This window comes from Bacillus sp. FSL L8-0358, assembly GCF_038593095.1.
Classification (GTDB): domain Bacteria; phylum Bacillota; class Bacilli; order Bacillales; family Bacillaceae; genus Bacillus; species Bacillus subtilis.
Map to the genome: position 1 here is coordinate 3,563,138 of NZ_CP151962.1, position 57,671 is coordinate 3,620,808.

General features: G+C 42.1%; 57 protein-coding genes and 2 pseudogenes (2 of these 59 running past the window's edge). 27 read left to right on the forward strand and 32 right to left on the reverse strand.

Translation table 11 applies throughout. From position 1 onward, the window contains the following. The 3 genes from NYE49_RS18295 to tagD all read right to left on the reverse strand — a co-directional run. Positions 1-195: the 5' end (the start) of a glycosyltransferase family 2 protein gene (locus NYE49_RS18295; RefSeq protein ID WP_047183287.1), read on the reverse strand. It extends 1,146 nt beyond the left edge of the window; only the first 195 of its 1,341 coding nucleotides appear in the window; the start codon lies at positions 193-195; its stop codon lies beyond the left edge, outside the window. A gap of 23 nt (positions 196-218) precedes the next feature. Beyond that, entirely contained in the window at positions 219-1,403 is a 1,185-nt protein-coding gene (locus tag NYE49_RS18300; RefSeq protein ID WP_038829882.1) for a CDP-glycerol glycerophosphotransferase family protein, read from the reverse strand. Positions 1,404-1,496: 93 nt separating this feature from the next. Then, entirely contained in the window at positions 1,497-1,886 is a 390-nt protein-coding gene (tagD, locus tag NYE49_RS18305; RefSeq protein WP_047183288.1) for a glycerol-3-phosphate cytidylyltransferase, read from the reverse strand. 507 nt (positions 1,887-2,393) lie between these two features. On the opposite strand from tagD, the gene NYE49_RS18310 reads away from it, so the two are divergent. The 6 genes from NYE49_RS18310 (at position 2,394) to NYE49_RS18335 (ending at position 9,289) form a co-directional block, all read left to right on the forward strand. After that, on the forward strand, positions 2,394-3,167 hold the full coding sequence (locus tag NYE49_RS18310) for a WecB/TagA/CpsF family glycosyltransferase (protein ID WP_015483778.1): 774 nt from the start codon (positions 2,394-2,396) through the stop codon (positions 3,165-3,167). 95 nt (positions 3,168-3,262) lie between these two features. After that, complete coding sequence (locus NYE49_RS18315; RefSeq protein ID WP_047183289.1) at positions 3,263-4,414, forward strand: CDP-glycerol--glycerophosphate glycerophosphotransferase; 1,152 nt, start codon at positions 3,263-3,265, stop codon at positions 4,412-4,414. A gap of 88 nt (positions 4,415-4,502) precedes the next feature. Continuing rightward, complete coding sequence (locus tag NYE49_RS18320; protein ID WP_015384812.1) at positions 4,503-5,216, forward strand: 2-C-methyl-D-erythritol 4-phosphate cytidylyltransferase; 714 nt, start codon at positions 4,503-4,505, stop codon at positions 5,214-5,216. After that, positions 5,213-6,238, forward strand: coding sequence for a ribitol-5-phosphate dehydrogenase (locus NYE49_RS18325; protein ID WP_003235523.1), 1,026 nt, complete (start codon positions 5,213-5,215; stop codon positions 6,236-6,238). Before NYE49_RS18320 ends, NYE49_RS18325 begins: the two co-directional genes overlap by 4 nt. 3 nt (positions 6,239-6,241) lie before the next feature. Next, positions 6,242-7,411 carry a CDP-glycerol glycerophosphotransferase family protein gene (locus NYE49_RS18330; protein WP_015384813.1) on the forward strand — a complete coding sequence of 390 codons (1,170 nt, stop codon included), beginning with the start codon at positions 6,242-6,244 and terminating at the stop codon, positions 7,409-7,411. An 18-nt stretch (positions 7,412-7,429) separates the two neighbouring features. Then, the gene (locus NYE49_RS18335) at positions 7,430-9,289 is read left to right on the forward strand and encodes a CDP-glycerol glycerophosphotransferase family protein (protein ID WP_015384814.1); all 1,860 of its coding nucleotides are present in this window, start codon (positions 7,430-7,432) and stop codon (positions 9,287-9,289) included. 38 nt (positions 9,290-9,327) lie between these two features. On the opposite strand, the gene lytD is transcribed toward NYE49_RS18335, so the two are convergent. Continuing rightward, positions 9,328-11,970: a beta-N-acetylglucosaminidase LytD gene (lytD, locus tag NYE49_RS18340; RefSeq protein WP_342410585.1), complete on the reverse strand. Its 2,643-nt coding sequence runs from the start codon at positions 11,968-11,970 to the stop codon at positions 9,328-9,330. Between the two features lie 129 nt (positions 11,971-12,099). After that, the gene (manA, locus tag NYE49_RS18345) at positions 12,100-13,050 is read right to left on the reverse strand and encodes a mannose-6-phosphate isomerase, class I (RefSeq protein WP_047183291.1); all 951 of its coding nucleotides are present in this window, start codon (positions 13,048-13,050) and stop codon (positions 12,100-12,102) included. Positions 13,051-13,313: 263 nt separating this feature from the next. Between manA and gerBA the strand changes: the two genes are divergently transcribed. From gerBA to gerBC, 3 genes are read left to right on the forward strand one after another with little or no spacing between them, the layout of a single operon-like run. Continuing rightward, complete coding sequence (gene gerBA, locus NYE49_RS18350; protein ID WP_015384817.1) at positions 13,314-14,765, forward strand: spore germination protein GerBA; 1,452 nt, start codon at positions 13,314-13,316, stop codon at positions 14,763-14,765. A 5-nt stretch (positions 14,766-14,770) separates the two neighbouring features. After that, entirely contained in the window at positions 14,771-15,877 is a 1,107-nt protein-coding gene (gene gerBB / locus NYE49_RS18355; protein WP_047183292.1) for a spore germination protein GerBB, read from the forward strand. Continuing rightward, positions 15,874-16,998: a spore germination protein GerBC gene (gene gerBC, locus NYE49_RS18360; protein ID WP_015384819.1), complete on the forward strand. Its 1,125-nt coding sequence runs from the start codon at positions 15,874-15,876 to the stop codon at positions 16,996-16,998. The genes gerBB and gerBC overlap by 4 nt, the downstream gene beginning before the upstream one ends. Positions 16,999-17,034: 36 nt before the next feature. On the opposite strand, the gene NYE49_RS18365 is transcribed toward gerBC, so the two are convergent. Next, positions 17,035-18,408: a sugar porter family MFS transporter gene (locus NYE49_RS18365; RefSeq protein ID WP_015384820.1), complete on the reverse strand. Its 1,374-nt coding sequence runs from the start codon at positions 18,406-18,408 to the stop codon at positions 17,035-17,037. Positions 18,409-18,740: 332 nt separating this feature from the next. On the opposite strand from NYE49_RS18365, the gene tagT reads away from it, so the two are divergent. Continuing rightward, positions 18,741-19,709, forward strand: a complete 969-nt coding sequence (gene tagT / locus NYE49_RS18370; RefSeq protein WP_015251079.1) for a polyisoprenyl-teichoic acid--peptidoglycan teichoic acid transferase TagT — start codon at positions 18,741-18,743, stop codon at positions 19,707-19,709. Positions 19,710-19,864: 155 nt separating this feature from the next. Then, on the forward strand, positions 19,865-20,725 hold the full coding sequence (ywtE, locus tag NYE49_RS18375; RefSeq protein ID WP_047183293.1) for a 5-amino-6-(5-phospho-D-ribitylamino)uracil phosphatase YwtE: 861 nt from the start codon (positions 19,865-19,867) through the stop codon (positions 20,723-20,725). Positions 20,726-20,758: 33 nt separating this feature from the next. Here the strand turns inward: ywtE and pgdS are convergent, their stop codons facing one another. The 5 genes from pgdS to pgsB form a co-directional block, all read right to left on the reverse strand. After that, complete coding sequence (gene pgdS, locus NYE49_RS18380) at positions 20,759-22,000, reverse strand: gamma-DL-glutamyl hydrolase (RefSeq protein ID WP_003242751.1); 1,242 nt, start codon at positions 21,998-22,000, stop codon at positions 20,759-20,761. Positions 22,001-22,140: 140 nt separating this feature from the next. Next, a complete protein-coding gene (gene edmS, locus NYE49_RS18385; protein WP_003227896.1) occupies positions 22,141-22,308 on the reverse strand; it encodes an extrachromosomal elements maintenance protein EdmS in 168 nt (55 codons plus the stop codon). Between the two features lie 14 nt (positions 22,309-22,322). After that, complete coding sequence (pgsA, locus tag NYE49_RS18390) at positions 22,323-23,465, reverse strand: capsular polyglutamate synthetase PgsA (RefSeq protein WP_003243306.1); 1,143 nt, start codon at positions 23,463-23,465, stop codon at positions 22,323-22,325. Between the two features lie 18 nt (positions 23,466-23,483). Beyond that, the gene (gene pgsC / locus NYE49_RS18395; RefSeq protein ID WP_003227889.1) at positions 23,484-23,933 is read right to left on the reverse strand and encodes a poly-gamma-glutamate biosynthesis protein PgsC; all 450 of its coding nucleotides are present in this window, start codon (positions 23,931-23,933) and stop codon (positions 23,484-23,486) included. Positions 23,934-23,947: 14 nt separating this feature from the next. Then, entirely contained in the window at positions 23,948-25,129 is a 1,182-nt protein-coding gene (gene pgsB / locus NYE49_RS18400) for a poly-gamma-glutamate synthase PgsB (protein ID WP_014478160.1), read from the reverse strand. 783 nt (positions 25,130-25,912) lie between these two features. On the opposite strand from pgsB, the gene NYE49_RS18405 reads away from it, so the two are divergent. The 8 genes from NYE49_RS18405 (at position 25,913) to NYE49_RS18440 (ending at position 32,667) form a co-directional block, all read left to right on the forward strand. Then, positions 25,913-26,893, forward strand: coding sequence for a LacI family DNA-binding transcriptional regulator (locus tag NYE49_RS18405; protein WP_047183294.1), 981 nt, complete (start codon positions 25,913-25,915; stop codon positions 26,891-26,893). A 1-nt stretch (position 26,894) separates the two neighbouring features. Then, positions 26,895-27,776, forward strand: coding sequence for a ribokinase (gene rbsK / locus NYE49_RS18410; RefSeq protein WP_047183295.1), 882 nt, complete (start codon positions 26,895-26,897; stop codon positions 27,774-27,776). After that, the gene (rbsD, locus tag NYE49_RS18415; protein ID WP_015384827.1) at positions 27,773-28,168 is read left to right on the forward strand and encodes a D-ribose pyranase; all 396 of its coding nucleotides are present in this window, start codon (positions 27,773-27,775) and stop codon (positions 28,166-28,168) included. The genes rbsK and rbsD overlap by 4 nt, the downstream gene beginning before the upstream one ends. A 15-nt stretch (positions 28,169-28,183) precedes the next feature. Continuing rightward, on the forward strand, positions 28,184-29,665 hold the full coding sequence (gene rbsA, locus NYE49_RS18420) for a ribose ABC transporter ATP-binding protein RbsA (protein WP_047183296.1): 1,482 nt from the start codon (positions 28,184-28,186) through the stop codon (positions 29,663-29,665). Between the two features lies 1 nt (position 29,666). Further along, positions 29,667-30,635, forward strand: coding sequence for a ribose ABC transporter permease RbsC (rbsC, locus tag NYE49_RS18425; protein WP_015483786.1), 969 nt, complete (start codon positions 29,667-29,669; stop codon positions 30,633-30,635). Between the two features lie 12 nt (positions 30,636-30,647). Further along, the gene (gene rbsB / locus NYE49_RS18430; RefSeq protein WP_047183298.1) at positions 30,648-31,565 is read left to right on the forward strand and encodes a ribose ABC transporter substrate-binding protein RbsB; all 918 of its coding nucleotides are present in this window, start codon (positions 30,648-30,650) and stop codon (positions 31,563-31,565) included. A 110-nt stretch (positions 31,566-31,675) separates the two neighbouring features. Continuing rightward, entirely contained in the window at positions 31,676-32,215 is a 540-nt protein-coding gene (locus tag NYE49_RS18435; protein ID WP_047183299.1) for an SH3 domain-containing protein, read from the forward strand. Between the two features lie 155 nt (positions 32,216-32,370). Next, on the forward strand, positions 32,371-32,667 hold the full coding sequence (locus NYE49_RS18440; protein ID WP_015384831.1) for a DUF3892 domain-containing protein: 297 nt from the start codon (positions 32,371-32,373) through the stop codon (positions 32,665-32,667). Between the two features lie 39 nt (positions 32,668-32,706). On the opposite strand, the gene NYE49_RS18445 is transcribed toward NYE49_RS18440, so the two are convergent. From NYE49_RS18445 to alsS, 3 genes are all read right to left on the reverse strand, one after another. Beyond that, positions 32,707-33,234: an NAD(P)H-dependent oxidoreductase gene (locus NYE49_RS18445; protein ID WP_015384832.1), complete on the reverse strand. Its 528-nt coding sequence runs from the start codon at positions 33,232-33,234 to the stop codon at positions 32,707-32,709. A 99-nt stretch (positions 33,235-33,333) separates the two neighbouring features. After that, positions 33,334-34,101 (reverse strand): acetolactate decarboxylase, encoded by a 768-nt coding sequence (gene budA, locus NYE49_RS18450; protein ID WP_015384833.1) that lies wholly within the window; start codon positions 34,099-34,101, stop codon positions 33,334-33,336. A gap of 60 nt (positions 34,102-34,161) precedes the next feature. Then, positions 34,162-35,874: an acetolactate synthase AlsS gene (gene alsS / locus NYE49_RS18455; RefSeq protein WP_047183300.1), complete on the reverse strand. Its 1,713-nt coding sequence runs from the start codon at positions 35,872-35,874 to the stop codon at positions 34,162-34,164. A gap of 157 nt (positions 35,875-36,031) precedes the next feature. Between alsS and alsR the strand changes: the two genes are divergently transcribed. Beyond that, a complete protein-coding gene (gene alsR, locus NYE49_RS18460) occupies positions 36,032-36,940 on the forward strand; it encodes an acetoin biosynthesis transcriptional regulator AlsR (RefSeq protein WP_003227859.1) in 909 nt (302 codons plus the stop codon). Between the two features lie 210 nt (positions 36,941-37,150). After that, positions 37,151-38,479, forward strand: a complete 1,329-nt coding sequence (locus NYE49_RS18465) for an arsenic transporter (RefSeq protein ID WP_080344233.1) — start codon at positions 37,151-37,153, stop codon at positions 38,477-38,479. A gap of 56 nt (positions 38,480-38,535) precedes the next feature. On the opposite strand, the gene NYE49_RS18470 is transcribed toward NYE49_RS18465, so the two are convergent. The 3 genes from NYE49_RS18470 to cotH form a co-directional block, all read right to left on the reverse strand. Continuing rightward, positions 38,536-39,213, reverse strand: a complete 678-nt coding sequence (locus NYE49_RS18470; RefSeq protein WP_047183301.1) for a DUF2642 domain-containing protein — start codon at positions 39,211-39,213, stop codon at positions 38,536-38,538. Between the two features lie 59 nt (positions 39,214-39,272). Continuing rightward, positions 39,273-40,481 (reverse strand): spore coat protein CotH, encoded by a 1,209-nt coding sequence (locus NYE49_RS18475; RefSeq protein ID WP_192852043.1) that lies wholly within the window; start codon positions 40,479-40,481, stop codon positions 39,273-39,275. A gap of 128 nt (positions 40,482-40,609) precedes the next feature. Next, positions 40,610-41,698, reverse strand: a complete 1,089-nt coding sequence (cotH, locus tag NYE49_RS18480; protein ID WP_047183303.1) for a spore coat protein CotH — start codon at positions 41,696-41,698, stop codon at positions 40,610-40,612. A 141-nt stretch (positions 41,699-41,839) separates the two neighbouring features. On the opposite strand from cotH, the gene cotG reads away from it, so the two are divergent. The 3 genes from cotG (at position 41,840) to NYE49_RS18495 (ending at position 43,710) form a co-directional block, all read left to right on the forward strand. Next, positions 41,840-42,406, forward strand: coding sequence for a spore coat protein CotG (gene cotG, locus NYE49_RS18485; RefSeq protein ID WP_080344234.1), 567 nt, complete (start codon positions 41,840-41,842; stop codon positions 42,404-42,406). Positions 42,407-42,579: 173 nt separating this feature from the next. Beyond that, on the forward strand, positions 42,580-43,197 hold the full coding sequence (locus NYE49_RS18490) for a flavin reductase family protein (RefSeq protein WP_015714833.1): 618 nt from the start codon (positions 42,580-42,582) through the stop codon (positions 43,195-43,197). A 177-nt stretch (positions 43,198-43,374) separates the two neighbouring features. Beyond that, a complete protein-coding gene (locus NYE49_RS18495; protein WP_047183305.1) occupies positions 43,375-43,710 on the forward strand; it encodes a DUF4181 domain-containing protein in 336 nt (111 codons plus the stop codon). Positions 43,711-43,714: 4 nt separating this feature from the next. Here NYE49_RS18495 and ggt read toward each other — a convergent pair whose 3' ends face one another. Beyond that, positions 43,715-45,292, reverse strand: coding sequence for a gamma-glutamyltransferase (gene ggt, locus NYE49_RS18500; RefSeq protein ID WP_047183306.1), 1,578 nt, complete (start codon positions 45,290-45,292; stop codon positions 43,715-43,717). Between the two features lie 213 nt (positions 45,293-45,505). Between ggt and chrS the strand changes: the two genes are divergently transcribed. From chrS to chrA, 3 genes are read left to right on the forward strand one after another with little or no spacing between them, the layout of a single operon-like run. Continuing rightward, on the forward strand, positions 45,506-45,982 hold the full coding sequence (gene chrS / locus NYE49_RS18505) for a chromate efflux transcriptional regulator ChrS (RefSeq protein ID WP_047183307.1): 477 nt from the start codon (positions 45,506-45,508) through the stop codon (positions 45,980-45,982). 13 nt (positions 45,983-45,995) lie between these two features. Next, positions 45,996-46,589, forward strand: a complete 594-nt coding sequence (gene chrB / locus NYE49_RS18510; protein WP_047183308.1) for a chromate efflux transporter subunit ChrB — start codon at positions 45,996-45,998, stop codon at positions 46,587-46,589. Continuing rightward, positions 46,586-47,122, forward strand: coding sequence for a chromate resistance efflux protein ChrA (chrA, locus tag NYE49_RS18515; protein WP_047183309.1), 537 nt, complete (start codon positions 46,586-46,588; stop codon positions 47,120-47,122). The genes chrB and chrA overlap by 4 nt, the downstream gene beginning before the upstream one ends. Positions 47,123-47,253: 131 nt before the next feature. Here chrA and NYE49_RS18520 read toward each other — a convergent pair whose 3' ends face one another. The 14 genes and pseudogenes from NYE49_RS18520 to tkmA form a co-directional block, all read right to left on the reverse strand. Then, a complete protein-coding gene (locus tag NYE49_RS18520) occupies positions 47,254-47,967 on the reverse strand; it encodes an endonuclease V (protein WP_047183310.1) in 714 nt (237 codons plus the stop codon). Positions 47,968-48,098: 131 nt separating this feature from the next. After that, entirely contained in the window at positions 48,099-48,452 is a 354-nt protein-coding gene (locus tag NYE49_RS18525; RefSeq protein ID WP_015483790.1) for a hypothetical protein, read from the reverse strand. A 12-nt stretch (positions 48,453-48,464) separates the two neighbouring features. Beyond that, positions 48,465-49,451 (reverse strand): annotated as a pseudogene (locus NYE49_RS18530) (T7SS effector LXG polymorphic toxin); the annotation flags it as partial. Positions 49,452-49,582: 131 nt separating this feature from the next. Next, positions 49,583-49,792: a hypothetical protein gene (locus NYE49_RS18535; protein ID WP_021480772.1), complete on the reverse strand. Its 210-nt coding sequence runs from the start codon at positions 49,790-49,792 to the stop codon at positions 49,583-49,585. Positions 49,793-49,805: 13 nt separating this feature from the next. After that, positions 49,806-50,324 (reverse strand): hypothetical protein, encoded by a 519-nt coding sequence (locus NYE49_RS18540; protein WP_046340273.1) that lies wholly within the window; start codon positions 50,322-50,324, stop codon positions 49,806-49,808. Between the two features lie 7 nt (positions 50,325-50,331). Continuing rightward, positions 50,332-52,143: a T7SS effector LXG polymorphic toxin gene (locus NYE49_RS18545; RefSeq protein WP_047183311.1), complete on the reverse strand. Its 1,812-nt coding sequence runs from the start codon at positions 52,141-52,143 to the stop codon at positions 50,332-50,334. An 18-nt stretch (positions 52,144-52,161) separates the two neighbouring features. Beyond that, positions 52,162-52,422 (reverse strand): YwqI/YxiC family protein, encoded by a 261-nt coding sequence (locus NYE49_RS18550; RefSeq protein WP_010332154.1) that lies wholly within the window; start codon positions 52,420-52,422, stop codon positions 52,162-52,164. 8 nt (positions 52,423-52,430) lie between these two features. Beyond that, entirely contained in the window at positions 52,431-52,853 is a 423-nt protein-coding gene (locus NYE49_RS18555; protein ID WP_047183312.1) for a DUF5082 family protein, read from the reverse strand. 216 nt (positions 52,854-53,069) lie between these two features. After that, positions 53,070-53,177: a hypothetical protein gene (locus tag NYE49_RS18560; protein ID WP_128747261.1), complete on the reverse strand. Its 108-nt coding sequence runs from the start codon at positions 53,175-53,177 to the stop codon at positions 53,070-53,072. Positions 53,178-53,246: 69 nt separating this feature from the next. Next, a pseudogene (locus tag NYE49_RS18565) lies at positions 53,247-54,033 on the reverse strand (YwqG family protein). 203 nt (positions 54,034-54,236) lie between these two features. Continuing rightward, a complete protein-coding gene (gene uglF, locus NYE49_RS18570; RefSeq protein WP_047183313.1) occupies positions 54,237-55,559 on the reverse strand; it encodes a UDP-glucose 6-dehydrogenase UglF in 1,323 nt (440 codons plus the stop codon). A gap of 194 nt (positions 55,560-55,753) precedes the next feature. Next, complete coding sequence (locus NYE49_RS18575; RefSeq protein WP_047183314.1) at positions 55,754-56,518, reverse strand: tyrosine-protein phosphatase; 765 nt, start codon at positions 56,516-56,518, stop codon at positions 55,754-55,756. Positions 56,519-56,567: 49 nt separating this feature from the next. Further along, the gene (ptkA, locus tag NYE49_RS18580; RefSeq protein ID WP_042975530.1) at positions 56,568-57,284 is read right to left on the reverse strand and encodes a tyrosine-protein kinase PtkA; all 717 of its coding nucleotides are present in this window, start codon (positions 57,282-57,284) and stop codon (positions 56,568-56,570) included. Beyond that, a protein-coding gene (gene tkmA, locus NYE49_RS18585; protein ID WP_047183315.1) for a protein-tyrosine kinase activator TkmA crosses the window boundary here: on the reverse strand, positions 57,274-57,671 show its 3' portion. Its footprint extends 349 nt past the window's final position; 398 of the gene's 747 nt are visible here — the last part of the coding sequence; the start codon falls outside the window, past its right edge; the stop codon is at positions 57,274-57,276. Before tkmA ends, ptkA begins: the two co-directional genes overlap by 11 nt.

The window sequence follows — 57,671 nt, forward strand, 5'->3', positions numbered from 1 at the left end:
TTTCATGATTTTAATATTATTAGGATATAGATTTTTAAAGGACTCACAAATTTGAGGACTGCTGTCAACACTACCATCATCTATTAATATCAGTTCTATATTTTCCTGAAATCCTATTGACTGGTTAATGACACTCTCTATTGAGTACCTTAAATAATTCTCAGAATTATATATTGGCATAATTATAGAAAACATGTTTGTACCTCTTTATTTAGAAGTTAAAGGATCGTTTCAATTACTCTTTTAGAAGCCTTGCCATCTTCTAAATTACAAAATTCATTATAAAAATCCTCATAGTTATGATCTATATAAGGATTATGTAACAACTCTATTACCGTATCTATAAGTTCTTCACTTGTTTGAACCAAGTTTCCTGGCGTTTTTTGCTGAAAATTAAAGTAGAAACCTCTGATAGAGTCTCGATAAGCCGGGAGATCATACACAAAAAATACGATGGGTTTTTTTAAATTCATATAATCAAAAAAGACAGAAGAATAATCCGTAATCAATAAATCACTAATTAAATATAAATCTCGAATATCTTTATATAAGGAAACATCTTTCACAAAATCTTTATATTTCCCTAAATTAAATTGTTCTGAAACTAGATAATGCATTCTTAAAAGAATAACCACAGAGTCCCCAAGCTTCCTCTTCATTTCCTCTAAATCAAATTGAAGTTTAAATTTATACTGGCCAACTTTCTTAAACTCATTGTCTCTCCAAGTTGGTGCATATAAAATTATTTTTTTATCTTCGCTAATTTCTAACTCTTGTTTTACCCTATTTATTAAAGATTCTTTATTTGGTGAATATAGAATGTCATTTCGCGGATAACCTGTTTCTAAAATTTGTTTTTTAAATTGAAACGCTCGTTTAAAAATTTCAGTCGAGTAAGCATTAGGAGAAATTAAATAATCCCATTTGCTAGCTTCCTGCAGAAAATTCTGTTTATATTTTTCGGTTGTGGTTCCGGGCATATGCACTTCATCCATATCATTAGCAAGTTTTTTTAGCGGAGTGCCGTGCCACGTCTGTACATACAATGTGTTTTTTGGTTTTGGAATCCATAAAGGGAGCCGGCTGTTTGTAATCCAATATTTCGCTGTAGCCATGTACCAAATCCACTTAAAAGAAAACCTTTTTATATATGCTGCATCTACGCCGTCTAATGCCGACAAATATCGTTTATCAATGCTCCATATCATTTTATAATCATATTGATCTTTATTTTCCTGTAAATATTCATAGATTGCTCGGGGATTGCAGCTAAACTGTTTTCCTGAGTAGCTTTCAAATAAAATTAATTTATTGTTTCTTGGCAGAAGAGCAAAAATCTTAAAAAGAACTGAATAGACCCTGACTAATAAACTTCTGCATTTTTGTAAAATAAAAGATTTCATAATGAACTCCTTAAAGAGTAAAAAATTTATATTTGCGCAAACAAGAAAAAAAGAAGCAACTGAATTACTTCAAGCCTCTTTAAGTTAGTGCTTCTATAAACTAGCCATGTCTTCTTTGATTTGGGTAGTTGAAATGCCTTCTGTTCTCGGAAGGTAAATGACCTCACAATATTCCTTTAAGAAGTCAAATTTCCCTTTCCAATCATCGCCGATCACAAATGTATCTATATTGTACTTTTGAATATCTGAAATTTTTTGTTCCCAGTTTTTTTCGGGAATCACTTCATCCACAAAATCAATTGTTTCTAAAATGAATTTTCGATGTTCATAGGAATGATGCGATTTTTTTTGTTTTTGAAGATTAAATTCATCTGTAGATAATCCTACGATTAAGTAATCACCCAGATTTTTTGCTCTTTGCAGCAGCTTCATGTGTCCATAATGAAATAAATCAAATGTTCCGTACGTTATCACTTTCTTCATCAGATAACATCACCTTCCAACCGTTTTCAACTGAGAGTACCAGAAAAAAACCAAAAACCTTAACAGATTGTTTATAATTTCGACACATTTTTTACGTACCATTAATATTGAACAATAATAGCATAAGTTCCTATAAAAGTTAAGGCTCTTTAAAAATGTCAATCACCAGCATTTTTTGGTATCATCGTTGTATTGATGTATAATTTTTACAGGTCTAATGTCTCATCCATACCCATTATAACAAGTTTTCTTTTTCGAAAAAATCGAATCTTTTGTCGCGTTTTTAAGTGAAACGATTTTCTTTCTGCTGCGTCATTTATTTTGTACGCCCTCCTCATATTAATTCATCGTCAAAACGTGAAGGAATTGTAATGTGAATGTTAAAAGTTCCTAAAGATTTTTGTGGTAAGATAGAGTAAAATGTTTTCAGACAAAGAGTCTTTAATCAAACTATACGAATGACACGTGTTTTTTATAGACATATAGATGAAAAGGAGGGTTGATACGATGCAAACGAAACCCATTAATCAATTAGATTTTGTAGACGGTGAACTGACTTCATTTGTATCACATTTAGAAACGTCATTTTTGGACCAGAATAAAGGTGCGTTCATCGTAACAGCGAATCCTGAAATCGGATTTGAAGCGATTCAAAATCCGCGTTATGAAGCGGTTCTTTCATCTGCTGATTTTATTTTGCCGGATGGCATTGGTGTAGTGTTGGTTTCCAAGCTAATTGGTAAGCCGCTTCAATCCAGAATCGCCGGTTATGATTTGTTTACGTCTTTGCTTGAGAAGGCTGATCAAAAGAAAAAACGGGTTTTCTTTTACGGTGCAGCTAAACATGTGATTGCTCAGACAATCGAGCGAGTCAAACGTGATTATCCTGGGATTGAAATTGCCGGATATTCTGACGGTTATGTGAAGAATCAACGTGAGGTGGCAGACAAGATTGCAGCCTCAAATCCTGACATGGTATTTGTTGCTTTAGGTTATCCTAATCAGGAGTTCTTTATCCATAAATACCGACATCTATTCCCTCAGGCTGTTTCTGTAGGGCTGGGCGGAAGCTTTGATGTGTTCAGCGGCAATGTCAAAAGAGCGCCCTCATTTTTTATCCGTTTTCACCTTGAATGGATGTACAGGCTGATCACAAACCCTGCGCGCTGGAGAAGAATGCTTAGCATTCCTAAGTATGTTACAGCCGTGCTGAAACATGAACGAACTTCAGCAAAGCCGCAATATACAGGACAGGTCAAAGATCAATCACGCCATCTGTAATGGGCCTTAAAGGAGCTATGGTATGTAATGAAATGCATGAACCTTTCGCTGTGCCTGCCGACAATCCGCGGCAGCCGTTTTGAGCTGATGACAGATTGAAATCCTGGTTTGCGTTTTTTTACTATTTGTTCATCAAAGTCATCGGCGCATTGCTGTTTTGGGTCAAACCGGGAAGTCAAGTGACCCTTCTTGTTTCCTTTCCTGATAATGCCCGGGCAATATTAAAGGAATATCAGATGGGACACTACTCATTTCCCATTCATGTACTTCTGACCCAGCATGCCAAATCGCTGGAAACAGAATTTCCTGAGCTTACTGTTTCAGTTATTAACGAAAAACACCCGCTTCATATATATAAAGCGGTCTTTTCTATGCTGAGCAGTAAAGCTGTGATTGTTGATAACTATTTTGTTTTGACAACCGTTTTGACCTGCAGACCTGATATCGAGTGTATCCAAGTTTGGCATGCGAATGGAGCGTTTAAACGATTTGGGTTAAAGGATATCAACACACAGAATCGTTCGCGGGCTGACGTGAGACGCTTTCGCAAAGTGTATGCTTCATTTGACCGGATTGTCGTCGGTTCTGAACATATGGCTGACATATTCAAGGAATTCTTCGATATAAAAGGTGATAAATTTCTTCGGTTTGGCGTGCCTTTAACCGATGCTTACTATGAGGTGAAGGAAAACAGCAATGACCTTAAAAGCAAATATCACCTGCCGGCAGAGAAAAAAATCATCCTGTACGCGCCAACCTTTAGGGATCATCAGTTTGAAAGCTTTTCGCTGCCGTTTTCAGAAAAACAGCTGCAGCATGATTTAAAAGGAGAATATTTACTTGCAGTAAAACTTCATCCTGTTATGAAGCAATCTGCTGAATTACCTGGGGATAGTGCGTGGATAAAAGACGTATCAGATCTCCCGCTTGCAGACCTTTTAAAAATGAGTGATCTGTTAATATCAGATTATTCTTCTGTCCCTTTTGAATTTGCTTTGCTGGACAAACCCATTTTGTTTTATACGTATGATATGGAGGCTTACAACAGAACCCGCGGTTTAATCCGCCATTATACAGAGGTAATCCCCGGGGTTCCTTGCCGTGATTCAGGAATGCTCTTGGACCAGCTGAAAGATATGAACAGGCTTCAAACTGAAGTGGAGCGCTTTTCACGTGAATGGAATCTGTACTCGAGAGGGAATGCCAGCAAGCTGCTTTTAAGCTATGTAAATGAGAAATCAAACTGATCTTTATATATAATAGAGATCGGTATTGCAAATAATATGAAAACCTTTTATAAAACATTATGAGTTGTAGTAAGGAAGGAGTCATTTTATGATTTATGCTGAGATTCTAGCCGGTGGAAAAGGTTCCCGCATGGGGAACGTCAATATGCCAAAACAGTTTTTGCCGTTAAATAAACGCCCAATTATCATTCATACGGTTGAAAAGTTTTTATTAAATGACCGTTTCGATAAGATTTTAATCGTCTCCCCTAAAGAGTGGATTAACCATACAAAAGACATTTTAAAGAAATTTATCGGGCAGGATGATCGCCTGATTGTCGTTGAAGGCGGCAGCGACCGTAATGAATCTATTATGAGCGGCATCCGCTATATTGAAAAAGAATTCGGTATTCAGGATGATGACGTGATCATCACTCACGATTCTGTGCGTCCGTTTCTCACTCATCGCATTATCGATGAAAACATTGATGCTGTTCTTCAATACGGCGCGGTTGATACTGTTATCTCAGCCATTGATACAATTATTGCTTCAGAAGACCAGGAATTTATTTCTGATATCCCTGTCCGCGATAACATGTATCAGGGGCAAACACCGCAAAGCTTCCGGATCAGCAAATTGGTCGAGCTTTATAATCAACTGTCCGATGAGCAAAAAGCTGTCCTTACTGACGCTTGCAAGATCTGCTCGTTAGCAGGTGAAAAAGTGAAGCTGGTCCGCGGTGAAGTCTTTAACATTAAAGTAACGACACCATATGACTTAAAAGTGGCTAATGCCATTTTACAGGAGCGAATTTCACAATGATTAATCAAACATATCGTTTAGTTTCTGCCCGACAATTTGAAGTGACATATAAAGATAAAGTTGTCCATTCAGATAAGGTCGTCGTCCGTCCTACCCATTTATCCATCTGTGCTGCAGACCAGCGTTATTATACTGGCTCACGCGGCAAAGAAGCGATGGACAAAAAACTGCCGATGGCTCTGATCCATGAAGGGATCGGAAAAGTCATGTTTGATCCGACAGGCACATTTAAAGTCGGAACCCGGGTTGTTATGGTGCCAAATACACCGGTTGAAGAGCATGAAGTCATCGCGGAGAATTACCTGCGGTCCAGCAGATTCCGTTCAAGCGGTTATGATGGATTTATGCAGGATTATATGTTCATGGCGCCTGATCGGCTTGTTGAGCTTCCAGACAGCATTAATCCGCATGTCGCAGCCTTCACTGAGCTTATTACAATTGCAGTTCACGCGCTTTCCCGCTTTGAGCGCATGGCGCATAAGAAGCGTGACACATTCGGTGTCTGGGGGGACGGAAATCTCGGATTTATCATGACGCTTCTACTGAAGAAAAAATATCCAGACAGCAAGGTGTTTATTTTCGGAAAAACACCTTACAAGCTTGATCATTTTTCTTTTGTTGATGCAGCTTATCAAATTAACGACATTCCTGAAGATGTCAGAATTGATCATGCCTTTGAATGCGTGGGCGGACGCGGCAGTGAAAGCGCAATTGAGCAAATCATTGCCCATGTCCATCCTGAAGCGTGTGTAGCGCTCTTAGGCGTGTCTGAATACCCTGTTGAAATTGAAACAAGAATGGTGCTTGAAAAAGGGATTACGCTGATCGGCAGCAGCCGCAGCGGACGCGAGGATTTTGCCCGTACTGTAGACTTTTTAGCTCAATACCCTGAAGTCGTTGATTATTTAGAAACATTAGTTGGCGGACGCTTCCCGGTACGCAGTATTGAGGAAATTACAAACGCGTTTGAAGCAGATTTGACTTCATCTTGGGGAAAAACTGTTATTGAATGGGAAATTTAAACAGTGAAAACATTCCTTACACGAATTGTAAAAGGAGTATTCGGCACTGCTTATAAACTATTGAGCGCTTTATTACCAGTACAGCACAACAAAATTGTCATAGCTTCCTATCGTGAGGATCATTTAAGTGATAATTTTAAAGGTGTCTATGAAAAGCTGAAGCAAGATCCGTCTCTTCGCATCACCCTGCTGTTCCGCAAGATGGATAAAGGGCTGATCGGACGAGCTGCATATTTGCTTCATCTTTTCAGCTCGTTATATCACCTTGCAACATGCCGCGTGCTTTTGTTGGATGATTATTATTTTCCTTTGTATGTTGTGCCAAAACGAAAGGAAACTGTTGCCATCCAGCTTTGGCATGCTTGCGGCGCGTTTAAAAAATTTGGCTACAGCATTGTGAACAAGCCGTTCGGCCCTTCTTCTGATTATTTGAAGATTGTTCCCGTGCATTCAAACTATGATTATGCCATTGTCAGTGCACCCGCTGCCGTTCCGCATTTCGCCGAAGCCTTTCAAATGGAGCAAAAGCAGATTTTGCCGCTCGGCATTCCAAGAACGGATTATTTTTATCATAAGGAACATATTCGCACTGTACTGGATGAGTTTCATCGGGTTTATCCTGAACTGAAGCATAAAAAAAAGCTTTTGTATGCTCCTACTTTTCGAGGCAGCGGACATCATCAAGAGGGTGACGCTATACCGCTTGATCTGCTACAATTAAAATCGGCGCTAAACCATAAAGATTATGTCGTGATCCTCCATCTTCATCCGTATATGCGCAAACATGCGCACACGGAAGAGGATGATTTTGTGCTGGATTTAACTGATTCGTACTCTTTGTACGATTTGATGGCAATCTCTGATGGGCTGATAACCGATTATTCTTCAGTTATTTTCGAGTACAGCCTGCTGAAACGTCCGATGTATTTTTACTGCCCGGATTTAGAAGACTACTTGGAAGAACGTGATTTCTACTACCCGTTTGAATCGTTTGTACCCGGGCCGATTTCTAAAGACGTTGCATCGCTTGTATACGATATCGAGAGTGATCACGAGGCTGATACGAAACGTATTGAAGATTTTTCACAGGCATTTATCACCCATCAGGACGGCAAATCTTCAGAGCGGGTGGCCGATTTTATTTCATCATTTTTAACATCTGGTGCCGATTAGGAGAAAGTGAGGTACAAAGTGAAGCTGGCAAGAAAGATCAAGAACAGACTTTTCAGATCAAAAAAGAAAACGCAAAAAGAAAATGCAGCTGTCATTGTCCATCCAGCTGATAACAGGGTTTTTTCTCTTTTTGATAAAACGAAGCGAATTGAAGAAAACCAGCAAGTCCCTGTCAGAAAGATTTCTGAGTTTTCTTGGAATGGGTCAATTTTAAAAATTGCGGGTTATATGTATATCAAGGGCCTGCCGCTTCAAAAAGAGGATCAGGTTCGAAAACGTTTATTATTGGTGAACAACGGTGTTTTATTTACAGCTGTTTCACTGCGGGATGTTCCGGTAGATAAGCTGTCGATTGATACTTCAAATGTGCCTGGAGCCTATAAGTGGGCAGGATTTTCACAGCAGATTAACTTTTCTAAGCTGATGAATGACAAGCCTCTTCCGCAGGGCGAGTATAAGCTGTTTCTCGAGATTGAAGCTGTAGATGACCAAAATGTAAAACATCAGGAAGTGCATACAGTCGGAAATGTCAGTAATTTCCTCTCTAATGATGTGTATGCCACAAAAATGGAATTTCATTCTGCTAAAAAGCTGATGAAGTTCAATTTGATCGTTAATTATGATGAGGGCGAAAAGACGATTAATTTGTCTTGCAACAAACTGCAGGAAATTGATCCGAGCCTTTTGGAGCTGGATACTGGAAAAGAGGCAAACCGCTTTTTGCGCAAGCTGAATACAAGCTTATTCCATTTTGCTTATGATGTATTCCGCCTGCTTCCAATTAAGTCTAATAAAATTGTCTTTGCTTCTGACAGCCGGCTTGATATGACAGGAAACTTCGAATTTGTTTATGAAGAGCTGCTGAAACGTGAAGAAAATTTTGATTTCAAATTTTTCTTAAAGAGCAGCATTCGAGATAGAAAAAGCCTGTCTGAACTGATGTCTATGGCTTATCATTTTGCGACAAGCAAAATCATTTTTATAGATGATTTTTATCCGATTATTTATCCGTTAAAAATCCGTAAAAATGCGGACCTTGTCCAGCTGTGGCATGCTGTCGGCGCCTTTAAGACATTCGGCTACAGCCGAATCGGTCTGCCGGGAGGACCGTCACCGCATTCGAAAAACCATAGAAACTACACGAAGGTTATTGTCAGCTCTGAAAATATACGGAAGCACTACGCAGAGGGCTTTGGGGTAGACATTGAGAACGTCATTGCTACGGGCGTACCGCGAACAGACTTTTTCTTTGATGAAGCGAAGAAGGCATTTGTAAAAGAACGCCTTTATACAGAATATCCGTTTCTGAAGGACAAAAAGGTCATTCTTTTTGCTCCAACCTTCCGCGGAAACGGTCAGCAATCAGCTCATTATCCTTTTGAAGTGCTTGATTTTGACCGTCTGTACCGTGAGTTAAAGGATGAATATATCTTCTTATTCAAAATTCATCCATTCGTACGAAACGATGCCAATATTCCTTATCAGTACAGCGATTTCTTTTATGATTTCTCTTCGTTCAGGGAAATTAACGAGCTATTGCTCGTAACAGATATTCTGATAACGGATTACTCTTCTGTTTGCTTTGAGTATGCTTTATTAAATAAACCAATGATCTTCTTCAGCTATGATGTAGATGATTATATTCGCAAACGTGATTTCTATTACGATTACTTTGACTTTATTCCTGGCCCTCTTGCGAAAACGTCTGAGCAAATGATTTCGATCATTAAAGAAGAGAAGTATAACTTTGAGCAAATTGATTCATTTGTTCATTATTTCTTCGATGATCTTGATGGAAAAGCAAGTGAGCGAGTCGTCGATCAAATTGTTTTCCCTCAGGAAGAAGAGCCATCCGAGGATAAAGTTCTTAAAAGATAAATCAAAAACACCTTTTGCAGCCGCAAAAGGTGTTTTTTTTATTGATATTCCGGAACATCAAAGTAAAGTGTATAACCGTCCAGCAATGAATACAGGCTGTACATGCGGTTTACTTGTTTGTACGCCCAGCCGATGTCTGTTGCGTATTGATGTGTCGCTGTAGCTGACCATCTCATTTTGTACAGTGTGTCCTGATTGTAAGCTGTGTTGTGGATATACGATGAGCCTATGAATTTAGCTCCTCCGATAATGGCCGCTTCTGGTGTGAACCAGCCCTGCTCGTACGCATATTTGGCTCCGTAGTAATTCGGATTGCTGTCGTATGCTCCAATTCCATACATGTTGTATACGGTTTTTCCGTTATAGGTTAATCCATTGGCTAAGGCGGATGTCCCGTTTCCTGTTTCAAGAAGAGCGTGTGAGATTAAATACAGTTCGTTGATGCTATATTGATTGGCGGCATCGATAAATGCCTTTGCTCTCCCTGTCAGGATGCCTTTACCCGCAAGCACTTTCTGATTGACCTCAGTAACGCTGAGGCCCGCTGTCTGTGACAGCTTGAGAAATTGGAAGTAGTATTTGCTGTCTCTGGAAAAGTTATTCGGATCCACGTATTGAACTACTTCACCACTGCTTGCGTTTCGCCAGCCCAAATTGATCTTAGCCCAGCCGTTTATCTGTCCGATGATTTTCACTTTATCGCCTTTTTTAAATTGGCCGATCACGTTTGTCGGGCTGACTTCCGGCGTTGACCGGATATTTAGTACATCAGCCGTAACGGTTGATGTTGCTGTATTAATGTACGTGAGCGATACGTAAGCCGCTCCGTCTGTTTGCGGACTTACTGTCATTTGTTTTTGGACCATATCACGAAGCGAGAGATTGTAATTTGTTTTCATGATTTGCGGGCCGTTTTTGATCTTCACGATAGATGATGTCCATCCGTATAATTGTTTTAACCTCGTTGATGCCGCAGCAGCTGTATCATTGCCTGTGAACTGCTCATTTACGTTGATTTTATAAAGCGTATTGCTTTTCGTTGTGTAGCTGGGGGTTACACTTTTCGATTTAAGATAGGTTAACCCATTGTTCAATGCTGTTTTGCTGCTGAGCTGTGTTGTCACGATTTTGTATTGTGTATATGCAGTCTGGCCTGTTTTTGATGTTGTGACTGCGATTTTATTTTGTTTAAAAAATGTTAAAACGCGGTCAATCTCTTCTTGGCTGATGATAGCTTCAGTTGTGATTTGATAGCTGCTCGCAGCTGTCTGACCGGTTTTCTGGCTTGCTGCTGATATATGATTTGATTTGAAAAACGTGAGTGCCTGATTGACTTTCGTTTGATCAAGCAGAGATTCGGTTGTGATTTTAAACGTGTCAGCTATTTGTTTTTTGACGGATTTCGCAGAAGCACTCAGCTGATTTTTCTTTAATATGTTCAAACCCTTTGTGACTTTTGCTTGATCTGATGTTTCTTCTGAGATAAGCTGATATTGATTTTCTGCTGTTGATCCAGCTGCTATTTTTGCAGCTTTTACTTTTTTCTGAGCAAAGAAGGCTGCTGCTTTGTTTGCTTGCTGCTCGCCTAAAATCTTTGCCGTCGTGATTTGATAAGCGGCAGACGTTGCCGTTTTTTTGACGCTGGATGACGTGTAATGCCATTTTTTCTTTTTAAAGAAAGTGTTTACTTTTTGAAGCTGCTGTTTTGTTATACCCTTCATATTCACGGTATATGATGTGCTTTTTCCAACCTGTTGATAACTGCCGGATACGCCGGTGTTTTTCTTGATTTGGCTGATGGCATCCTTTACTGTATTCAGCCCTTTGAAATAAGCTGATTGGACATTGTATGACTCAACGGTTGTTTTTTGATTGATGGACTTGTAGCTGCCTGTGATGCCAGTGCTCTGTTTCAGCTGCTGCAATAGAGTCTTGGCATTCGCTTCACCTGAAATGGAGGCAGTTGTGAACGTATAATAGGCTTGTCCTTTCACGGTTTCCTTTAATGATGCCTGCAGCCCCGATTCCTTTTGAAAGGCGTTTTTGATCTGCGCAGCTCTGCTGTCTCCCACGATTGTGCCAGACTGAATGGTTGTGACAGACACCGTGTGTGTGATGGGCTGATACGAGCTTTTAATCCCCGTTTGCTTAGCCAGGCTCTGGATAAGCGCCTTGACCTTTGTCTCATCAGCAATGTCTGATGTCATGACGTTCATATAGGGCTGAGCTGCTCCGTAAGCTTTTACAGCGCCAGCCACTCCCGTCTCCTGTTTCAGCTTTGCTAGGATAGTGTTGGCCTGTTTTTCTCCGGAGATGGCACCTGACGAGATGGTGACATATGGCTGTTTGCTTCCAACAGGACTTGACGTTCCTGTAATCGATGTCTGTTTGGCGAGTCCGCTCAGTATTGCTTTCGCTTCTGATTCGCTATAAATGCCTGAGGCGAAAATTTGGTAGGTCGTTGTTGTGCCTGAAGCCTGATAGGAAGCATCCCAGCCAGTATCTTTTTCCAGTTTGGCGACAGCTTGTGAGGCTTGGCTTTCTGTACTGAACGTATTCGACGGCGCTACTTTATATAGTGAGTAGTCGGTATACGCGGCTGCCTGGACAGAACCAGACATGGCAAAAAAGGCAAGGGACGCGGCGGATAGAAGCATAGGTGCGATTAGTCTCTTTTTCATTCCTTCTCCTCTTTCTTATTCTATGAGTATATAAAACTAGTTTATTTATCGGCACGCGCATGCTTCATTTATAGGTGAATCACTTCCATTTTCTAATAAAAAAAACTTAATCTCGAAGTGAGATTAAGTTTAAATATGAGACACGATAAGGGTACAAGTCCCTTTTATCGTAAAATCGGGCATTTGAGCCGGCAAAATAAAGTGATCGCCTTTTTTGAGCGGACATGTTTTGTCCTCATACATGAGCAAACCGCTCCCTTCTATCACGCTGCAAATCAGAAAGGATTCATCCTGAGCCATTTCAGCTTCGCCATTGATGTCCCATTTATACACCGAAAAATATTCCCCTTGGACAAATGTTTTAATGGTTATGCCTTTTCTTGATTCTGTCGATTCATCTATATACCCGTCCACATGGGGAACCGTAGCGGCATTGACCGCTTTGGCAAAATGAAGCTCTCTCGGACTTCCGTTGCTATCAAGACGGTCATAATCGTACACCCGGTATGTGGCATCTGAATTTTGCTGAGTCTCTAAAACAAGGGCCCCCTTGCACAATGCGTGCAGTGTTCCGCTCGGCACATAATAGAAATCACCCGGTTTAATTTTGATTCTTCGCAGCAGGCCCTCCCAGTCACCGCTGTTGATCATTGTGACAAGTTCGGTTTTTGAGCGCGCCGTATGCCCGTAAATGATTTCTGCGTTGTCCTTACAGTCGATAATGTACCAGCATTCCGTCTTGCCGAGTTCTCCCTCTTCGTTTTCTCCGGCATAGTAATCATCAGGGTGAACTTTAATTGACGTATCTTCCTTCACATCCAGCAGCTTTGTCAGAAGCGGGAACCGATCCCCCTCTACACCGCCGAATACTTCACGGTGCTCTTCCCAAAGCTCGATCAATGTCTTTCCTTTATACGGGCCATTTGCAACAGTGCTCGGTCCTTTTGGATGAGCGGAAATGGCCCAGCATTCCCCCGTTGATTCTGAAGGAATACTGTATCCAAATCTATCTCGTAAAGCGGTTCCGCCCCAGATTTTTTCTTTAAACACAGGCGTTAGAAAAATCGGTGATTGCGTCATGATCCGTACCCCTCCCCTGTAAATAACTGATCATCATTTTCCCGGTGCGCCCCTCTTACAAACGCCCGTATAAGCTGTCTTTTTCCGATGACAACATATGTACAAAGCATCATCTTTTCATTACCCCTTCAAAGAAAACGCTTCCTATCTATTATATCACGTCGAAAAGAAGCTTTGTTTCAGCCTTTTCCTCGATAAGAATAATTCTCCTTTTTTGATACAAATTAATAAAACCGTCAATCTGTTTACGAAGGAGAGAAACTATGCAAATCGACTCTGATCTCCAGAACAATTTAGACACACTGAAAAAAACATTGGGACAAAACGACGATATGATGTTTTATACATTTGCTTTCGGAGATAGCAGACAAAAGGCGTGTTTACTGTATATTGACGGTCTGACAGAGAATAAAATGCTGGCGCAATACGTCATTTCTCCTTTACAAAAAGAGGCGTTAGCCCATAAGGAACGCTCGATTGAAGACTTATCCGCCTTTTTTTTCGGCTTTCACCACAGCGTTGTTTCTACAATGAAAGAAATAGAGCAGCTCGTTTTTTCAGGGCAAGCCATTTTGCTCGCTGATGGCTATCGCGGAGGATTAGCTTTCGACACTAAGTCAGTCACAACACGCAGTCTTGATGAACCCTCCTCCGAAGTCGTGGAACGCGGTCCTAAAATAGGATTTATTGAAAAACTGCGGACAAACACGGCGCTTTTGCGTGAACGGACGAGTGATCCTAATCTCGTCATCAAAGAAATGACACTCGGAAAAAGGACGAAAAAGAAAATCGCTGTCGCTTATATTCAGGATATCGCCCCCGATTATGTCGTCAAAGAAGTGTTTAAAAGGCTGAAATCAGTTAATATAGATAATTTGCCCGAATCGGGGACGCTTGAACAGCTGATTGAAGACGAACCATTTTCAATTTTCCCCACAATATTAAGCACAGAACGACCAGATCGTGTAGAGGCTGCACTGTTAGAAGGGCGAGTGTCCATATTAGTGGATGGTACGCCGTTTGCTTTGATTGTACCGGCTACGGTTGACGAATTTATTCATTCGCCCGATGATTACAGCCAGCGCTGGATCCCAATGTCACTTGTACGCCTTCTTCGTTATTCCAGCATCCTGATCACCATTTATTTGCCCGGTCTGTATATTTCTCTCGTTTCTTTTCACACCGGGCTATTGCCGACTAGAATGGCCATATCCATTGCAGGCAGCAGGCTTAACGTACCGTTCCCGCCTTTTATAGAGGCCTTTATCATGATCTTTACGATCGAATTGATTCGAGAAGCCGGATTAAGGCTGCCTAAGCCTATTGGACAGACAATTGGCCTTATCGGCGGGGTCGTCATCGGACAGGCAGCTGTTCAGGCACAAATTGTCAGTGCGCTTATGGTCATTGTCGTTTCTGTCACAGCACTGGCATCCTTTACCGTTCCTTCATACGCCTATAACTTTCCTCTGCGGATCATTCGGATCGGGGTTATGATAAGTGCAACAGCGCTTGGCATGTATGGCGTTATAATGGTTTATCTGTTTGTGATTGGCCATCTCATGCGCCTGAAAAGCTTTGGACAGGATTATATTATTCCAATGTTGGCAATCCCCGGACAGGATTTAAAAGACACGGTGATCCGCATTCCTACTATATTCTTAAAAAGAAGACCGACACGAAACGATCCTGAAGATAACATCAGACAAAGGTGATGGCTATGAGGAAATCAGAGCATAAACTGACATTTATGCAGACGCTCATTATGATCAGCAGCACACTGATCGGCGCCGGGGTCCTAACCCTTCCCCGCTCAGCTGCCGAAACCGGCAGTCCGAGCGGATGGCTTATGATACTGCTGCAGGGCGTTATTTTTATTATCATTGTTCTGCTTTTTTTGCCTTTCCTTCAAAAAAACAGCGAAAAAACTCTTTTTAAGCTCAACAGCATGGTAGCTGGAAAATTCATCGGCTTTCTATTGAATTTATATATCTGTCTATATTTCATTGGGATTGTTTGCTTTCAAGCTCGGATTTTGGGAGAGGTTGTCGGATTCTTTTTGTTGAAAAACACGCCAATGGCAGTTGTGGTGTTTATATTTCTTGCAGTTGCCATCTATCATGTAGGCGGAGGCGTTTATTCAATTGCAAAAGTATACGCTTATATTTTTCCTATAACCCTTATTATTTTTATGATGCTTCTGATGTTCAGCTTTCGCTTGTTCCAGTTCGATTTTATCCGGCCTGTTTTTGAGGGAGGCTATCAAAGTTTTTTCTCTTTATTCCCTAAAACACTATTATATTTCTCAGGATTTGAAATCATTTTTTATCTCGTCCCATTTATGAGAGATCCGAAGCAAGCGAAAAAGGCTGTTGCTTTTGGGATCGGGACTTCTACAGTGTTCTACAGCATTACTTTGTTCATTGTGATTGGCTGTATGACTGTGGCTGAGGCAAAAACTGTGACATGGCCGACCATTTCCCTCATCCACGCATTAGAGGTTCCGGGTATTTTTATTGAACGATTTGATCTGTTTTTACAGCTGACCTGGACAGCTCAGCAATTTACCTGTATGCTCGGATCCTTCAAAGGCGCCCATATCGGGTTAACGGAAATCTTTCATCTAAAAAATAAAAACAATGCTTGGCTGCTGACTGCAATGCTGGTTGCGACGTTTTTCATAACGATGTATCCCAAGGACTTGAATGACGTGTTTTATTACGGGACGCTTCTTGGATATGCTTTCTTAATTGTGATTGCAATTCCATTCTTCGTCTGGCTTTTAAGCTGGGTACAGAAAAAACTTGGGAGGGGTCAGCTGCAATGAAAACAGCAACAAAACTCGCAGTCATGTTTCTTATGCTGCAGGTTCTCTGCGGATGCTGGGATGTCAAAAATATTGAGAAACTATCCTTCGCCAGAGGGCTGGCGATCGATGAGACAGATGATCACCAGTACAAACTGACGTATCAAAACCTTCTTCCCCAAAGCGAAGACAGCCAAGCATCCGGAAAACCCGAATTTGTCAATGTGACGTCCTACGGGAAAACGATCCTGGAAGCAGTCAGTGATGTATCCATCAAGGACCCTCCTGTTTATAGCGATCATTTAAAAGTGATTCTTTTGGGAGAAAAACTGATGAGGAATCAAAATGTAGACCAAGTCTTCAACCACTTTATCCGGGATGATGAGCTGCGGCGAAGCAGCTATTTGATGGCAGCCAGAGGGAATGCAGCTGATGTTTTCACAAAAGGAAACCCCAATCAGCAGCAGCCGATGCCCTCAGAAAAACTGATTGATTTGACAACTCACAGCGGATATAACGGTAAGATTATGATACCGCTGCGCATCGGCAGAGCATCTATATACTCTCAGAACGGGTACAGTTATCTTATTCAAGCCGTGAAAAACCAAAAGGGAAAAGCCAAGTATGACGGTGCAGGCGTTATCAAAAGAGGCAGCAATAAACTTGTTGGGTTTCTTTCAGCTGATGAAACCCAGACACTGACATGGGTCATGGGGACGATCCAAGGCGGTGTCATGCCAACGACAGATAAAGGACATCCGATTACGTTTGAACTCAAAAAGTCAAAAACGAAAATTAAGCCGATCATTGAAAACGGAAAGCCTGTCTTTCAGATTTCTGTTAAAACGAAGGGCATCCTGACAGAAGACCAAAACCCGAATGAAAACTCCTTTAGCAAAAGATATTTGCACAGGCTGGAGAACATTTTTGAGAAAAAGCTTGAACGAGATGTAAAGCAGGTGATGGATAAACTGCAGCACGAGTATAAAACCGATCCGGTCTTTTTATCAGACCACATAAGGATTCAACACCCTGACTACTGGAATAAAGTAAAAGGACATTGGGATGAAATATTTTCTGAGGCTGATTTTAAGTACGATATTTCTTTTAAAATCATTAACTTTGGAACGGTGGGAAAGTAAGCAATCAAAAGGGTGCGCATGATCGCGCACCCTTTTTTATGTCCCAACAGTCTGCTGTTTTCCGGCCGATCCTCCCTGTCCGTTTTTGTCCCGTAAATCCTGCTCAATTTCTTCAAGGCTTTTTCCCTTTGTCTCTGTCACTTTAAATCGGACAAATAAGAACGCCATGATACCGATCGCGGCATAAATCAGGAATAAATAACTGATTCCGATCGCTTCCATTAATATTGGATAGGTTAGTGAAACAATCAGTGTCCCAACGTGCAACATTAAGGTCGAAACACCGGTCCCGATTCCTCTGACGTGAAGCGGGAACAATTCAGGAAGCATCACCCACACAACCGGTCCCCAGCTGACCGCAAAGACAACGATAAACACGCCTAAACAAATGACGGTCGTCCATGAGGCAGCCGGAGTGTTATCGAAAAAGAGATTTACTAAAGCGAGAACGATCAAGCTGATCACCATGCCCGCATTCCCGAATAGCAGTAACGGTTTTCTTCCAATCTTGTCGATGATTTTAATCGCTATTAATGTCATGAGAACATTGACTGTGCCGATTCCGACCGTGCCTAAAATCGAAGCGGAGTTTCCAAATCCGACGTTTGTAAAGGTCTTTGGCGCATAATAGATGATCGTATTCGTTCCGATAAATTGCTGCAAAAAAGCGAGTCCCAAACCGGCAATAAGCGCTGGGCGCACCCATGGATCGAACAGCTCCTTCAGGCCGCCTTCATCCTGCTTTTCCGCTTCTTTTATATCATGTATTTCCTGATCAATATCTTTTGTGCCACGCAATTTTTCAAGAATTTTCTTCGCTTTGCTTTCTTCGCCATTCGTGAACAGCCACCGCGGGCTCTCAGGCATAAACAAAATGCCAATGAGCAAGAGCAATGACGGCACAGCAGCCAATCCAAGCATCCAGCGCCACGCTTCGGCATCGGCAAATATGTAATTGACAATGTAAGAAAGAAGGATGCCGACCGTGATCATCAGCTGATTCAGTGATGACAGCGCCCCGCGTTTATGTTTTGGCGCCAGTTCAGATAAATAAAGCGGCACGATTGTCGTCGATGTTCCGACTGCAAGTCCCAAAATGATGCGAAACAGCACCATGACTCCCGTATTTGGGGCCAGTGCCACACCAAGACCGCCTATACAAAACAGCAGCGCGGCCGCCATAATTGCTTTTTTTCTTCCGAAACGGTCAGTCAGCTTACCAGCCGCTCCTGAGCCTAATATCGCCCCAACCAGTAAGGAGCTGACAACAAGACCTTCTGTAAACGCGTTTAAGCCTAACTCCTTTTTCATAAATAAAATAGCTCCGGAAATCACTCCGGTATCATAGCCATATAACGCGCCTCCAAGAGCTCCGAAAAAATAAAGCCATATATTTGACTGCTTTTTCATAAAAATGACTCCCTTTCTCCATCAGCTGCAATGACATTGTCTGTGGGATTTTTTTAGAAATCTTTTAGCCTCTTTTTCCGGCTATTAAACCTTTTTATTTTGCTGATCATAAGTTTTCCAATCATTTACTTGTATTTTTTTCAATGTCGCCGAAACATTTTACCTGCTGTGGCGTCCAATATAAGGTGATTCAGCACATCATCGTTATCAATTTTCAAAAACAAGAACTTATAAATATAGGAATATTTATCGAAAAATGTCTTTCGGGGAGTTGCCCCATGGCAAATAGAATGGTACGCTTCAAATATTAAAGAAACGTGAGGTATTGATATATGGAAGAACGATCACAGCGCAGAAAGAAAAAAAGAAAACTAAAAAAATGGGTGAAAGTCGTTGCCGGATTAATGGCTTTTTTAATCATTGCGGCAGGCTCTGTCGGCGCCTATGCTTTTGTAAAGCTGAACAATGCTTCTAAAGAAGCTCATGTCAGCCTTGCACGCGGAGAACAATCTGTAAAACGGATCAAAGAATTTGATCCTGGAAAAGATTCTTTTTCTGTATTGCTCTTAGGAATTGATGCCAGGGAGAAAAACGGCGAGACCGTCGATCAGGCAAGAAGTGACGCGAATGTGCTGGTTACATTTAATCGGAAAGAAAAAACAGCTAAAATGCTGAGCATTCCGCGTGACGCCTATGTAAACATCCCAGGCCACGGGTATGATAAATTCACACATGCTCACGCTTACGGCGGCGTTGACTTGACTGTGAAAACAGTTGAAGAAATGCTGGATATTCCCGTCGATTATGTCGTAGAAAGCAATTTCACGGCTTTTGAAGACGTCGTAAACGAGTTAAATGGCGTCAAAGTAACTGTAAAAAGCGATAAAGTCATTCAGCAAATCAAAAAAGATACAAAAGGTAAAGTCGTCCTTCAAAAAGGAACACATACGCTTGATGGGGAAGAAGCGCTCGCTTACGTAAGAACACGTAAAGCGGACAGTGACCTTTTACGCGGGCAAAGACAAATGGAAGTGCTGAGCGCCATTATAGATAAATCAAAATCATTGAGCTCAATTCCGGCTTATGATGATATTGTGGATACGATGGGGCAAAATTTAAAAATGAACTTATCTCTTAAAGATGCCATCGGCCTGTTCCCGTTCATCACTTCATTGAAATCAGTTGAGTCTATTCAGCTGACGGGTTATGATTATGAACCTGCCGGAGTTTATTATTTCAAATTGAATCAGCAAAAGCTGCAGGAAGTTAAAGAAGAGCTGCAAAACGATTTAGGTGTATAATGAACGGGATGGCGATTACGCCATCCCGTTTTACATATTTCCTTATTGAAAATTATCAAAGTAACGATTAGCCTTAATTTATATGGATTATGTTTCACAGGCAAGCTGAACATACTACACGAAGCAGCTTCATTTTTAAGGAGGTTCCCCTACATATGAAATGTATTGCGATTGATCTAGACGGAACATTACTGAATAAAGAAAGCGTCATTTCTGCGGAAAACAGAGAGGCGATCAAGCGGGCCGTTGATGCCGGCATTCTCGTCACCATTTGCACGGGAAGAGCGACATTTGATGTAAAAGCGCTGCTGGATGACTTGGACATCCCTATCATTGCAGCTAATGGCGGTACGATCCATGACACGGGTTACCGTTTGATCAGCCGGACATTAATGGATCAGGAAGCCGGTAAAGCGATTGCTGATTACTTACTTTCAAAAAACATTTACTTTGAGGTATATACAGATGACCATCTGCTTTCTCCTTTTGACGGCGAAGCTAAGCTGCACGCGGAGCTTGACATTCTAAAGAGCGCAAACCCAAACGAGCAGACGGATGAATTGTGGCAAGGAGCCATGACTCAATTCAAACAGTTTGGCATTAAACCAATCCCTCATATCGAATCGGTTTTTGACGGCGGTGAAAACATTTATAAGCTTCTTTGCTTCTCCTTTGATATGGACAAGCTGAAACAAGCGAAGGAAGAACTGAAGCATCATAAAAAACTGGCTCAAACCTCTTCAGGAAAACATATTATCGAAATCCTGCCGGCCTCGTCAGGAAAAGGACGCGCGTTAACAAAGCTCGCTGACCTATACGGAATTGAACCACAGGATATCTATGCGATCGGCGATAGTCCAAACGATTTATCCATGTTTGAAGTCGCCGGACACCGTATCGCCATGGAAAATGCGATTGATGAATTAAAAGAAAAAAGCACCTTTGTCACAAAAAGCAATGACGAAAATGGTGTGGCCTACTTTATAGACCAGCTTCTTTCAGGACAATATGCATAAAGAAAAGACTCCAGAGATTGGAGTCTTTTTCTTTTATTGCACCCGTATACTTCCTGCGTATTTATCCTTCCAATATGTGCTCGTGTTCATATTGGTGATGGTCACGCCGTTTGATAATGTGACATGAACAACTTGTCCGTTTCCGATATAGATGGAGGGATTTAAGCTTGTTGATTGAAAGAACACAATGTCTCCCGGCTTCAGGTCCGCCTTCTCAATCTTAGTTCCGGCATTGTACTGGCTTGTTGCGTATCGAGGCAGGGAAATACCAGCTGCTTTCTGGTATACATATTGGACAAATCCAGCTGTATCAAATCCTGTCTCAGGTGTTACTCCGCCCTGTTTGTAAGGCACTTCTCCGACATAAAGCGTCGCTTCGGAAACAATCGGATTTTCTTTCGGGATTGTCAGGTTGTCAAATCGGCGAATACCCGTCATCTTCGATTTCCAGTAATCCTCTGACAAATACGAAATGGTTACTTTTTCTGACCGGCTTGCCTGAATGAACCTGCCTGCGCCCGCATAAATGCCTGCATGTGAAATTCCCGTTTTATACGTATTGCTGAAATAGACGACATCACCAGGCTTTATGTTCTGAGGGGCTACCTTCTCGCCCACTGCCCACTGCTGTTCGGCTGATCGCGGCAGATAAATGCCGAGTGCCTGTTGAAACACATATTGCACAAGCCCCGAGCAATCAAAGCCCTCTGACGGCGTGCTTCCGCCAAACACATATGGGACACCTATATATTTTTCAGCCTCCTGTACGACAGGAACATCAGCCGTTGCCGGATCGGCAGCGATTCGTCTCGCCCCGATATAAGTTCCGCTCCAATAGCTGCTTTTTTTGTAATTGGTGATGATAACCCCTTTTGACTGTGTACTGTGAACCATTTGGCCGTCTCCGATATAAAGGGCGTCATGTGTCGGAACAGTGCCGGTGCTTCCCTCTTTCTTGAAAAACAAAATATCACCCGGCTTCAGGTTTTCCGGCTTTACAGCTGTTCCGATTTTATACTGGTCGTTTACAGATCTCGGCAGATGAATATCAGCCTTACTGAACACATATTGTATCAATCCTGATGGATCGAAACCCTCTTTCGGCGTTTCCCCGCCATATTTATACTGATATCCAAGCAGGTTTTTTGCTTCGCTGACAATCAATTCTGATGATGTATCAGCTTCCGCAATCTCCGCTTTTGTCATAATTGGAACCAAAAAACAAATGATAACCGCCACAAGCAAAAACTTCTTCCAGTTTGCCAGTGTGTTCACTTTTATTATCTCCTCCTCTTTTTGCAGTTTTAACATCGGTATTTTTTTGAATATGTTAAGAGACTTTTTGATATTTTTACAGAATGAATATGCTGGGCAAATAAAAAGAGAGTGTCTCATCAGACACTCTCTTTTTTGAATTATTTATTGGCGTTTACCGGTTCTTCCTGCTGTTGGATTTTATTCATTTCCATATCAATCTTCTGTTTTTCCTGATCTGTCAGCTGATCATTGAATTTAAAAGCTGACATAAACATGAACACGATGGCTACGGCAACAAACGGCCAGATGGCTTTGACAAATTTCATCTTTATCACTCCGTTTATTTAGATTTTAGTTTGTCACTATGATCAATATCAAACGTCAGTTTTCCGTCTTCTACTTTCCAAGCGAAATTAGAGTCTTTCGTCAGTTCGCGAATAATGGTTTTCTGTTTAAGGCTGTCTTTTTTCACAGGTGCAGGTGTCGCTTCATGGATATCGATCGGTGTCACTTCAAAGCGGCCTGTTCCATTTTTCTTCAGGTGATACTGAACCAGTGCACTGTCTCTTGTTCTCGTCCAGCCCTGGTCAAAGACAAAGTTGCCGAGGCTGTAGAAAATGACGGTTCCGTTATATACTTCAATCGGTTCTAAGACGTGCGGGTGATGGCCGACGATGATGTCAGCTCCCGCATCAGACATGGCTCTTGCAAGCTGGCGCTGGCGGTCGTTTGGATCATTGTCATACTCTTGGCCCCAGTGTGACTGCACAACAACGATGTCCGCATGTTTTTTCGCTTCTGAAATCATAGGGATGAAGATTTCAGGATCTGCGGGCAGCACGCCCGGCGTATTCTTTTTAGCCGCGAAACCTTTCCCGGACACATCGGTAAAGCCAAGCGTCGCAATCGTTACCCCGTTGACTTTCTGGTACGAAATTTTCTTTTTCGCATCACTTAAGCTGTATCCCGCTCCAACGATATCAAGGTTTTGCTTCGCAAATTCTCCAAGCGTATCTTTCATGCCCTGAACGCCGTAATCCATTGCGTGGTTGTTTGCGCTGTTGAGAACCGTGAAATTCATATCCTTCAAGACTTTCACTGATTCCTTATTCGTCTGCAGATGAATCTCTTTATCTGCTTGTTTATAATTCTTTTGATAGGTTACCGGGTTTTCAAAGTTTCCTGCTACATAATCCGAGGCTCTAAAGATCGGTTCAACATATTGAAAAATACTGTCTGCCCCTTTTTGCTCCGTTACTTTTTCAACATAGCGTCCCATCATAATATCGCCTACAAATGAGGCTGAGAGTACGTCGTCAGAATACGTTTTGACCTTCGGCGTTTCCGCTTTTCCCGCCCACATGAAAGCGAACATAAGGACAAAAACGATCGGAATGGCAATAAATACGTGCTTATTGGTTTTCTTTTTTTGCTGTTTTGTCAGCTTTAGCAGCTTTTCATGAAAGCTCAGTTCTTTTTTCATCGTTTGACACACCTTACATTAAATTAAGTAGTAAACAAACATGATAGCAAAGGTCGCTCCGCTCAATAGCAGCGTGCTTCCGAACGTAATGGTTAAACCTTGTTTCTGAATGGTATTGGCAATTAAACCTGGCACGATGATGCCGATTCCTCGAAATTCTGCGATTTCAAATGGTACAATCGGGTATAGAAAATCAAACGCGATTTTTAGGACGATCCCTGTTATCAGCATGGCAGCGAATTTTCTGCGTCCGTACAAAATCATAAATTTCGATAAACCGTATTTCACAATAACATAAGTGAGCAAGCTCACTAGCAAAACAAGTAAAATAAAGACCGGCTGATTAAACACAAGTCCTAAATATCCCGGTACAACAAGTCCTGCCGGCACGATCCCTGTTTTTTCCGCAAAAATTAAACTGAGTAGTACACCTAAAATTAGTGCGATGTATAAATCTGATCCGAACATGTCTGCATTTCCCCCTAGCTTACGAGCTGCTTAACCTTGTATTCGTGGATTTTTTCAATTAAAGGCTCTGCGGCACCATGAATATTGCCGACGCCATATATGACACGGTTGTGCATTCTTTTCTTTAACAATTCCATAATTTCATCTGTTGACTTATACTCTAGATCATGCAGTTTGTCTGCAGGAATTTTGCCTTCTTCGTAGGCTTTTACGATCGGTTCTGTTGTTTCACCGATTAAGATCAGTTCACTTGCTTCAATATAAGGCAATACGTCATTTGCGAATTGCTGTGTCCGATCGACACGGTCTGCGCGGCAGTTCATGATGATGATCGGATCATCGGTCGGGTAACCGATTTCTTTTACACGTTTCCATATATTCAAAGTAGAAGAAGCGTCGTTTGCGGCAAACCCATTAACAAAGTGCCCAGGCTCGCTCGGACTGATCAGCGGAAGAATTCTCATTGCTCCCGGATCTGGCGGCGCATTCAGCATTCCCTTAAATGCTGTTTCTTCGTCAATGCCGAGTGCTTGAGCCACACCCAGCGCCAGAGAAGCGTTATCAGGGAATACCATGTATTCAAATTTACGTAAATACTCATCTGTAATTTTTGAGTTATCAGCAATGATGACTTTTGTGTTTCGTTCTTTTGCTTTTTGTTTAAAGAACTCGGTATATTCACTATCTGTAATGACAAGATGGCCATTATAAGGAATTGTAGCGGTAAACGCTTCTGCAATTTCATCAAGCGTCGGCCCCATGACATCCATATGGTCTTCTAAAACATTCACAATGACGCCGATATTGGCCTGCAGAAGTTCTTCTTGAAAGATGATTTGATAATCTGGGTTAACAGCCATGCATTCGCTGACAATCGCGTTAGCCCCTCTATCTACTGTTTCTCTCATGACTTCTTTTTGCTCTCCGATATTCGGCCCCTGAGGTTTCCGTTTAATCGGCTTTTCCTCCGGTGTGTCCCAGTAAATCATTCTTGCATCTGTTCCTGTTGTTTTTCCAACAGTCTTGTAACCGGCTTCTATTAATATTCCGGTTGTCAGCCTTGTCACAGTCGATTTTCCTCGGATGCCGTTAATATTCACCCGAACAGGGAGGGCATCAATGTTTTTCTGATGTCGTCGTTTTTCTAATATTCCGATGACCAGTATGACAGCACAGGCTATAATGAGTAACCACATTGCTTTTCGACATCTCCTTCTATATTGTTGTAAATTCATTCATCAGTATATAGAATCACTATGAATTCTCAATCGGCATTATGTAACATAATCTTCCCTAATCGACTAAGCCAAACTTCTCGTTTGAAAGAGATTTTATACCTACAAACTGTTTTCTATTTTTGGAAAACAGCAGGACTTATACCTTATCACTTTTTTAAAAAATCGAAGAGAATGCGCTTTCATTTTTCTCCTGATATCCTTCTGGACGTATAGTCACATCCTGCTGTTTGTATTTAATATGCATTTCAAATCAATCTTTTTTTCAGCCTGTGTTATCAAGCATCTCCTGCTATCATGCGTGTTTCCGGTTCTTATGAACACAAAATAGTTTTATCCTGTTTCTTAAGGACAAGGTCATAATGTCATCCTTTCTGCATGGAATAAGCAATATTAGGCCCATTCCAAAATGACTAAGGAGGTTCCAGATGAAAACGCTAAACATACGAGTCCGAATTCTCTAACATAATTAAACATTTTCTGGGATGATAGTCTTTTCTGTTTCTCACCATTTACAGGTCTAAACGCATGACTTTGAAACAATTTTAATAAAACTTAATATTTGTTCATGAAATCTTCATCCATATTTGTGAAGACTTTGTCAAAAAAAGAGTGAAAACCTTAAATTTTTCAATTATATATACAATTTACAAGTAGATTTCTTTTGATATTTTTATTGCCAACTTCGGATTGTTCATGATAATCTATCTATGTAAACGGTTACATAAACAAGGAGGAGCTGTTTTGGCTACAATTAAAGATGTCGCCGGAGCGGCGGGCGTTTCAGTTGCGACGGTTTCCCGCGTCCTGAATGATAACGGCTATGTACACGAAGAAACGCGAACGCGTGTCATAGCGGCGATGGCGAAGCTGAACTATTACCCGAACGAAGTCGCCAGATCTCTATATAAAAGAGAATCCCGACTGATCGGACTTTTGCTCCCGGATATCACAAACCCTTTCTTCCCCCAGCTTGCCCGCGGTGCGGAGGATGAATTGAACCGGGAAGGCTATCGCCTTATTTTCGGCAACAGTGACGAGGAATTGAAAAAAGAACTTGAATACCTTCAAACCTTTAAACAAAATCATGTCGCAGGCATTATTGCCGCAACGAATTACCCGGATCTCGAGGAATACAGCGGCATGAATTATCCAGTTGTTTTTCTGGACAGAACACTAGAAGGAGCCCCTTCTGTGTCCAGTGACGGTTATAAAGGAGGAAAGTTAGCCGCCAAGGCTATCATTCACGGAAAAAGCCAGCGCATTACACTCTTGAGAGGACCCGCTCACCTGCCGACCGCTCAAGACCGCTTTAACGGCGCTTTGGAAATCTTAAAGCAGGCTGAAGTTGAGTTTCAGGTCATTGAGACGGCTTCATTTTCAATTAAAGATGCACAATCGATGGCGAAGGAGCTGTTTGCCGCTTATCCAGCGACAGATGGTGTGATCGCGAGTAATGATATTCAAGCCGCTGCCGTTTTACATGAAGCATTGCGGCGCGGAAAAAACGTGCCGGAGGACATTCAAATTATCGGCTATGATGACATTCCGCAAAGCGGACTTCTGTTCCCGCCACTTTCTACAATTAGACAGCCTGCATATGATATGGGGAAAGAAGCTGCCAAACTGCTTTTGGGTATCATCAAAAAACGGCCGCTGGCAGAAACGGCAATTCAAATGCCTGTCACCTATATAGGAAGAAAGACGACAAGAAAGGAAGATTAAGATGCGTAATATTTGTGTGGTTGGTAGCTGTTCTATGGATTTAGTAGTCACCTCGGATAAACGCCCAAAAGCCGGTGAAACGGTTCTTGGCACGTCCTTTCAGACTGTGCCGGGCGGCAAAGGAGCAAATCAGGCCGTTGCCGCAGCCAGACTTGGGGCTCAAGTGTTTATGGTCGGCAAGGTTGGAGACGATCATTATGGAACAGCTATTTTGAATAATCTCAAAGCTAACGGCGTTCGCACTGACTATATGGAACCGGTTACACATACGGAAAGCGGAACCGCTCATATTGTGCTTGCTGAAGGTGATAACAGCATTGTCGTTGTCAAAGGCGCGAACGATGACATCACCCCAGCGTATGCGTTAAACGCGCTCGAACAGATTGAAAAGGTCGATATGGTGCTGATTCAGCAGGAAATCCCAGAAGAAACGGTTGATGAGGTGTGCAAATACTGCCATTCTCACGATATCCCGATCATGCTAAACCCGGCACCGGCCCGCCCGCTCAAGCAGGAAACAATTGATCACGCCACCTATCTGACGCCGAATGAACACGAGGCATCGATTTTATTCCCTGAGCTTACCATTTCTGAAGCTCTGGCGCTTTATCCGGCAAAGCTCTTTATTACAGAAGGAAAACAAGGCGTCCGCTATTCGGCTGGCAGCAAAGAAGTGCTCATCCCGTCCTTTCCTGTTGAGCCCGTTGATACAACCGGAGCCGGTGATACGTTTAACGCAGCATTTGCCGTGGCCCTGGCTGAGGGAAAAGACATTGAAGCCGCATTGCGGTTTGCCAACCGTGCCGCTTCCCTTTCTGTCTGTTCCTTCGGTGCCCAAGGCGGAATGCCGACAAGAAATGAAGTAGAGGAGCTGCTGTCATGAAAAAACACGGTATGCTGAACAGCCATCTTGCCAAGATTTTAGCCGACCTTGGCCACACTGATAAAATTGTCATCGCGGATGCCGGACTGCCTGTTCCCGACGGCGTTTTGAAAATTGATCTTTCACTGAAGCCGGGCCTTCCGGCTTTCCAAGATACAGCGGCAGTACTGGCTGAGGAAATGGCGGTCGAAAAAGTCATTGCTGCAGCTGAAATAAAAGCATCCAATCAGGACAATGCGAGATTTCTAGAAAATCTTTTCTCTGAACAAGAGATTGAATACCTTTCTCATGAGGAGTTTAAGCTGCTGACAAATGAAGCAAAGGCAGTCATAAGAACAGGAGAATTCACACCATATGCCAACTGCATCCTGCAGGCGGGTGTGCTTTTCTAGAAAGGAGGATGAAACATGCAGATTGAAATGAAAGACATTCATAAAGCATTCGGAAAAAACCAGGTGCTGTCAGGCGTTTCCTTTCAGCTCGTGCCTGGCGAGGTACATGCATTGATGGGAGAAAACGGCGCCGGCAAGTCCACGCTTATGAACATTTTGACAGGCCTGCACAAAGCAGATAAAGGTCAAATCAGCATAAACGGAAACGAAGCGTATTTTTCCAATCCAAAAGAAGCGGAACAGCATGGAATAGCCTTTATCCATCAGGAATTGAATATCTGGCCGGAAATGACCGTTCTTGAGAATCTATTTATCGGTAAAGAGATATCCTCCAAGCTGGGCGTCTTACAAACAAGAAAAATGAAAGCGCTAGCAAAGGAGCAGTTTGACAAACTCTCCGTCTCTCTTTCTCTTGATCAAGAAGCCGGCGAATGTTCCGTCGGACAGCAGCAAATGATCGAAATCGCAAAAGCGCTTATGACAAATGCCGAGGTCATCATTATGGATGAACCGACCGCAGCGTTGACTGAACGTGAAATCAGCAAGCTCTTTGAGGTCATTACAGCGTTAAAAAAGAACGGCGTCTCCATTGTCTATATTTCGCATCGCATGGAAGAAATTTTTGCGATTTGCGACAGAATTACCATCATGCGTGACGGAAAAACGGTAGATACAACAAACATCTCAGAAACTGATTTTGATGAAGTCGTCAAAAAAATGGTCGGACGGGAGCTGACTGAACGATATCCAAAACGCACTCCTTCTCTCGGTGACAAAGTATTCGAGGTGAAAAATGCTTCCGTAAAAGGGAGTTTTGAGGACGTCAGCTTTTATGTTCGTTCCGGTGAAATCGTCGGTGTTTCGGGATTGATGGGAGCCGGCCGGACAGAAATGATGAGAGCGCTGTTCGGCGTTGACAGGCTGGACACGGGTGAGATATGGATCGCTGGGAAAAAAACGGCTATTAAGAACCCGCAGGAAGCCGTGAAAAAAGGTCTCGGCTTTATTACAGAGAATCGCAAGGATGAAGGGCTCCTGCTCGACACCTCGATCCGCGAAAATATTGCCCTGCCCAATCTGTCCAGCTTCTCACCAAAGGGTCTCATTGATCATAAGCGGGAGGCTGAATTTGTCGATCTGTTAATCAAACGCCTCACTATCAAAACAGCATCACCGGAAACGCACGCACGCCATTTATCAGGAGGAAACCAGCAAAAAGTGGTGATAGCCAAGTGGATCGGCATCGGACCGAAAGTGCTTATCTTGGATGAGCCAACAAGAGGTGTGGATGTTGGCGCCAAACGAGAGATTTATACGCTGATGAATGAGCTGACCGAACGCGGCGTCGCTATCATCATGGTGTCATCAGAGCTGCCTGAAATTCTGGGAATGAGCGATCGGATTATCGTTGTCCATGAAGGCAGAATCAGCGGAGAAATCCATGCGCGAGAAGCAACACAAGAACGAATTATGACACTTGCCACGGGAGGGCGGTAATATGAAAACGGAACAACTGCAAACAGAACAAAAACGGATTCACTTCGACGGAGTCATGCAAAAACTCGGCCCGTTTCTTGGTTTATTTATTCTCGTTATCATTGTATCTATTTTAAATCCCAGCTTTCTTGAACCGCTGAATATTTTAAACCTGCTTCGCCAGGTCGCCATTAACGGATTAATCGCGTTCGGGATGACCTTTGTCATTTTGACAGGCGGCATTGATCTTTCTGTCGGCGCTATTCTTGCCCTGTCCAGTGCTTTAGTTGCGGGGATGATTGTGTCCGGTGTCGATCCGGTTCTCGCGATCATCCTTGGCTGTATCATTGGTGCCGTACTAGGCATGATCAACGGATTATTGATTACTAAAGGAAAAATGGCGCCCTTTATCGCCACGCTTGCGACCATGACTGTGTTTCGCGGACTGACGCTAGTGTATACAGATGGAAATCCGATTACTGGACTTGGCACAAACTTCGCTTTTCAGATGTTCGGACGCGGTTACTTTTTAGGCATTCCTGTACCGGCGATTACGATGGTTCTTGCCTTTGTCATCCTTTGGGTGCTTCTTCATAAAACACCATTTGGACGCCGGACGTACGCAATCGGCGGCAACGAGAAAGCCGCGCTCATTTCAGGCATCAAAGTGACGCGCGTGAAAGTGATGATCTATTCTTTAGCCGGGCTTTTATCCGCTCTTGCAGGTGCCATATTGACTTCCCGCCTGCATTCGGCCCAGCCGACTGCGGGGGAATCGTACGAACTTGATGCTATCGCGGCAGTCGTCTTAGGCGGAACAAGTCTTTCTGGCGGCCGAGGACGCATTGTCGGCACGTTAATCGGGGTGCTGATCATCGGCACACTTAATAACGGACTTAATCTGCTTGGCGTCTCATCATTTTATCAGCTGGTTGTCAAAGGGATTGTTATCTTGATTGCGGTATTATTAGACCGCAAGAAGTCAGCTTAGGAGGGTTTTCACATGAAAAAGGCTGTATCCGTCATTTTAACGTTATCATTATTTTTGTTAACCGCCTGTTCGCTTGAGCCTCCCCAATGGGCAAAGCCGTCAAACTCGGGGAACAAAAAGGAATTCACCATTGGCTTGTCCGTCTCAACGCTTAATAATCCTTTTTTTGTCTCATTAAAAAAGGGTATCGAAAAAGAAGCTAAAAAACGGGGAATGAAAGTCATCATTGTTGATGCACAAAATGATTCATCGAAACAGACGAGTGACGTGGAAGATTTAATTCAGCAGGGTGTTGATGCATTATTAATTAACCCGACTGATTCTTCGGCGATCTCAACGGCAGTAGAATCTGCAAACGCAGTCGGTGTGCCCGTCGTAACAATCGATCGATCTGCCGAACAAGGAAAAGTTGAAACCCTCGTTGCTTCCGATAATGTAAAAGGCGGTGAAATGGCCGCGGCGTTTATTGCCGACAAACTTGGAAAAGGAGCAAAGGTGGCAGAGCTTGAAGGCGTCCCCGGCGCATCTGCCACACGGGAACGCGGCTCAGGATTCCATAACATCGCAGACCAAAAGCTCCATGTTGTCACAAAACAATCAGCTGACTTTGACCGCACGAAAGGCCTGACTGTCATGGAAAACCTGCTGCAGGGACATCCTGATATCCAAGCTGTTTTTGCTCACAACGATGAAATGGCGCTCGGTGCTCTCGAGGCAATTAACAGCTCGGGAAAAGACATATTGGTGATCGGCTTTGACGGCAATAAAGACGCGCTCGCTTCCATTAAAGATGGAAAGCTGTCGGCCACCGTCGCTCAGCAGCCTGAGTTAATCGGTAAACTGGCTACAGAAGCAGCAGATGATATTTTGCACGGAAAAAAAGTGAAAAAAACAATATCCGCGCCTCTTAAACTAGAAACACAAAAATAATTGTCACGGGATCAGATTTTTATCTGATCCTTTTTCATGTTTAGGAACCTGCGATAACGTGAATAGGGATATAGAATGAATTATTTCTCTTACGTGAGGAGAGGAACGGCATGAACAAACCAACAAAAATATTTTCAACATTAGCACTTGCGGCTGGAATGACTGCGGCTACTGCAGGGGGCGCTGGAACGATCCATGCCCAACAGCCAGAAACAACGGTAAGCATTGATGATTTATACAGTTATCCGATTGATTCTTATTTGGTATCAGCAGAGGCTCTAAATGTCAGAACGAAGGCTTCCGCATCAAGCCATAAAGCCGATACACCACTGCACTTAGGAGATAGCCTAAAGCTGATTTCCTTCTCAAATGCTGACTGGGCAAAGGTTCAGTATAAAAACGGAAAGATAGGATTTGTATCCACTCATTACATTGTAAAAGCAGCGACAACGGTAAAAACCAAAACAAAAACAAAAGTATATACATCCGCTGATGGAAAGAGCATTAAGACTCTTCCAGCAGACACAAGCGTTTCTTTTTTAGGCTGGAGTAAAACGAATAAAGGCGGTTTTGATTTTGATTGGGTATTCGTTGATTACGGCGGTGCGACAGGTTATATGAAAACAAAGGATTTACACATGACAAAATAACTGAGAGGGATTCCGTATTTATGCGGAATCCCTTTTATTATGAATGGATTTGTCACATTCCCAAGATATTTCTCAGGAAATATTGTCGTATGCTGTGTCGAAACCTTACATGATCATCGACATTTTTGTTCACGCTAAAAAGCGGAGGTGTAAATATGGATCAATTTGAAGCAGCATATGAATCGTATAAAGCCCGGCAAACAACTGTCGATCAAGAAAATGTTCCATCTGGAAAAGAAGAAATTATTGCGGTTAGAAGAAATGAGGAAGACAATATTATCGCAGTGAAAACCAATACAGGAAGAGAGCTCGACTACCCTACCGCGCTGTCAGAAGCAAAAGCAGGAAAACTCGCTCATGTTGATGTCTTCCATAAATACGGGCGTGACATTTTGCGAAGTGAACCGGACGGCATTAAGGAAAATAACCTGTCTGAGCTGCCGGATTTTTAAGCAAATACAGCCCTGCCGTATGTTCGACAGGGCTGTATTTTAAACAAAAGGCTGCTGGATGTATTCGGCTAACCGTTTTGCACTGAGAGAAATATCCTCTGCAGCTGCATAATTCACGCCATAGAACACATATGGAGGCAGATACTTCATGCCGATCAGATTACTTGTAGCCTGAAATGGTTTCAATAGCTCACTGATCGAGTAATGATTTGCTCCGCCCGCTTGATATTTTTCCGCTTCGCTCCCTGTTGATACAGCCAGCATCAGCTCCTTGCCATGCAAGGCATTTCCTTCTGAACCAAAAGCCCAGCCGTAAGTCAGCACAAGATCCTGCCATTTTTTCAAGAGCGGCGGAGAGCTGTACCAATATAGCGGGAATTGAAAGACAATCCGATCGTATTCCTCGCACAGCTGCTGTTCCTTCGCAACATCTATTTCTTCATCCGGGTATTCCTTATAAAGATCCCGTACTGTGATATTGTCATGTTTACTCAATTCATCAGCCCACGCCTTATTAACAACTGAGGTCTCCATATGAGGATGCACTGCCAAAACCAATATTTTCATCAGACCACACCTTTACTGTTTTGATGTTATTTTATCTAAAATCAGGAAAAGAGCCAAATAAAAAGAAAGCCCTGCTAAAAGGGGCTTTCTTTTTTTCTTTTATTCAGGGCTTCCTTCAGTTGTTTCGATATCTTTCGCAAAATCAGGGTTATCCAGATTCGCATTAAAGAAATCCGCTGTGTTCGGAAGTCTGAGATTCATGTTCATTTTTTGAGAAATCGTAACCGTGCAATCCTCAAGCACATAGTCAAAAACGTGTCCGCCTGAATTGCGTCCTTCGTCAATGAAGTGCAGGTGATAGCCAGAAACGGCGATTCCGTTTGCATAAGCTGGTGTCAAGAAACCTACGATCGTTCCTCTCACGTTGTCGAAGTTGAAAATTGGCTGTGTTTTGACCGCTTCAACCATTGGCACGTAAGGTTTTTCTTGAAGTTCTACCGTTCTTGTCTGCACCTTTTTAAACAATCCGTCAATACGAATTGCATAAAATAAGTTTCTGCTTGGCAGCAAGCTGTTGATCTCTTTTTCAAAGTCTTCGCGTGTCATTTTCGCATCAATTTTGTGCGTCATGTCCGGTGTAAAGAACGTAAATGAACAGAACGGAGAACGATCCCCGTTTTGGACTGGTGTCGCAGTTCCGTCTGAACGGAGACGGTAAAATTCGCCGTCAAACCCAATCAGCTCTCCGTCAAGCTTGTTAAAGGTTCCGATACCGAAGTCTCCATATTTCGGAATCTCTGACAGTTCAAAATCCCCGTCATATACTCCGTCTAATAGAGAAGTCATTGTTGATACTTGATAAATCTGGCTCACAGGCTGATCTTTTTGACCGCGGCTGAGCACTTGAATGTTGCTTTCTCGTTTCATATTCCCTTCACTCCTTTTATTTAGTGCTGTTCATAAAACAGTGTCGTGATGCGCAGAGTGCTAGAGAGCTTTCGTTTTCATGAGTTCTCCGAATTCTTTCGGAAGCTTGTCACTTGCTAAATTAATGTTATCACTGTAGTCAACCGGGACATCAATGATGACAGGACCTTCAGCGTTCATGCCTTGACGCAGAACATCTGCCAGCTGGTCTGGTGATTCTACGCGCAAGCCAGTTGCTCCGAAGCTTTCCGCATATTTCACGATATCGATATTTCCGAAATCGACCGCAGATGTACGGTTATATTTTTTCAATTGCTGGAATGCAACCATGTCATATGTGCTGTCGTTCCATACAATGTGTACAATTGGTGCTTTTAGTCGAACCGCTGTCTCTAATTCCATTGCTGAGAATAAGAAACCGCCGTCACCAGAGACAGAAACCACTTTTTCTCCCGGTTTCACCAATGAAGCGCCGATTGCCCAAGGAAGCGCAACGCCGAGTGTTTGCATACCGTTACTGATCATTAATGTTAACGGCTCGTAGCTGCGGAAATAACGTGACATCCAAATGGCGTGCGAACCGATATCGCAAGTTACTGTAACATGATCATCGACTACATTACGCAACTCTTTAACGATTTCAAGAGGGTGCGCTCTGTCTGATTTCCAATCTGCAGGCACCTGCTCACCTTCATGCATATATTGTTTTAAATCAGAAAGGATTTTCTGCTCACGCTCTGCAAATTCCACTTTTACAGCATCGTGTTCGATATGATTGATCGTGGACGGAATGTCACCGATCAATTCAAGATCAGGCTGGTAAGCATGATCAATGTCAGCGATAATTTCGTCTAAATGGATAATTGTCCGGGCTCCATTGACATTCCAGAATTTCGGATCATATTCAATTGGGTCATAGCCGATCGTCAGAACGACATCCGCCTGCTCAAGCAGCAAATCGCCAGGCTGGTTGCGGAACAAACCGATACGGCCAAAATACTGATCCTCTAAATCTCTCGAAAGGGTACCGGCAGCTTGATATGTTTCAACAAATGGAAGCTGAACCTTTTTCAAAAGCTTGCGAACCGCTTTAATTGCTTCCGGTCTTCCGCCTTTCATGCCGACCAAAACGACAGGAAGTTTTGCTGTTTGGATCTTTGCAATGGCCGCACTGATTGCATCATCTGCTGCAGGACCGAGTTTTGGCGCTGCAACAGCACGCACGTTTTTCGTATTTGTGACTTCATTCACAACATCTTGCGGAAAGCTCACAAAAGCGGCCCCAGCCTGCCCTGCTGACGCTATCCTAAATGCATTTGTAACAGCTTCCGGTATATTTTTTACATCTTGAACTTCTACACTGTATTTTGTAATCGGCTGGAATAGCGCCGCATTATCCAAAGATTGATGTGTCCGTTTTAAACGATCTGCACGGATCACGTTTCCAGCAAGCGCAACGACAGGGTCTCCTTCAGTGTTCGCTGTCAACAGGCCTGTTGCCAAGTTAGAGGCACCCGGTCCTGATGTGACTAACACGACTCCCGGTTTTCCAGTTAAACGGCCGACTGCTTGGGCCATGAATGCTGCGTTTTGTTCGTGCCGGGCAACGATAATTTCAGGTCCTTTATCTTGTAAAGCGTCAAATACCGCATCAATTTTTGCACCTGGAATGCCAAATACATGTGTGACACCTTGCTCCACTAAGCAATCAACAACAAGCTCCGCCCCTCTGTTTTTCACAAGGGATTTTTGTTCTTTTGTTGCTTTTGTCAACACCCTCACTCCTTATTATGCATTTTAAACGTAAAATTTTAAATATCTTGTGATAAGTTTCACTATACACTCTTTGGAAATTGACCTCCAATATCGATTCGCCTTATGATTAATATGTAATACGAATTATTAACCTATGGAAAGGAATGCATATTGAATGGAGCTTCGCCATCTTCAATACTTTATCGCAGTAGCCGAAGAGCTTCATTTCGGAAAGGCTGCCCGGCGGCTGAACATGACGCAGCCTCCTCTCAGCCAGCAGATCAAACAGCTGGAGGAAGAAGTCGGAGTTACGCTTCTGAAAAGGACAAAACGATTTGTCGAGCTTACCGCAGCAGGAGAAATCTTTTTAAATCATTGCCGGATGGCATTGATGCAAATCGGACAAGGAATTGAACTGGCACAGCGGACGGCCCGCGGCGAGCAAGGCCTTCTCGTAATCGGTTTTGTCGGATCAGCTACATATGAATTTCTGCCGCCGATTGTCCGGGAATATCGTAAAAAATTCCCATCTGTGAAAATAGAACTGCGTGAAATATCCTCGTCTAGGCAGCAGGAGGAGCTACTAAAGGGCAACATTGATATTGGTATACTTCATCCTCCCTTACAGCATACAGCTTTACATATCGAAACCGCCCAAAGCAGCCCTTGTGTTTTAGCTTTGCCTAAGCAACACCCATTGACTTCTAAGGAATCAATTACGATTGAGGATTTAAGAGATGAACCAATTATTACTGTTGCTAAAGAAGCATGGCCTACTCTATACATGGATTTTATTCAGTTCTGTGAACAAGCGGGCTTCAGACCCAACATTGTCCAGGAAGCCACAGAATATCAAATGGTGATTGGTTTAGTCAGTGCCGGAATTGGTATGACATTTGTTCCTTCCTCAGCCAAAAAATTATTTAATTTGGATGTTACTTATCGAAAAATGGACCAAATACAGCTTAATGCAGAATGGGTTATTGCTTACCGCAAAGACAATCATAATCCGCTTATAAAGCATTTTATTCATATTTCAAATTGTCAGCAGACAAGAACTAAAGAGAGTGATGCAGGTACATGAACGATACTTGCAATCTCTTTTTTCTTTTGGGTTTCTTATGGAAATTTTATTAATTTAATATAATCGCTTAGTACAACTTTATATCAGTATACGTATACATACAGTACAAATAGTTGGCAAGGACATTAGTAAGCGCAGGACATTAGTTTGATTTTAAAAATGAAAGATAGAGAGGTGAAGTAAATTATTGAGTTCACCGGCATATTCACATTGCTCGCTTTTTTCGTAACAATGATTTTTATTTTCTGGAGACCAAAAGGACTAAATGAAGCTATCCCCGCCACATTTGGCGCTTTAATGGTTTTATTGTGCGGAAGTGTGTCATTGGCAGACTTAGGGGAAATCGGAACAAAAGTCACGGGTGCATCGGTTACAATCCTTGCCACTATGATTATGGCCATTGCACTAGAAAGCTTTGGTTTCTTTTATTGGGTGGCTGCAAAACTGCTCCAACAATCCAAGGGTTCAGGCATCAAGCTTTTTTGGCTAACCAATTTGCTCTGCTTTCTCATGACCATTTTCCTGAATAATGATGGGAGCATTTTGATCACAACTCCAATCCTTTTGCTTGTACTAAAATATTTAGGTTTAAAAAAACATCAAAAAGCCCCATATTTATTAAGCGGTGTTTTAATAGCCACAGCCTCTAGCGCACCGATTGGCGTAAGTAATATTGTTAATTTAATTTCTCTCAAAATAATTGGAATGGATCTATATCTTCACACTGCCATGATGTTTGTCCCTAGTATGATGGGACTCATTTTTATGACTTGTCTACTGTTTATGTTCTTTTATAAACGTCTTCCCAAGAACCTGCCAGATATACCGAGCCATTTTCAGTCTCTGCGGCATAGAAGGTACCATCCTCTTCATTCGCCATCAGCTCCTTTACCAGAACAAAATCAAACAAAAATCATGTTGTTTGTGCTTGCATTTGTTTTTCTCGTCAGAATGAGTCTATTTGCAGCATCATATACCGGTATTTCTGTTCCTCTAGTCGCTGTCATCGGATCTTTTATCCTGTTGAGCTGGAGATGGATTTATTTCAAAACCTCCCCAAGAGACTTGTTATATAAATCGCCTTGGCACATTTTTATATTCGCTTTTACTATGTATGTCTTAATTTATGGTCTGCATAATATTGGATTCACTGAGTTACTTGTGAATTATTTTGAACCCGTGGTTTCTGGAAGCCTCGCCCATGCAACTTTCGCATCAGGTATCTCTACTTCTGTTTTTTCTAATCTCTTTAACAATCATCCAGCGTTAATGATCAGTACTTTTACCTTAACTGAAATGACCCTGAATCCTTCAACAACAAAAATCATCTACTTGGCAAATATTATCGGCAGTGATATCGGTTCATTATTATTACCTATGGGAACCTTAGCAACGCTTATTTGGATGCATATATTAAAACAGCATGATGAAAGCATTTCATGGGGCGAATATATAAAAACGACCATTATCATCATTCCGCTGACTGTTCTTTTTACGTTAACATGTTTATATTTTTGGATCAGTTGGTTATTTCTTTAGCACAGTATGAAACGAAAAACTGCCTTCTGCTATTCAAGAGGGCAGTTTTGCATACACTAGGGAAGATGCATTGTCTTTAGATGATTTAACTTCCAAATGATTGGCTCTCCATTTGCGTTAATAAGCTCAATGATATTATTAGAGACATCCTTTAATAGACCAACTTTTTCTGGCACCTCTCCCATATCAAATATGACCAATTCACCAATATTTTTTTTGATCTGCTCCTCAAAATTACGCACAAGAGGAACTTTGGAAGGCACGACAGGCAATTGTGAGTTGTCAAGAGTGTACGGTGTTTGTTCAGTTGAATAAGGGGTAAACCATTTTAAATGATGCATAGATATAAAAAGGATTTTAAATACGGGTGAGAAAAATACAATATAATCGTTTAAAACATTTGTAACATACCCATGGATCGATCGACCCCCAGTTACATAAACTTCAATAAACTGGCCTTTGACCTTGTTTAATGTATTTCTATATGAAAAAGCTTGAGTTTCTGCCTCTATCATTGGATCTTCCGGATTGATCAAAAATGGCTTCTCAGTACTGGTCATTATTTTCGCCTTGTTCATTTGATGAAGATGCAACAAGGGAATATAAAGATAATTGCAGCCATCAAAAATAACAAAAATATCCTGTCCGATATCTATAAGGGTGCCGACAAACCTTGTATCTCCTGAAATGACAACCTCAACATCTGTGTTAAGGAATTGATTCAAACCTTTCACGATTCTCCTCCTTTAACTGAAAAAGGGCATCACTTAATCTGATGCTCCTCCATTATCTATTAATATTTACGTTTCCAGTGATAGTCTATCGTTCTGACAATCGTTTCATAGCTATAATCTTCCTTTTGTTTTCCTGAACTTTTTAAGGAACTTGAATAGCCTGATGATCTTGATGATTGATAATCTGAAGATCTTGGTGATCGTTTAGATGATTTTGATGAACTCTTTGAACCTGATGAGCTGTATGATTTTGATGATTGATAATCTGATGATCTTGGCGATCGTTTAGATGATTTTGATGAACTCTTTGAACCTGATGAGCTGTATGATTTTGATGATTGATGATCTGAAGATTTTGATGATCGTTTAGATGATTTTGATGAACTCTTTGAACCTGATGAGCTGTATGATTTTGATGACTGATAATCTGAAGATTTTAGTGATCGTTTGGATGATTTTGATGAACTTGATGAGCTATATGGCTTTGAAGAAATTAACGAACTGCTGTACACTTCTTCTTTTTGATCTGTATCATCGCTGTCTTCCTGATTTTGATGCTCATTCTTTTCATCCTCTTTTTTGTACGACCCTTTTGGGCCTAAGCTGATGCTTTTTATGTGAAAAGGATAGATGCGAAGCACCTCTTGATTTTTCACTATAGTATAATGGCCGTCGGCATTATCTACAAGGATACCCTCAATGGCTTCCGGACCTCCACGATTAATTGAAACCCATTTATGAGTCAGACTCTTAAAAACCTCGCTTAAATAATCAGCTTCCAAGACACCTGATGGCGTCTGTCCTTCTATTTTCAAATCGGGCTCATGTTTACTTATACTCTTGATGTGATGGATATTAAAATACACTACCCCATCCTCATTTGTGTTTAACGCAGCGTAATCATCTCCCAGCCAGACCAATCTTCCTTTTTTAGATTCCGGACCCCCTTGATTAAATTGAACTGATTGGTTCATTAATTGTCCGATTAAGCTATGAAAATCGTCAGCGTCGGGCATTTCCTCAGTCTCAATTGTTGTAGTGCTATTATTGGTATCCTCAGTAATACTTTTCACATGATCCAACTGATAATAAATTATTTTTTTTTCAGCTTGTAAAGCAATATAATCTGATTTTACAGCAGTTAATTTTCCTTTTTTAGATTCCGGACCTCCACGATATACAGTAACAATTTTATCTTTCATTGAATGCAAAAAGTTATAATAAGATATTTCATCATTTGAATGATACTTCATTCTCCTCTTGCTCATTCAAGTTCCTCCTAGTCACTTATACATAGATGATAAACATATTGCATATATACGTGTCACGTTTATTTGTTGAACTAATTCAATAGCCTAATTGTCGCTTTTTCAGCAGAATACCTATTTTCACACATTCATAAAATACTTAAATTATTTTTGAGGTATTGTGAACGGTTTTTAATATATTCACAAATCACATCCGGCTCACGGTCAAAACGCTCAACATCATTCTTTTTATATGGGTCCATCAGGATAAAAGGCCTAATCCGCTCATACATCGCCATTATTTTCGGTTCCATATATTCTATCGTAAAAAGAGATTGAAGCGTTTTTTCTAACAGCCGCTTGTATGACTTGCGAAAATCGGATTCATCCAATATCCGGGCGGTTAGTGTATTAAATCCTTGAATTCTTACATAATCGGCAGCCATCCGCTCTCCATGGATATCCCTGCCCCAGGTCGCATCATAATCCCAAGGAATCACCTCAAATAATCCGGTTTCCCCGCTTCTGTATAATGCGTAGTTGTGCACAAACCCGTCATAGTTCGAGGTGAATACAATACCGGCAAGCCAGCGCAAATACTTATCGACATCCACGTGTTTTGTCACTTCTGACTTAAACTGAGCTTTAGGGACAGTATTAATTTTAAAAATCATATCCTGTAAATAAAAATCATCTTCCACAGTCCCTGTCTTCTTTTCATATCCAAGCTCCAGCGACGTCTTCGTTTCCTTTTCCAAATCGCTCATCAGAGAAAAGTTAGCATCATCATCCACCGCGTAAAAAATCGCGCCATCAGCCAGCTTCCTTTTCGCTAAATAATATTCATCAACGGATTCAAGTTCAAGATAAACCCCTTCATTCTTCCCATTCACCTTTACAAACACAAACTCTGCTTTTGGTGACAGTGTCCCTAGCTCCGAGAAAAAATCCAGAGACAATTTGTTTCTCATCAAGGAAGGGTCTTTGTACTCCGCATTTAAGTGAATCTCTCGCGCGCCGCGGAATGTTTTCGGCTGATAAAAGGAAATATGGTATGACTTCTTTTTGAAGTCTCTGATATGTGATCCCCGATAAGCGATATCAATATCCAGCCTTTTTTGATTTACCTTCATCACAGCTGGCACCGGATCATCGTCCCATATATCCTTTTTTAATTCACGCAAATCTTTTGGATGAACAAACAGCTGATAAAGCGGTAAATTGGATTGATTCTTCATCCATAATCCTCCTTACAAATTTTAGGCTTTTATTTTTATAAGATCTCAGCGGAACACTTATACACTTTTTAAAACCGCGCGTACTATGAGGGTAGTAAGGATCTTCATCCTTAACATCATTTTTAAAAGGAGGATTTCAAATTGGGCCACTATTCCCATTCTGACATCAAAGAAGCGGTGAAATCCGCAAAAAAAGAAGGTTTAAAGGATTATTTATACCAAGAGCCTCATGGAAAAAAACGCAGTCATAAAAAGTCGCACCGCACTCACAAAAAATCTCGCAGCCACAAAAAATCATTCTGTTCTCACAAAAGATCTCGCAGCCACAAAAAATCATTCTGTTCTCACAAAAAATCTCGCAGCCACAAAAAATCATACTGCTCTCACAAGAAATCTCGCAGCCACAAAAAATCGTACCGTTCTCACAAAAAATCTCGCAGCTATAAAAAATCTCGCAGCTATAAAAAATCTTGCCGTTCTTACAAAAAATCTCGCAGCTACAAAAAGTCATACTGTTCTCACAAGAAAAAATCTCGCAGCTATAAGAAGTCATGCCGCACACACAAAAAATCTTATCGTTCCCATAAGAAGTACTACAAAAAACCGCACCACCACTGCGACGACTACAAAAAACACGATGATTATGACAGCAAAAAAGAATACTGGAAAGACGGCAATTGCTGGGTAGTCAAAAAGAAATACAAATAATCTAAATTTTCATTGTTTCAATAGGCTGCCGGCGGAGGTACGGAAGCCTATTTTTTTATTTGCCCTGTATTAGATATATGTCATGACATAACATATGCAACCCGCATCATTTGGTTTCCTTTAAACCATTTCGTTATAATCAAGGTATCCTAACGATAAAGGCGGTTGTTGCTATGTACATATTTCAAGCTGATCAGCTTAGTGCCAAAGACACATACAAGCTATTGTCAGGTACCGTTATTCCCCGTCCCATTGCATTTGTGACAACACTTTCTTCAGGAGGAGCGGTCAATGCCGCGCCTTTCAGTTTTTATAACGTCGTCAGCTCAGATCCTCCGCTTCTCAGCATTTCTGTTAACAGGACGGAAGGACGCCAAAAAGATACAGCGCGAAACGCAGTGGAGAACGGAGAATTTGTTGTTCATGTCAGTGATGAAGCCATCATTGAAGATATCAATGAAACAGCTGCAAGCTTAAGGCCGGATGAAAGCGAGCTTACACGCACCTCGCTTCATCCTGTTGAAAGCAAAGCTGTTTCAGTTCCCGGCATTAAGGAAGCCCGCGTTCGCTTTGAGTGCAAATTAGAGCGGCATATTACCTTTGACAATGATCAAGGCGTCACTACAGCAGATCTGCTCATCGGAAGAGTTGTCTGCTTCCACCTAGATGAAAAGGTGTATGATGCAGAAAAGGGATATATTTTAACGGATGAATTAAAGCCTGCCTCACGATTGGCGGGAAATCACTATGCCAAGCTCGGGGAAGAATTCACACTGATTCGTCCCAGCTGAAGAGAAGGACTATTTAAATAGAAGAAACTAGTCAAAAAGACCTTATGATTACAAAATATCGCCTGTAAAAAACTGAAAAAATATCAAAAAAAAGAACACCCAGAGTAAGCTCGGGGTGTTCTTTTATGAAACGTTTTTCCTTTTTCTTCGTATAAAGGTAGATTAGGAGGAATTGGAATGACAAACTTTTGGATTTTAATGCTGATCGCTATTACCATCAGTCTCGTCTCTCAATTTTTTATAAAGAAAAAATACGGTATTGATAAATCCGGCTGGCGATATAAGCATGTCAGCAATACACACAAATGGATCGAAATCACTTTACTTATTTTGTTTGTGTTTTCACTCTCCTTTTTTCCAGTTGAATATTTGCTTCTTTTATTTTTTATTGTGATTGACTCAATACGAATTTTTATGGAGTGGCATTATAGACCTGATGATAAACAGTATATGTACCACATTGTAGAGGTCTCCCTTATGTTTGCGCTTTTGATTTATATTTGTATCCTATAGTTATTTAAATCCCCACAGCCGCTCCGTCCCCCCGAGGATCGGCTCCGCCTTGGAGAAAGCCTTCTTCATCAACTTTGATTGCAGCCGCGTGTCCCATCAGCGGATCATAGTCACCGACAACCTCCACGAGATGTCCGCTGTCTTTCAGTTTTTGGATTGTTTTGTCTGTGAATCTGCCCTCAACTCTGAGACCTTCGTATTCTTCTCCCCACGTTCTGCCCCATACCCAGCGCGGTTCGCTGATTGCCTGCTGTGGATGCATTCCGTAGTCCAGCATTCGGGTAATGATGGCCGTCTGGGTCTGCGGCTGGCCTTCGCCGCCTTGTGTACCGTACAGAATTTTCGGCTTTCCGCCTTTACAGACCATAGCCGGCATCAGCGTATGGAAGGTACGCTTTCTCGGTTCAAGCATGTTGACATGATTTTCATCCAGTGAGAAAAATGATCCGCGGTTTTGCAGTAATATGCCTGTATCACCGGCAGTGACTGCCGATCCAAATTCAAAGTACAGGCTTTGGATGAATGACACTGCGTTGCCATCCGCATCGATTACGGCCGCATATGCCGTATCACTTCCCACCGGCCTGCTTTCTGCCGGTACTGCGAGATAGCCGATTTCTTCTGCCAATTGTTTTGCATAACGTTTGTCCAAAAGCCTTTCAAGCGGAATGTCTGCAAACGCCGGATCAGTCAGGACGGCATCCCGATCTAGAAAACTCTTTTTCAATGCCTCCACAAGCACATGATAATACTCAAATGAACCGTGTTCGATTTGGGTGAAATCATAGTTTTCCAAAATGTTCAGTGTTAATAAACCGGTAAATCCCTGAGAATTCGGCGGCGCCTGATACACACTGTATCCTCGATAATCACTTGATACAGGCGCTGCCCACTCACCCCGATGCGCTTTAAAATCATCGATTGTCATGTAACTGCCGTTATTCTGTAAATGTGAGACAATCCGCTGAGCGAGATCTCCTTCATAAAATGCGCTTCTTCCTTTTTTAGCAATCAAGTTCAGACTGTCTGCAAGCTCTTTTTGCACAAACCGCTCTCCCGGGACAGGTGCTTTGCCCCTTCTCGTGAAGATGTCAGCCGTGTAAGGCGTGGAGGCCAGCAATTCAATATTCTTTTCTGTGTGACGACACTGATCAGCTGATACAGGAAACCCATTTTGGGCATAATCGCGTGCGGGCTCCAATACATCTGCAAGAGACAGACGCCCGTACTCCTTCAGGACCGCATCCCAGCTATCAACCATTCCCGGCACGGTAATGGCACTGTCAATTCCCCGCAGCGGAATCGCGCTTTTTCCCTTATATACATCTCTCGTTACGTTTTTTCCTGAACGGCCGCTGCCATTGTAGACTTTTACTGCCTTTGTTTCCTGGTGAAAAGTCAGCCAAAAGGAATCCCCGCCAAGTCCGGTCATATGCGGGTACACAACCGCAAGACAAGCACTCACCGCAACAGCGGCGTCAAACGCGTTGCCTCCCTTATCCAGTATGCGGTTTCCGGCTTGAGAAGCGAGGTAATGCGGACTGACGACCATTTGCTTTGTACCGATGACAGATTTGTTCATCACAAGTCCCCTTTTTTAAGAAATTTTCTTCAGTATAGGGAGCCTGATTTTTCACATCTACTGATCCGGCAGAAAAACTGACGAACTTTCTTCCTTTCGCAAATAATAAGATGTTTTGACATTCATTTCGAAAACAAATGAAAAATTATAATTTCGAAACGTAATTTTTATGGTAAAATGATGTCTAAAAGGCTACGAAAGCAGGTGGAGCAATTGAGTCATGAATATCAAATCCCCAACCTTGTACTTGATGAGACTGATAAACAAATTCTCACGATTTTGCATGAAGAAGGCAGAATTTCTTATACGGATCTTGGCAAAAGAGTCGATTTGTCACGGGTCGCCGTCCAGGCCCGTATCAACCAATTAATTGAAGCCGGTGTTATTGAAAAATTCACCGCTGTCATCAATCCCGCTAAAATCGGCATTCATGTTTCCGTGTTTTTCAATGTCGAGGTAGAACCGCAATTTTTAGAAGACGTCGCTCTTAAGCTTGAGGAAGAGCCTGCGGTCACCAGCCTTTATCACATGACAGGCCCGAGCAAGCTGCATATGCATGGGATCTTTGCCAACGATCAAGAAATGGAAGAATTTTTAACAAAACGGCTGTATCCATTGCGAGGCGTCGTCAGTGTTGATTGCCAGATGCTGATCAAACGATACAAAAGCCGTATGGGAATGAAGCTGTAAAGGAGAGAAACGAATGAAAAACCATCCTTATCGGGATATGACGGCCGCAATGGTTCGCACCGGCATATTAGGGTTCGGCGGCGGACCTTCCGTGATTCCGCTGATCCGCCATGAAGCGGTCAATAAGTATAAATGGATTGACGATGATGAATTCGGAGAAATATTAGCAATCGCTAATGCGCTTCCCGGACCGATTGCCACCAAAATGGCTGCTTATCTGGGCTTTAAGCTAAAAGGCACATTAGGTGCAATTGTGGCGACCCTCGCCCACATTCTGCCTACATGTCTTGCGATGGTGGGCTTGTTTGCGGCTGTAAATGTGTTAAGCCATTCAGCAATTGTTGCAGGCATGATTGGTGCCGTCACGCCGGTAATTGCGGTAATGCTCGGAATCATGGCGTACGAGTTTGGCCAAAAAGCGCTAAAAGGTTTCGGCTGGGTCACCGGCATCCTGTTTTTTATCATCGCTTTTATCGGCCTGCAAACTTTACAGATTAATCCCGGCCTTGTCATTATCATTTTCTTAGCGTACGGGGCGTTTCATTTTAAACTGAAAGACAAAATCACAAATAAACATTCAAAAGATAAAGGAATGTCAGCCTCATGATATCGATCTATTTATTTATGGCGTTTTTTATCGCAAACCTACTGGGATATGGCGGCGGACCTGCGTCTATTCCGCTAATGTTTGAAGAAGTCGTAAACAGATACAGCTGGCTCTCAAACGATCAATTCTCAAATATGCTAGCACTTGCGAACGCTTTGCCGGGCCCGATCGCCACGAAAATCGCTGCGTATGTCGGCTACAGCGCAGGCGGGTGGCCCGGCTTCCTAATTGCCCTGATCGCAACCGTCGTACCGTCGGCGCTCGCATTGATCGTCCTGCTGCGCATCATCCAGCGCTTCCGCCAATCACCTGTCATCAAAGGCATGACGCTGTCCGTCCAGCCTGTCATCGCGGTCATGATGCTCATTCTTACCTGGCAAATCGGCGCAGACGGCATCAAAGCGATTGGCTGGGTCCAATCGATCGTGATTGCGGGAATTTCGCTCCTTGTCATGACAAAATTCAAAATACATCCGGCATTTTTGATTATCGCGGCGTTTTTATATGGGGGCCTTGTGATCCCTCATTTATAGAAAAAAGCACCTGGACAGGTGCTTTTTTATTTTGGTCCAGAAATGTCGTTTGATATATGGTTCCTCTCATTCACAGATTGTCCTGTATATAGGAATCATTAAAAAAACTTGCAGATTCCGGCCTGCAAGTTTTACACGTGATTTTTCTGATAAAACGTTCGCAAAACATGTGTTTCAAGGTCAGCCAGGCGGACAGGAATCGGCAGTCTGCTTTCTTGATTAAGCAGGCTCAACGTAATTTGATAACTGCTTTCTAAATCAATGTTATTTCCGCAAGACAAGAAAATAGGCTTCACATCCCGCCGCGTTCGCAGCGCCCGTCCATATACCTCGCCGTCAATGATAATATCAGTGTATGCACCTATTTCATTTTCAGGCGTCACGAAATCGCAGCCTTTGATTTTGAGATAGGTTTTCGCTATCCCAATCGTCGGCTTATTGAGAAAAAAAGCCGCATGGGTGGCAACGCCCATATGGTTGTAATGCAGATATCCGTTGCCATCAAACAAGAAGACATCCGGCTCCGTCTCCAGCTTTTTCGCCGCCTCGATGATCAAAGGCAGCTCGCGAAACGCAAGAAAACCCGAAACATACGGCACGCTGATTCTCCCCATGCTGTGCACTTTTTCAATGACTTCTTTTGTATCAGCATCAATCACGATAATACTGCACACCCCGTACGGTTCTCCATCCTGCTCCCAATAGGCCAGGTCGACGCCTGCGCAGGTGTTGATGGAGTTGGGATGGATCGTGTGGGATAGGTTGATTTTATGGATAAGGGATTGTTGTGTTTTTACAAATTCTTCTCTGTTTAGGTTGAAAGAATGTATTTGTTTAACATGCATCTAAAATCAATCCTACCTCCTGTTAACTAGTGTCTGTTTTTCTTTGTATTCATTTTCACTTTGAAAATTGTTTGAAAACTTACAACTCCAGGTTCTACAAACTTTATTAATAGTTTTAATTAAATGTTTAACTACATTTCATTATTCGTAACTTTGTTTAATATAAATTCTATATTTTTAACTATTTCAATATGGCTATTTGTCTGAAATTCATACATGGGTTGATCCCAATCCTCATTTTGCATCATAACTAGTTGATAAAATCCATTAGCATCCGCATCTGGATACCAACCTAAATCAAGTAAGTAATTTTTACGAGAGTATGTTAATTGCATTAAATCTTGTGAAAAAAACAACCATTTTTCATCGTCTGGTGCTAGTTTTTTCGGATCAATTTCTCTAAAACTGTTTTGATTTATGGTCCATCCTTTTGGAATCCTTAAGGGTTGTAAACTTATTTCTGGCATTTTTTTTATCTTTCTCATAAAAGCCTCCTATTACTTATCAATACCAAGTTGTTTTAAATACTTATCTAATCGACTTCCAGCAATCGGATGACCATGATATTCACCACCAGAAAACTCCGCTCTAATCCAGCTTGTTGGTGTACCTAGATCATAACCGACTGTTTTTCCTGCATCATAAATGAAATAATAGTTGTTATTTCCATTATCAATAATATGACCTTTTAGAAGTGCCTCTTTTTCTAAAGCTTTATTATTCACATCTGGTAAGTACTGAGCAGCTTTTTTACCTGTCATACTAAAACGTTTTGCTTCTTCAGGTGTTTTAGCCTTAACATGTTTATGGCCATGCGGAGTAAACGAAGCATTATTAAGCATCGTTCTAAATTCTTTACGACCATAATATCCATCGTGCGCTACTTTATCGTGATTTTCAGAAATGTTAGGACTATGAGAACTTCCCTTACGACCGCCATCACTAACCATCTTCACAATCCCAAGATCCTTAACAGCCGTCTTTTCCACATGTACACGGACTGTTGGGATTCCGAATGTGAAGCCATCCGGAGTTACAGGGCGTTCTGCGTACACGCGGACGTTTGTTGGGACTTTGAATTGTTTTACTTTTTCTAATGTCTTGTTAGCTGTTTGAACTTTTGAATGGGTTGCAAGCGGGATGCCTTTATCAATATGTTTCGCCAGTGCACCGGCTCCAACCAAACTCAGCACAGCTTCCAGCGCCCCTTGCTTCCGCTTCTCCTCAGACACTTTGTTTCCAAACATATCCCGTCCCGTGACGGCTTCTGAGAATCCGTTTGACGCAACAAGGCCGTATGCGCCCATTTCTGTCATTTTGAGAATGTCTAAGGATTTGCCTGTTTTGTAGGCGTCTAATGCGTGTTCAGCAGCGATAGCTGCTTTTCCGGTTTTGTAGATGGCTTTTCCGCCTTTGAAGGCCCGGCCTGCCCAGCCGACGACTGGTATAAATCCGGCTGCCATGGTGCCGACTGTGACGCGTTCAAAGCCTATACTTATTTACGCTATATAAAACAGTGGACAACAAACTAATAAAAAAACCTTGAAAGGCTTCAGTGCCAATCAAGGTAGAAAATCAAACCAACTCGAAGCGTTTATTTGTTTTTAATAATGCCTTAAGATTTTTTAACAATACTATTAATTCCTTCAAATATAATATCTCTCATAACTTCATTATTACTGTTATAATTTCTTTCATTTCTAATTTTATTAAAAACCTGCTTTATAACCCCATCAATCATTATTGTTAATCCTTCTATATCTTCTTCACTACCCTCCTTTTTAAAACTTTCATTTATTATTACCAAGCTATCATCTTTTGACATTTTATTTTCTCCTTTACTCTCTTTCTTTCTCATTAAAAACTTTGTCTATATAATTTACATCATCAAAAATCCAGTATCTATCCTCTTCAGGAATATAACTAGTAAAGTCTTCCCGAACCCCTGTCCAATTATTAGGAACATAATTTTCAAAAGGTAATAACTCAGGATACAGCGAAAGAAGCATTTTTTGATTAAAGTCTATATATAATGATGGCCTTAATTCTAGAATAGTACTTTCATAATCCTGATGTTCAACTAACTTCTTTAATTCTGAAGACGGGATAATATAGTCAGTATATTCTTTTAAATAAAGACGATAATTATCTTCATTTACAACTGAAATGTTATTTCTTAGAGAAAGAGCAAAGTCCATATCAAAACTAAACCCGTTTTTTTCATAGGCTTCTTTATATTTTATGATATCTAGTATCCAAACATCTCTTTCTGTTAGATACCATGAGAATTGAGAAGAAGTCTTTACCCCGACTATTATATTTTGGGCATACTCCGGTTTTAATAACAACGAAAACACCACTTTCTCATTCTATTTTTTTGGCTGAATGCCCATATTCCTCTAACCACTCTATCCATGGTTCCGCCGGAAGTTCATAACTAACTCCCGGTGTCGTAGGATCAACAAGCTTTGGAGCAGTTCTCCCCTGGTTACGAGGGTTTTTAGTATATCCATACTGATCAATTACTGTCTCCTTGATTAAATCATCAACCTCTTTAGGTACCTTAAATTCTACAATTTCTCCGCCTGGTCTTGCTACATCTCGATAATATTTAGCGTGTTCTAAATTGTAAGCACTTATGTTTAAATCAGCATTTTTAATAGGAATAGCAATGCTTCCATCACTATTTACTTTAATTCTATACTGACTTGTTTTATTTCCCGCTCCTCCTCCTTGAACTCTGTAATAACTTACTGATTGTTCGACAGGATCGACAGCTTTTTTACTTGATTGTAACTTATCATTATTTACTTTCTTCGTATATAATTGTTTCTTCTCTGGCTTTAAGTCAAATGTATGGCCAGTCGAAGTAACAATCTGTTCTTTATTTATATGACCACTTTGCTTAATTTTAGAAAAAGAATAACTCTTATCAAGATTTCTTCCCATCGATAGCGTATTGTCAACCGACTTCGCCAATGCACCAGCACCAACCAAACTCAATGCCGCTTCCAGCGCACCCGTTTTCCGCTTTTCCTCAGACACTTTGTTTCCAAACATATCCCGTCCCGTGACGGCTTCTGAGAATCCGTTTGACGCAACAAGGCCGTATGCGCCCATTTCTGTCATTTTGAGAATGTCTAAGGATTTGCCTGTTTTGTAGGCGTCTAATGCGTGTTCAGCAGCGATAGCTGCTTTTCCGGTTTTGTAGATGGCTTTTCCGCCTTTGAAGGCCCGGCCTGCCCAGCCGACGACTGGTATAAATCCGGCTGCGGCCATAGCTCCTGCTGTCACACGTTCTGCGGTGGAGAGTTTTTCTCCGGTAACCGGATCAACGCCTTCGGTTGCTCTTTTATAATCATAATAGCCAGTGACTTCTCCAGTAAAGTTGCAAACTCCATCCCATGTTTTTTCGTACCACGGTTTGTTTGCTTCTTCCTCGGCTTTTTCCTGGAGCCGTCTTGCTTCTGCTTGCTGGGTTTTTGCATCGATATAGGTTGTTCCTTGATTTTCTACTTCAATGACGCTTTTGTAGACTTCATTGCTGTGGAAGGCTTTTTTGTCATAGTACATAGGAGAAGCGCTCTTCCCGTTGCTGGTGGCCTGCATGAGAACGGAATATTTGGTGAGCACTGCGTTGTCCAGAGATTCTAAATTTTGATATTCAGTGGTCAGGGATTCATCAAGTTTATCGACAGCTGTGATCGTGTCACGTCTGATTTTTTGGGCATCGCCCATCTTATCTGCATAGTCATCAAGCGTGTACATGTCGAGATCAATAATATCGCTGATGCCTGACAAAATAGAATCGATTTCTTCTTTATGAGCGGAGACAATCTCTGAGGCTTTCAGGTCTCCATTGGGCAGCTCATGATCCAAAAAAGAAGTTTCCACATATGAATCATTCAGTTCTTGATCTTTAATATCTCCTGAAATGCCATTTAAAAACGCAATTTGAGCAGAGACAAGCGTCAGCCAGCTGTCTACGATTTCCGCCTGCCCCTGAAAAAAATCTTTAATATTGTCCGCGCCTTTTCCTTTAAAATTGTCGCCTAAATCTGCAACTCCCTGAAACGCTTTTTTCAGCGTATTCAGCTGCTCTTCAAGCGTCTCATATTGCTTTTTTCTGCTTTTCGCTTCTTCGATTAAAGATTTTGATTCAAATACTTTACTCATCGCACTGCCCTTTCTGTTCTATTTTACCGCGATCGCCTCGTCCTGCTCTTTGAGTGAATCTACATTATCCTTTGTATCCTCGATATTTTTCTGTACCGCTTTTTTATAATCTCCGAGCATGGTTTTGATGTTCTCCTCACGCTCATGATATTTTTTCGTATAATCGAGGCTGTTTTTTCCGTTGGATCCTGCGGCGCCAATTGATACGTCAGCAAGCGCATCTTTGACAGACTCTAATGTTTTGATGACTGTATCGTACTTCAGCTTAATTTCTGACATAAAAAAGATCACCACCATTTTAGTTTACTAATTTGTCTTCCTGCTTCTTCTACGAAATCTTCTCCCTTTTCAAGAAGATTTGCTGCACCATTTGCTATAACCAATTCTGCTGCATAATTAGCTTTTTTTAACTCAAGACTAAAAATTTCTCCACTAATCGAAGACATATACTCGTTATATTTATCATTCACAATCTTAGATGCTTCCGATTTCGCCTCTTCTCTTCCCTTGTCGAAATCATCGGCTTTTGTTCCCGTCCAATGCTTGCCCAATTCTGGTTTTACAATTTCTTTGATTTCAGTGATTGCCTCTTCTTGCAGCGTGTCTATGTCCTTTTTTGCTTTTTTCAGCTTTTCGATCTTGTCTTCCACGTCGGAAATTTTTCCGTTGAGCGAACTTTTGATATCCGCTAGCATACTTTCATAACCCATCTGAATCACCTCTTAATACTCAAAAAGTCGTATGGAGGGGCTGATGAAGATAGACTTTTCCATACTTTATTTCCATATATTATATTTTAAAATAGCCAGAAGGCGGCTTAAATAGGGTAAATGGCTTAATTTAGGCATATAACGCTCTTGAAATGTAGGTATTTGATCTTGTTTTTGTTCGTTATACAGCTAATAAAAGCGTTTTATAAAATGAAATCACCTAATGTCATAGTTATAAAGGCACTTGAAAGAGGCAGATGCTGTTGATCTGCCTCTGTTCATGTTTATGTTCTTCATCAGTTCGGCCACGTCTGATTTTGTCATTTGGCTTATATTATTTCCGTTGCTGATCCTATTGGCATCAGGTGTGACCCTTTGGATCAAAAGCTTGTATTAGCTGCAGTCCCAGTTGTACAGAACGTTTGAAAAGTCTTTTTTCCTTAGATCGTCAGGTGTGATGAAAAAATTGGCGATGCCGACGTCTCCCCACATTGAATCGATATCATCGTCTGAATCAATTTGTAAAAGCATGATGGTGTGTTCTTTATATGCGTATTCCCGCGGATCATGCTGGGTAAAAGCAAGCGTATCCGCCGATTTTATGGCCAAATCCGTTTTCAGCCAGTTCATTATAAATGTCTTCTTCATCCTCGCCGAACTGACCAAAGAACTCCATTGTTTCCATGCCCGTAAACTGCTCAAATTGAAAATCTGTAGGCAGCACCCATTCCGAAGATTTCACAGGCTCGACTGCCGCTTCTGATAAAATCGGAAAATCACATTCGCCTGTGCCGATAAATGAAAAATCAGAAACAAGCTCGTCATCGTTTTCTATGATATTTTCAAAATAGATCACTCTGAAATTCTTTTGTTCACATCGATCGTCAAAATTCAATCCATAGACGTCATCATGAACAGAAATGTAGAACTGCAGGATACCTGAAGAAGGGTAGCCGTCAAGCTGGGGAATGTGTGAGAAATTAATCTGTGCCAGAAGCTTCATCGGCTGTCCATTTTCATCAGTCGGGTATGTTTCATGCTTGGGGAAATAGGGATCACCGGCAATTTTGCTGTCATATCGTCCTGCTTTCCCTTTTCTCACATTCAGTTTCACGTATTCTTTCGCTGATTTCTCCAGCAATTCGCGGTACGGTCTCATTTTTTCAGGCAAATGATTCATCAGATTCTCTCCTTTTCCGGCATCTCCAATTATTTTTGGAAGGTTTTATTTTCTGGTTTTCTTCTAATGTTTTTCAAACGAATGTTTAAAGAAGCCCTACTTCTGCATAATTTTCCAAACAATAGTTAAATAGTAGCAAATGTATTCAGCACCCCGCAATAGATGAAAAAAAGACTGGTGCGCAACCAGCCTTTCTTGTTCAACTATTGAATTGCACCTGACGGAACAACCGCCTTCCGACCGACAGAATAATACTCCACTCCTGAAACCAGAGCTTCATCCAATGTGTAGCAGTTTCTGCCGTCAAATATGAGCGGCGTTTCCATCAAATCCTGATAAGCCGCTAACGGAAATTGTTTAATGTCAGCCCAGTCGGTTAAAATCATGACGGCGTCAGAACCTTTGACAGCTTCCTCGATCGTCTCTTTATATTCAACAGCTTGCGGGAGAACATGCTTTGCATGGCCAACTGCAATGGGATCGTAGGCTCTGATACGGGCGTCGAGCGCAGCGAGACGGTCTGCAATAACAATTGACGGCGCTTCTCTCATATCGTCGGTATTCGGTTTAAATGACAGGCCTAAAAGGGCAATCGTTTTTCCCGTCACCCCGCCGAGCCTGTTCAGCGCTTTATCAACCAGCATCGCCTGCTGATTGTTGTTGACTTTGATAACCGATTTCAGCAGTTCAAAATCATGCTCGACATTGCCGGCAATTTGCACGAGGGCGTTTGTGTCCTTTGGAAAACAAGAGCCGCCGTAGCCTATGCCCGCTTTTAAAAACTGGCTCCCGATCCGCTTATCCTGTCCCATCCCGTACGCGACTGCTTCAATATCGGCGCCGACCTTTTCACATATATTCGAAATTTCGTTTATAAAACTGATCTTAGTGGCCAGAAAAGCATTTGAGGCATATTTGATCATCTCGGCGCTTCTGATATCCGTTTGGTAAATCGGGATTTGAAACGGACGGAAGAGCTCTTCAAGCGTATTTGCTGTTTTCTCATCGTCCGTCCCGATCACGATCCTGTCACCATGAAAGGTGTCATAGATCGCCGACCCCTCACGCAAAAATTCCGGATTGGATGCGACCGAAATACTGACAGGCTCCGCTAAATGTTCAGTGATCAGTCCATTAATCAAATCGTTTGTCCCAACGGGCACTGTGCTTTTCGTTACCACGACTGTATCTCGTTTGACATGCTTTGCGATGCGTTTGGCCGCATCTGTAATTTGCTCCAGATTGGCGTGCCCGTCGCTTTTCTGCGGTGTGCCGACCGCTATAAAAATGATGTCTGCCTGTGCCAAGCCTTTCTCATAGCTCGTTTCAAAGTTCAGCCGTCCATCAGCTGTATTTTTTCTCATCAGCTCTTCAAGACCTGGTTCAAATATGGGGGAAATGCCCTTTCTCATTTCATCAATCTTGTGAGCGTTAATATCAATGCAGGTTACATGATGTCCAATCTCAGAAAGAGAAACACCTGTCACAAGACCGACATAGCCTGTTCCGATGACTGTTATATTCATTGTTTCCCTCCAACAGTTAAATTGCTGCTTTGCAGCTTCCGTAATATCGTATGAGAACATCCTATCATGAATGCGAATGATCTCCCGCATAGCCTGTCGGGTACAGCCTGTACAGATTTCTGAAATGTGATTCAACCATACAATACACTATTATATCGCTCTCAAAAAGAAAGTGGTGAAATGAGAATCGGCTGTTAAAAAAGACCAAACAATTTTCTTCTTTTGACCGGTTGCGGAGGCTGTCTGAAGATGGTCTGATTCCGCAGGAGAAGCTCTGCATTTTCCGTCAGCATATAAGGAAGTTCCGAGCCGAATTCTTTCTCTAGAACATAAAGAGCCTCTTGAGTGTGAAAATTTCTCGTTTTCACATTATGGGCATCTGAGGCTACGAAATGGATCAAATTGGCTTCAACCAGCCGGAGAGAAAATGCTTTCAGCTGCTTGCCGAAGGTCCCCGCAAGACTTCCTGAAGTAATCTGAGATGCTGCTCCTTTTTCCACAAGATGATACAGCAAGGACGGGTTTTCGCGAATTTCCCTGTTGCGTTCAGGATGGGCGATAACCGGAATATATCCTTTCAGCTGCAAATCATAAAAAAGCTGCTCCGCATATCGGGGAACGTGATCAAACGGAAACTCAATCAAGATGTATTTTGTATCATTCAGCGAAAGCAGCTGCTGTTTGGCAAGGTCTTGTTCCACCTCACCGTAGATTCTGATTTCCTGTCCCGGAAGCACATGTAAAGGAATGTCTTCTTTGATTAAACGTTTGTTTAACTGATCTGCTGCTTCTCTGACTGCGGCTGGCTCGTTTTTATACACACCGTTGTTATGATGAGGTGTCGCAATGATCGTCCGGATTCCCTGACGAACAGCGGCTCTTGCCATTTCTATGCTGTCGGCCGAATCACCTGCCCCGTCATCCATTGCAGGAAGAATGTGACAGTGAATATCGATCATGTCCTAGCCCCCCTTTTTTCGCAAAAATAAATAACGGGCACGATGCACGTTACTTATTTTGCATGAAATTGTCCTTGTTTCCGTAATATCCGTATTCAGAGTGCTTCGAAAGTTTTTTGCCGTTCATAATCGCCCCAAGGAGCTTGCTTTTGCACGTTTCAAGCGCCTCTTTCGCTTTTGCGGCTTGTTCTTTTTCTGTTTTCCCGCTTGAAATAACCAGAACAGAACCGTCTGCCACGTTGCCTAAAATCTGTGCATCTGCTACGGCAAGAATAGGCGGCGTATCAAAAATGACCATATCATATGCCGCACACGCTTCGTATGCAAGCTCCTTCATCCACTTCGAGGAGAGAAGCTCGGCCGGGTTTGGCGGGATCGGGCCGCTCGTCAGCACGTCAAGATGTTTTTCATTCGATGCTTGTACAGCCTGCTCCATAGAGCTTTTCTTTAATAAAACAGATGTTAAGCCAACCGTATTTTCAAGAAAAAAGGCCGTATGTACTGTTGGTTTTCGCAAATCAGCATCAATCAGGAGCACTTTTTTTCCCTGTTGGGCGAATACGACAGCCAGGTTGGCGGCCGTTGTCGATTTTCCTTCCCCCGGACAAGCCGATGTAATCATGACTGATTTCATTTGCCGGTCCACTGAAGCAAATTCTATATTCGTGCGAATCGTCCGATATTGTTCAGAGTTCAAGGATTTCGGCTCTGTCATTGCAATGACATTTCTCCGCATCCACGAGTCTCTGCTTTTTCTAAGCGCCAAAATGTCCACTCCCTGTTTTTTCAGATTGGAAACCCTGTAAGGTCTTTGCTGTTTTCTGCTCATTCGCAATGGTGGAAACTGTCCCTAAAACAGGTATGTCCAGCAAGGATTCGAGCTGCTCTTCCGATTTGATCGTATTATCCAAATGCTCAAGCAGGAAGGCCAGTCCGATGCTTCCCGCCAATCCGGCCGCAAACGCGATGGCAATGTTTAGAAGCGGCTTTGGCGATACAGGGGACGGATGTTCTGAAACCTCGGCTTTTGACAGAATGCTGACATTGTCAACATTCATAATGGATGTGATTTTGTTTTGAAAAACAGATGCTATAGTATTGGCAATATGAGCCGCTGTTTCCGCGTTTTCATCCCTGACTGATATGTTGACCA

Bases quoted from the DNA above. Each gene is read 5' to 3' on its own strand.
- NYE49_RS18300 (WP_038829882.1), bottom strand. From the start codon at position 1,403: ATGAAATCTTTTATTTTACAAAAATGCAGAAGTTTATTAGTCAGGGTC.
- tagD (WP_047183288.1), bottom strand. From the start codon at position 1,886: ATGAAGAAAGTGATAACGTACGGAACATTTGATTTATTTCATTATGGA.
- NYE49_RS18310 (WP_015483778.1), top strand. From the start codon at position 2,394: ATGCAAACGAAACCCATTAATCAATTAGATTTTGTAGACGGTGAACTG.
- NYE49_RS18320 (WP_015384812.1), top strand. From the start codon at position 4,503: ATGATTTATGCTGAGATTCTAGCCGGTGGAAAAGGTTCCCGCATGGGG.
- NYE49_RS18325 (WP_003235523.1), top strand. From the start codon at position 5,213: ATGATTAATCAAACATATCGTTTAGTTTCTGCCCGACAATTTGAAGTG.
- lytD (WP_342410585.1), bottom strand. From the start codon at position 11,970: ATGAAAAAGAGACTAATCGCACCTATGCTTCTATCCGCCGCGTCCCTT.
- manA (WP_047183291.1), bottom strand. From the start codon at position 13,050: ATGACGCAATCACCGATTTTTCTAACGCCTGTGTTTAAAGAAAAAATC.
- gerBA (WP_015384817.1), top strand. From the start codon at position 13,314: ATGCAAATCGACTCTGATCTCCAGAACAATTTAGACACACTGAAAAAA.
- gerBB (WP_047183292.1), top strand. From the start codon at position 14,771: ATGAGGAAATCAGAGCATAAACTGACATTTATGCAGACGCTCATTATG.
- gerBC (WP_015384819.1), top strand. From the start codon at position 15,874: ATGAAAACAGCAACAAAACTCGCAGTCATGTTTCTTATGCTGCAGGTT.
- NYE49_RS18365 (WP_015384820.1), bottom strand. From the start codon at position 18,408: ATGAAAAAGCAGTCAAATATATGGCTTTATTTTTTCGGAGCTCTTGGA.
- tagT (WP_015251079.1), top strand. From the start codon at position 18,741: ATGGAAGAACGATCACAGCGCAGAAAGAAAAAAAGAAAACTAAAAAAA.
- ywtE (WP_047183293.1), top strand. From the start codon at position 19,865: ATGAAATGTATTGCGATTGATCTAGACGGAACATTACTGAATAAAGAA.
- edmS (WP_003227896.1), bottom strand. From the start codon at position 22,308: ATGAAATTTGTCAAAGCCATCTGGCCGTTTGTTGCCGTAGCCATCGTG.
- pgsA (WP_003243306.1), bottom strand. From the start codon at position 23,465: ATGAAAAAAGAACTGAGCTTTCATGAAAAGCTGCTAAAGCTGACAAAA.
- pgsC (WP_003227889.1), bottom strand. From the start codon at position 23,933: ATGTTCGGATCAGATTTATACATCGCACTAATTTTAGGTGTACTACTC.
- pgsB (WP_014478160.1), bottom strand. From the start codon at position 25,129: ATGTGGTTACTCATTATAGCCTGTGCTGTCATACTGGTCATCGGAATA.
- rbsK (WP_047183295.1), top strand. From the start codon at position 26,895: ATGCGTAATATTTGTGTGGTTGGTAGCTGTTCTATGGATTTAGTAGTC.
- rbsD (WP_015384827.1), top strand. From the start codon at position 27,773: ATGAAAAAACACGGTATGCTGAACAGCCATCTTGCCAAGATTTTAGCC.
- rbsA (WP_047183296.1), top strand. From the start codon at position 28,184: ATGCAGATTGAAATGAAAGACATTCATAAAGCATTCGGAAAAAACCAG.
- rbsC (WP_015483786.1), top strand. From the start codon at position 29,667: ATGAAAACGGAACAACTGCAAACAGAACAAAAACGGATTCACTTCGAC.
- rbsB (WP_047183298.1), top strand. From the start codon at position 30,648: ATGAAAAAGGCTGTATCCGTCATTTTAACGTTATCATTATTTTTGTTA.
- NYE49_RS18435 (WP_047183299.1), top strand. From the start codon at position 31,676: ATGAACAAACCAACAAAAATATTTTCAACATTAGCACTTGCGGCTGGA.
- NYE49_RS18440 (WP_015384831.1), top strand. From the start codon at position 32,371: ATGGATCAATTTGAAGCAGCATATGAATCGTATAAAGCCCGGCAAACA.
- NYE49_RS18445 (WP_015384832.1), bottom strand. From the start codon at position 33,234: ATGAAAATATTGGTTTTGGCAGTGCATCCTCATATGGAGACCTCAGTT.
- budA (WP_015384833.1), bottom strand. From the start codon at position 34,101: ATGAAACGAGAAAGCAACATTCAAGTGCTCAGCCGCGGTCAAAAAGAT.
- alsR (WP_003227859.1), top strand. From the start codon at position 36,032: ATGGAGCTTCGCCATCTTCAATACTTTATCGCAGTAGCCGAAGAGCTT.
- NYE49_RS18475 (WP_192852043.1), bottom strand. From the start codon at position 40,481: ATGAGCAAGAGGAGAATGAAGTATCATTCAAATGATGAAATATCTTAT.
- cotH (WP_047183303.1), bottom strand. From the start codon at position 41,698: ATGAAGAATCAATCCAATTTACCGCTTTATCAGCTGTTTGTTCATCCA.
- NYE49_RS18490 (WP_015714833.1), top strand. From the start codon at position 42,580: ATGTACATATTTCAAGCTGATCAGCTTAGTGCCAAAGACACATACAAG.
- NYE49_RS18495 (WP_047183305.1), top strand. From the start codon at position 43,375: ATGACAAACTTTTGGATTTTAATGCTGATCGCTATTACCATCAGTCTC.
- ggt (WP_047183306.1), bottom strand. From the start codon at position 45,292: ATGAACAAATCTGTCATCGGTACAAAGCAAATGGTCGTCAGTCCGCAT.
- chrB (WP_047183308.1), top strand. From the start codon at position 45,996: ATGAAAAACCATCCTTATCGGGATATGACGGCCGCAATGGTTCGCACC.
- chrA (WP_047183309.1), top strand. From the start codon at position 46,586: ATGATATCGATCTATTTATTTATGGCGTTTTTTATCGCAAACCTACTG.
- NYE49_RS18520 (WP_047183310.1), bottom strand. From the start codon at position 47,967: ATGCATGTTAAACAAATACATTCTTTCAACCTAAACAGAGAAGAATTT.
- NYE49_RS18525 (WP_015483790.1), bottom strand. From the start codon at position 48,452: ATGAGAAAGATAAAAAAAATGCCAGAAATAAGTTTACAACCCTTAAGG.
- NYE49_RS18535 (WP_021480772.1), bottom strand. From the start codon at position 49,792: ATGTCAAAAGATGATAGCTTGGTAATAATAAATGAAAGTTTTAAAAAG.
- NYE49_RS18545 (WP_047183311.1), bottom strand. From the start codon at position 52,143: ATGAGTAAAGTATTTGAATCAAAATCTTTAATCGAAGAAGCGAAAAGC.
- NYE49_RS18550 (WP_010332154.1), bottom strand. From the start codon at position 52,422: ATGTCAGAAATTAAGCTGAAGTACGATACAGTCATCAAAACATTAGAG.
- NYE49_RS18555 (WP_047183312.1), bottom strand. From the start codon at position 52,853: ATGGGTTATGAAAGTATGCTAGCGGATATCAAAAGTTCGCTCAACGGA.
- NYE49_RS18560 (WP_128747261.1), bottom strand. From the start codon at position 53,177: ATGACAAAATCAGACGTGGCCGAACTGATGAAGAACATAAACATGAAC.
- uglF (WP_047183313.1), bottom strand. From the start codon at position 55,559: ATGAATATAACAGTCATCGGAACAGGCTATGTCGGTCTTGTGACAGGT.
- NYE49_RS18575 (WP_047183314.1), bottom strand. From the start codon at position 56,518: ATGATCGATATTCACTGTCACATTCTTCCTGCAATGGATGACGGGGCA.